The sequence below is a fragment of the Bifidobacterium [indicum] DSM 20214 = LMG 11587 genome, from assembly GCF_000706765.1.
In the GTDB taxonomy this organism is placed as follows: Bacteria; Actinomycetota; Actinomycetes; order Actinomycetales; family Bifidobacteriaceae; genus Bombiscardovia; species Bombiscardovia coryneformis.
Genome location: NZ_CP006018.1, coordinates 1669128 through 1726798, shown reverse-complemented (window position 1 = coordinate 1726798; position 57671 = coordinate 1669128). Strand labels below are relative to the sequence as shown.

General features: G+C 60.6%; 45 protein-coding genes, 1 tRNA gene and 1 riboswitch (2 of these 47 cut by a window edge). Of the genes, 21 read left to right on the top strand and 25 right to left on the bottom strand.

Translation table 11 applies throughout. From position 1 onward, the window contains the following. Positions 1-679 carry the 3' portion of a ParB/RepB/Spo0J family partition protein gene (locus tag BINDI_RS07385; protein ID WP_241449163.1) on the top strand. Its footprint begins 683 nt before the window's first position, so 679 of the gene's 1362 nt are visible here — the last part of the coding sequence; its start codon lies beyond the left edge, outside the window; it ends in the stop codon at positions 677-679. A gap of 301 nt (positions 680-980) precedes the next feature. Here BINDI_RS07385 and trxB read toward each other — a convergent pair whose 3' ends face one another. Then, positions 981-1922: a thioredoxin-disulfide reductase gene (gene trxB / locus BINDI_RS06960; RefSeq protein ID WP_033491039.1), complete on the bottom strand. Its 942-nt coding sequence runs from the start codon at positions 1920-1922 to the stop codon at positions 981-983. 111 nt (positions 1923-2033) lie between these two features. Between trxB and BINDI_RS06955 the strand changes: the two genes are divergently transcribed. Continuing rightward, a complete protein-coding gene (locus tag BINDI_RS06955; protein ID WP_033491040.1) occupies positions 2034-2360 on the top strand; it encodes a hypothetical protein in 327 nt (108 codons plus the stop codon). A 3-nt stretch (positions 2361-2363) separates the two neighbouring features. Here BINDI_RS06955 and BINDI_RS06950 read toward each other — a convergent pair whose 3' ends face one another. The 5 genes from BINDI_RS06950 to BINDI_RS06930 form a co-directional block, all read right to left on the bottom strand. Then, positions 2364-3530 (bottom strand): D-alanine--D-alanine ligase family protein, encoded by a 1167-nt coding sequence (locus tag BINDI_RS06950; protein WP_081830846.1) that lies wholly within the window; start codon positions 3528-3530, stop codon positions 2364-2366. 1 nt (position 3531) lies between these two features. Further along, positions 3532-4827 (bottom strand): aminotransferase-like domain-containing protein, encoded by a 1296-nt coding sequence (locus BINDI_RS06945; RefSeq protein WP_033491042.1) that lies wholly within the window; start codon positions 4825-4827, stop codon positions 3532-3534. A gap of 127 nt (positions 4828-4954) precedes the next feature. After that, positions 4955-9145, bottom strand: coding sequence for a murein biosynthesis integral membrane protein MurJ (locus tag BINDI_RS06940; RefSeq protein ID WP_052108984.1), 4191 nt, complete (start codon positions 9143-9145; stop codon positions 4955-4957). Then, positions 9142-11472, bottom strand: coding sequence for a DUF6049 family protein (locus tag BINDI_RS06935; protein ID WP_052108986.1), 2331 nt, complete (start codon positions 11470-11472; stop codon positions 9142-9144). The genes BINDI_RS06940 and BINDI_RS06935 overlap by 4 nt, the downstream gene beginning before the upstream one ends. After that, positions 11469-12185: an NUDIX hydrolase gene (locus BINDI_RS06930; protein ID WP_033491044.1), complete on the bottom strand. Its 717-nt coding sequence runs from the start codon at positions 12183-12185 to the stop codon at positions 11469-11471. The genes BINDI_RS06935 and BINDI_RS06930 overlap by 4 nt, the downstream gene beginning before the upstream one ends. Before the next feature lie 82 nt (positions 12186-12267). On the opposite strand from BINDI_RS06930, the gene BINDI_RS06925 reads away from it, so the two are divergent. Continuing rightward, complete coding sequence (locus tag BINDI_RS06925; protein WP_033491241.1) at positions 12268-13689, top strand: CCA tRNA nucleotidyltransferase; 1422 nt, start codon at positions 12268-12270, stop codon at positions 13687-13689. 18 nt (positions 13690-13707) lie between these two features. Here BINDI_RS06925 and BINDI_RS06920 read toward each other — a convergent pair whose 3' ends face one another. From BINDI_RS06920 to BINDI_RS06890, 7 genes are all read right to left on the bottom strand, one after another. Beyond that, positions 13708-14319 (bottom strand): LytR C-terminal domain-containing protein, encoded by a 612-nt coding sequence (locus BINDI_RS06920; protein WP_033491045.1) that lies wholly within the window; start codon positions 14317-14319, stop codon positions 13708-13710. Between the two features lie 39 nt (positions 14320-14358). Beyond that, the gene (locus tag BINDI_RS06915) at positions 14359-15288 is read right to left on the bottom strand and encodes a 4-(cytidine 5'-diphospho)-2-C-methyl-D-erythritol kinase (RefSeq protein ID WP_033491047.1); all 930 of its coding nucleotides are present in this window, start codon (positions 15286-15288) and stop codon (positions 14359-14361) included. After that, positions 15285-16223: a 16S rRNA (adenine(1518)-N(6)/adenine(1519)-N(6))-dimethyltransferase RsmA gene (gene rsmA / locus BINDI_RS06910; RefSeq protein WP_033491049.1), complete on the bottom strand. Its 939-nt coding sequence runs from the start codon at positions 16221-16223 to the stop codon at positions 15285-15287. The genes BINDI_RS06915 and rsmA overlap by 4 nt, the downstream gene beginning before the upstream one ends. Continuing rightward, a complete protein-coding gene (locus tag BINDI_RS06905) occupies positions 16223-17662 on the bottom strand; it encodes a resuscitation-promoting factor (RefSeq protein ID WP_033491051.1) in 1440 nt (479 codons plus the stop codon). The genes rsmA and BINDI_RS06905 overlap by 1 nt, the downstream gene beginning before the upstream one ends. Positions 17663-18071: 409 nt before the next feature. Beyond that, a tRNA-Thr gene (locus BINDI_RS06900) sits at positions 18072-18145 on the bottom strand. Between the two features lie 148 nt (positions 18146-18293). Continuing rightward, positions 18294-19232, bottom strand: a complete 939-nt coding sequence (locus BINDI_RS06895) for a DsbA family protein (protein ID WP_033491053.1) — start codon at positions 19230-19232, stop codon at positions 18294-18296. 65 nt (positions 19233-19297) lie between these two features. Continuing rightward, positions 19298-21418, bottom strand: coding sequence for a serine/threonine-protein kinase (locus tag BINDI_RS06890; RefSeq protein ID WP_033491242.1), 2121 nt, complete (start codon positions 21416-21418; stop codon positions 19298-19300). Between the two features lie 251 nt (positions 21419-21669). Between BINDI_RS06890 and BINDI_RS06885 the strand changes: the two genes are divergently transcribed. The 3 genes from BINDI_RS06885 (at position 21670) to BINDI_RS06875 (ending at position 25210) form a co-directional block, all read left to right on the top strand. Then, complete coding sequence (locus BINDI_RS06885) at positions 21670-22068, top strand: carboxymuconolactone decarboxylase family protein (protein ID WP_033491055.1); 399 nt, start codon at positions 21670-21672, stop codon at positions 22066-22068. Positions 22069-22400: 332 nt separating this feature from the next. After that, positions 22401-23528 (top strand): ABC transporter ATP-binding protein, encoded by a 1128-nt coding sequence (locus BINDI_RS06880; protein WP_033491057.1) that lies wholly within the window; start codon positions 22401-22403, stop codon positions 23526-23528. Between the two features lie 200 nt (positions 23529-23728). Continuing rightward, positions 23729-25210, top strand: coding sequence for a DUF4032 domain-containing protein (locus BINDI_RS06875; protein ID WP_081830888.1), 1482 nt, complete (start codon positions 23729-23731; stop codon positions 25208-25210). 78 nt (positions 25211-25288) lie between these two features. Here the strand turns inward: BINDI_RS06875 and rlmB are convergent, their stop codons facing one another. Then, complete coding sequence (gene rlmB, locus BINDI_RS06870) at positions 25289-26272, bottom strand: 23S rRNA (guanosine(2251)-2'-O)-methyltransferase RlmB (protein WP_033491245.1); 984 nt, start codon at positions 26270-26272, stop codon at positions 25289-25291. A 219-nt stretch (positions 26273-26491) separates the two neighbouring features. Beyond that, positions 26492-27073 (bottom strand): dCTP deaminase, encoded by a 582-nt coding sequence (dcd, locus tag BINDI_RS06865; RefSeq protein WP_033491059.1) that lies wholly within the window; start codon positions 27071-27073, stop codon positions 26492-26494. 543 nt (positions 27074-27616) lie between these two features. Between dcd and BINDI_RS07535 the strand changes: the two genes are divergently transcribed. After that, positions 27617-27775 carry a hypothetical protein gene (locus BINDI_RS07535; protein ID WP_158332609.1) on the top strand — a complete coding sequence of 53 codons (159 nt, stop codon included), beginning with the start codon at positions 27617-27619 and terminating at the stop codon, positions 27773-27775. A 34-nt stretch (positions 27776-27809) separates the two neighbouring features. Here BINDI_RS07535 and BINDI_RS06860 read toward each other — a convergent pair whose 3' ends face one another. Both BINDI_RS06860 and BINDI_RS06855 read right to left on the bottom strand, forming a co-directional pair. Beyond that, the gene (locus tag BINDI_RS06860) at positions 27810-29234 is read right to left on the bottom strand and encodes an MFS transporter (protein ID WP_033491062.1); all 1425 of its coding nucleotides are present in this window, start codon (positions 29232-29234) and stop codon (positions 27810-27812) included. 11 nt (positions 29235-29245) lie between these two features. Beyond that, positions 29246-30238 (bottom strand): nucleoside hydrolase, encoded by a 993-nt coding sequence (locus tag BINDI_RS06855; protein WP_033491064.1) that lies wholly within the window; start codon positions 30236-30238, stop codon positions 29246-29248. A 318-nt stretch (positions 30239-30556) separates the two neighbouring features. Between BINDI_RS06855 and fbaA the strand changes: the two genes are divergently transcribed. From fbaA to ilvC, 4 genes are all read left to right on the top strand, one after another. Beyond that, positions 30557-31618, top strand: coding sequence for a class II fructose-bisphosphate aldolase (fbaA, locus tag BINDI_RS06850; protein ID WP_033491066.1), 1062 nt, complete (start codon positions 30557-30559; stop codon positions 31616-31618). Positions 31619-31876: 258 nt separating this feature from the next. Further along, positions 31877-33175 carry an adenylosuccinate synthase gene (locus BINDI_RS06845; RefSeq protein ID WP_033491070.1) on the top strand — a complete coding sequence of 433 codons (1299 nt, stop codon included), beginning with the start codon at positions 31877-31879 and terminating at the stop codon, positions 33173-33175. 91 nt (positions 33176-33266) lie between these two features. After that, positions 33267-34277 (top strand): FAD:protein FMN transferase, encoded by a 1011-nt coding sequence (locus tag BINDI_RS06840; RefSeq protein WP_052108994.1) that lies wholly within the window; start codon positions 33267-33269, stop codon positions 34275-34277. A 271-nt stretch (positions 34278-34548) separates the two neighbouring features. Beyond that, complete coding sequence (gene ilvC, locus BINDI_RS06835) at positions 34549-35652, top strand: ketol-acid reductoisomerase (protein WP_258323591.1); 1104 nt, start codon at positions 34549-34551, stop codon at positions 35650-35652. 122 nt (positions 35653-35774) lie between these two features. On the opposite strand, the gene BINDI_RS06830 is transcribed toward ilvC, so the two are convergent. The 3 genes from BINDI_RS06830 to BINDI_RS06820 form a co-directional block, all read right to left on the bottom strand. Beyond that, positions 35775-37247, bottom strand: coding sequence for an amino acid permease (locus tag BINDI_RS06830; protein WP_033491073.1), 1473 nt, complete (start codon positions 37245-37247; stop codon positions 35775-35777). Positions 37248-37519: 272 nt separating this feature from the next. Beyond that, positions 37520-39034: an amino acid permease gene (locus BINDI_RS06825; RefSeq protein ID WP_033491074.1), complete on the bottom strand. Its 1515-nt coding sequence runs from the start codon at positions 39032-39034 to the stop codon at positions 37520-37522. Positions 39035-39138: 104 nt separating this feature from the next. After that, a riboswitch (Lysine riboswitch) is annotated at positions 39139-39316 on the bottom strand. Between the two features lie 85 nt (positions 39317-39401). Then, on the bottom strand, positions 39402-40892 hold the full coding sequence (locus BINDI_RS06820) for an amino acid permease (RefSeq protein WP_033491075.1): 1491 nt from the start codon (positions 40890-40892) through the stop codon (positions 39402-39404). Between the two features lie 305 nt (positions 40893-41197). Between BINDI_RS06820 and BINDI_RS06815 the strand changes: the two genes are divergently transcribed. The 8 genes from BINDI_RS06815 to BINDI_RS06780 all read left to right on the top strand — a co-directional run bounded on the left by BINDI_RS06815 (position 41198) and on the right by BINDI_RS06780 (position 51162). Then, positions 41198-42721 carry an amino acid permease gene (locus tag BINDI_RS06815; protein ID WP_237742943.1) on the top strand — a complete coding sequence of 508 codons (1524 nt, stop codon included), beginning with the start codon at positions 41198-41200 and terminating at the stop codon, positions 42719-42721. A 232-nt stretch (positions 42722-42953) separates the two neighbouring features. Next, positions 42954-44672: an FTR1 family iron permease gene (locus BINDI_RS06810; protein ID WP_033491076.1), complete on the top strand. Its 1719-nt coding sequence runs from the start codon at positions 42954-42956 to the stop codon at positions 44670-44672. Between the two features lie 81 nt (positions 44673-44753). Beyond that, complete coding sequence (locus tag BINDI_RS06805; RefSeq protein ID WP_033491077.1) at positions 44754-45392, top strand: iron transporter; 639 nt, start codon at positions 44754-44756, stop codon at positions 45390-45392. Positions 45393-45575: 183 nt separating this feature from the next. Further along, positions 45576-46850: a Fe-S-containing protein gene (locus BINDI_RS06800; protein WP_033491078.1), complete on the top strand. Its 1275-nt coding sequence runs from the start codon at positions 45576-45578 to the stop codon at positions 46848-46850. A gap of 15 nt (positions 46851-46865) precedes the next feature. After that, the gene (locus BINDI_RS06795) at positions 46866-48185 is read left to right on the top strand and encodes an ABC transporter permease (RefSeq protein WP_033491080.1); all 1320 of its coding nucleotides are present in this window, start codon (positions 46866-46868) and stop codon (positions 48183-48185) included. A gap of 61 nt (positions 48186-48246) precedes the next feature. Then, positions 48247-49671 (top strand): ABC transporter permease, encoded by a 1425-nt coding sequence (locus BINDI_RS06790; RefSeq protein ID WP_033491248.1) that lies wholly within the window; start codon positions 48247-48249, stop codon positions 49669-49671. Positions 49672-49715: 44 nt separating this feature from the next. After that, a complete protein-coding gene (locus BINDI_RS06785) occupies positions 49716-50522 on the top strand; it encodes an ABC transporter ATP-binding protein (protein WP_033491249.1) in 807 nt (268 codons plus the stop codon). A 19-nt stretch (positions 50523-50541) separates the two neighbouring features. After that, a complete protein-coding gene (locus BINDI_RS06780) occupies positions 50542-51162 on the top strand; it encodes an FMN-binding protein (RefSeq protein ID WP_237742942.1) in 621 nt (206 codons plus the stop codon). Positions 51163-51295: 133 nt separating this feature from the next. On the opposite strand, the gene BINDI_RS06775 is transcribed toward BINDI_RS06780, so the two are convergent. Then, entirely contained in the window at positions 51296-52585 is a 1290-nt protein-coding gene (locus BINDI_RS06775; protein ID WP_033491081.1) for a class I SAM-dependent methyltransferase, read from the bottom strand. 245 nt (positions 52586-52830) lie between these two features. On the opposite strand from BINDI_RS06775, the gene BINDI_RS06770 reads away from it, so the two are divergent. Further along, entirely contained in the window at positions 52831-53214 is a 384-nt protein-coding gene (locus BINDI_RS06770; protein ID WP_033491253.1) for a DUF4186 domain-containing protein, read from the top strand. Between the two features lie 68 nt (positions 53215-53282). Here BINDI_RS06770 and BINDI_RS06765 read toward each other — a convergent pair whose 3' ends face one another. Beyond that, positions 53283-54947 (bottom strand): MFS transporter, encoded by a 1665-nt coding sequence (locus tag BINDI_RS06765; protein ID WP_033491255.1) that lies wholly within the window; start codon positions 54945-54947, stop codon positions 53283-53285. Positions 54948-55428: 481 nt separating this feature from the next. Here BINDI_RS06765 and BINDI_RS07745 point away from each other — a divergent pair, with 481 nt between their 5' ends. Continuing rightward, positions 55429-55581, top strand: a complete 153-nt coding sequence (locus tag BINDI_RS07745; protein ID WP_081830842.1) for a type II toxin-antitoxin system mRNA interferase toxin, RelE/StbE family — start codon at positions 55429-55431, stop codon at positions 55579-55581. A 57-nt stretch (positions 55582-55638) separates the two neighbouring features. Here BINDI_RS07745 and BINDI_RS07375 read toward each other — a convergent pair whose 3' ends face one another. The 3 genes from BINDI_RS07375 to BINDI_RS06755 all read right to left on the bottom strand — a co-directional run. Continuing rightward, the gene (locus BINDI_RS07375; protein WP_081830841.1) at positions 55639-56124 is read right to left on the bottom strand and encodes a GNAT family N-acetyltransferase; all 486 of its coding nucleotides are present in this window, start codon (positions 56122-56124) and stop codon (positions 55639-55641) included. Between the two features lie 64 nt (positions 56125-56188). Next, on the bottom strand, positions 56189-57310 hold the full coding sequence (locus BINDI_RS06760; protein ID WP_033491082.1) for a cytochrome P450: 1122 nt from the start codon (positions 57308-57310) through the stop codon (positions 56189-56191). Position 57311: 1 nt separating this feature from the next. Then, positions 57312-57671, bottom strand: partial view of an AAA family ATPase gene (locus BINDI_RS06755; protein WP_033491084.1) — the 3' end only. It continues 594 nt past the right edge of the window; the window shows 360 of its 954 coding nt (coding positions 595-954); the start codon falls outside the window, past its right edge; the stop codon is at positions 57312-57314.

Genomic DNA, 57671 nt, shown 5'->3' with positions numbered 1-57671 from the left:
TCCTGCCTATGAAATCATCATGGGAGAGCGGCGGTGGAGGGCCACCCAGCTGGCTGGTCTGGAAACCATCCCGGCTATTGTCAAAACCACCGCTGATGACGCTATGCTCAGGGATGCCTTGCTGGAGAACCTTCACCGGGTTGCCCTGAACCCGCTGGAAGAGGCGGCGGCCTATCAGCAGATGATTGATGAATTTGGTCTGACCCAGGAAGGGCTGTCAAAGTCGGTCTCCAAGTCGAGGCCGCAGATAACCAACACCCTGCGACTTCTGAAGTTACCGCCCAGCGTTCAAAAAAAGGTCAGCTCCGGAGTTCTTTCGGCCGGGCACGCTCGAGCCCTGCTGACGTTGCCCACTGAAGATGATATGAACGCGTTGGCCAATAAGATCATCGCGGAGGGTCTATCGGTGCGTTCCACCGAGGAGTTGGTGGCGCTGAAAACCGGCCAGGTCAAGCAGAAGGCCAGGAAGTCCCGGCCGGATATTTGGAGCGACAGCCCGGTTAGACAGAACCTGGAAAGCAGATTCGATACCAAGGTTGCCATCAAGGGAACGAAGAAGCATGGAAGGATCGAGATCGTCTTCTCTTCCCCTGAAGACATGGATCGCATCCTCACCATGCTGCTTGATGGTGGGCAGAACGGCACGGGCCCATCCGACAAGGCAGATGGCTGGGTCTGACGGGGCGAACGGAGATGCTGGATAGCCGGCTGGCTGCCGCACCCCTTAAGGCAGACAGAAGGTAGGGAATAAAGAATGAGCTGGGGCTCTGACCGGTTGGGTCAGCGCCCCAGCTTCGTATCAATGATGGCAAAGGTGCCTGCAACGAAGACATGAGGGTAACGGTAATTTACCCGTGCAGGCTGGTCGGCTCCACGGTCCTGACGCGAGGGCGTCGAAAAGGAGTGTGCTTGGTGTTTCCGATCTGCCGCAGAGGGCGAAAGTCAGAACATGTCCAAAAAGGCACCTGGGAGGGCCGCTATCAGCCTTCCAGGGTGTTGAGGTACTCCTGAGCGTCTAGAGCTGCACGGCAGCCCATGCCGGCGGCAGAGACGGCCTGACGGTATACCTTATCTGTCGCGTCGCCGGCAGCGAAGATGCCTGGGGTGGATGTTCGGGTGGAGGCCCCCTCGACCAGGATGTACCCGTCCTCGTCCAGATCGACCTGCCCCTTCAGGAAACCGGTCTGGGGAACAAAACCGATTGCCACGAAGACACCGTTGGCCGGGACTGTGGTCGTCCGTCCGGTGGTGGTGTCGCGGATGTCGATTGAGGTGACCCCGCTTTCATCTCCATTCACCTTGGTGACGACGGAATCAAGGACAAAGTCAATCTTCTTGTTCGCCTGGGCCCGATCAACCATGATCTTTGAGGCACGGAAGCCCTGACGACGGTGAATGAGCTGCACCGAAGAACCGAATCGGGTCAGGAAGTCCGCGTCACCCATGGCGGAATCGCCACCCCCGATGACCACGATGGGCTTGTCCTTGAAGAAGAACCCATCACAGGTGGCGCAGTAGGAGACGCCCCTCCCCGAGAACTCGCGTTCTCCGGGAACCTCCAATTTGCGATATTGGGAACCGGTGGTGACCACCACGGCTCTGGCGAAGTACTCCTCGCCGCCGTCCGTGGTGATGCGCTTGATATCGCCGGAGAAGTCAACGGAAGTGACATCGTCATACTCGATTTGGGCACCGAAGTGCTCGGCCTGATCGCGCATCTGATCCATCAGGTCCGGTCCCATGATTCCCTTGGGGAAGCCCGGGTAGTTCTCAACCTCGGTAGTGTTCATGAGCTGCCCGCCAGGTGTCAAGGCGCCTGCGATAACCAGGGGGGCATATCCGGCTCTACTCAGGTAAATTGCGGCTGTGTAGCCGGCGGGGCCGGATCCGATAACTATGGCATCATGAACGGTTCGGGTCATGATGCCACTCTATCTTTGAAGCCTGACCGGGTGGCAAGCGGAGGGCGTAACAGGTCCGTCTTCTCTGGCGGGGAGGGGCCGGTCGAGCCGGGAAGGGGATATGGTTGCTGTATGGAGAAAACAGTCATCGTGGCCATCATTACCAATCTTGGTACCTTGATTGTGCTCTTCTGGTTCCTGGGCAGGGTTCAAAAGCTCCTGCGTGAACACCCCTCGCAGGACCAGGGCGACGAAAGCAAGGTCGATGACGGCTGGCACAGCTGGCGCTTCTGGTTGCGGTCCGACGACAGTGAGACCGACCAATCGGCCCAACCCGTTGAGGGTGATGACCGGGCAGAGACCAGCTCTGAGCCAGGAAAATCGGGGGAGGATGGTCCTTCTCTGCGTCAGAAGGGCCTCGGGACATGTCAGGAAGGCCCCGAGGCTCGGCGAGGATAGGTCTCAGTCAGCGCGGTTCTGGTCAAGAACGGACTGCACCAGGGCTGTGTAAAGGTCCGGAAGCTCATAGCCGGCGGCCACGGCGGACTGGGGCAGAAGAGAAGTGTCGGTCATTCCGGGTGCGACATTGGCCTCAAGGAACTGGGGTCTTCCCATCTCATCAACGATGAAATCCGTGCGGGAGATGTCTCTCAGCCCGAGGACTCTATGGACAATCAGGGCGGCCTCCTTGACGGCGTGCATTGCTTTGGAATCCAACCGGGCGGGCACATAGAACTCTGTTGGCCCTGGGGTGGTTCTGGCCTCGTAATCATACGTGCCTGAAGGGGTCCAGACCTCCAGAGGAGGCAGAATCAGCGGGTGTCCGTTCAGCTCGAGGATGGACACCGACACCTCGGTTCCGGTGACGGCCTGTTCCACCAGGGCGACCTCTCCGTAGGCGAAGCAGTTGATCAGAGCCTGAGGGAGGTCCTTCCCCTCCTTGACGAGGGTGCATCCCATGGCGGACCCACCCTTGGTCGGCTTGATGAAAAGGGGAAGACCCAAGGATTTCAGCAGGAGGTCGATAACAGGCTTGACTCCCAATTCCCTGAACATGGATTCCGGCAGGGTGACCGAATGCGGGGTGTCCAATCCGGCCATCCGGACCAGGTTTTTGGCGATGGGCTTGCTCCAGGCTGTACGCGAGGCCTTGGCCCGGGACCCTATGTACGGCAACCCCACCATTTCGAGTATGTCGCGGATGGATCCGTCTTCACCGTTGGCTCCGTGCAGGAGGGGCCAGACCAGGTCGGGGCGTGTCTTCTCATCAGTCAGGAGACCAAGCAGATCACCGTCCATATCCTGAGCACTGACCGTCCATCCGGCCTCTTCCAGGAACCCCTGGACCCGATGGCCTGAGCTCAGGGAGAAGTCGCGCTCATGGCTGAGTCCACCACAGATGACAAGTATGGACTTGTCGTCGCGACGGGTTGCCTTCTGGACCAGAGACCCAACATCCTCCTTGGCGGCAGGGGCGATTCCGTTCACATGGAGGGAAGTATGCCCATGGCGGCCCAGTTTCCTGCCATGACGGGTCTCGCTGGCCCTTCCGGCTCCCTCTGCCGCGGCCTGGGACTGCTCTCTCCGGGCATCAACCTGCTCGGGTGTCTTGTTCTGCCTGGTCTCCATGTCAGCCCCTTTCCTTGCGGGTGCCTGTGCCGACCTCTGGTTCAAAAAGACGCACTGTGTCGAATTCGTTGTCGATGACCGTCGAAAGCCTACGAACGCCTTCCCGGATTCGCTCGGGGGTGGGATAGCAGAAGGAGAGCCGCATGTGGTCGGCTCCCTGCCCGTCATCGTAGAAGGCCGTGCCGGAAACATAGGCCACCTTGGCTGTGATGGCCCTGGGCAACATGTCCTTGGCGTTGAGTCCGTCGGGAATCTTCAGCCAGATGTAGAAGCCGCCCTTGGGCTTGAGCCAGGAGCAGTAGGGCAGATACTCCTTCAGGGCCTCATCCATGGCATCGCAACGCTCCTTGTACATCCCCCGGTAGTCGTTGATCTGTGATTTCCAGTCGAAGTTGTCGAGATAGGTGGTAATGGTCATCTGACTCATGTTCGATGGGCAAAGAATGGCGGATTCGTTGGCCAGAACCAGCTTCTGCCGAATTCCCGGAGGAGCCACCATCCAGGCCACACGCATGCCCGGGGCGATGATCTTGGAGAAGCTGCTCATGTAGACGATCCCCTCGGAGTCATAGGATCGCAAGGCCGGGTAGGTCTGGCCGTCGAAGGCCAACAGTCCGTAGGGGTTGTCCTCAACGATCAGCACGTGGTACTTCTTGGCGATTTCGATGACCTTCGGACGGCGCTCACGACTCATGGTGGCACCGGCCGGGTTGTGGAAGTTGGGAACCGTATAGAGCATCTTGACCTGTTTGCCGGCCTTGCGCTGCTCGATGATGGTCTGCTCCAGGACCTCCGGAATCAGACCGTCCCCATCCATGGCCACGTTGACCACGTCCACCTGGAAGGACTGGAAAACCCCCAGGGCACCCACGTAGTTCGGGGCCTCGGCCAGGATTACATCGCCCGGGTCGCACATGACGCGGGTAATCAGGTCGATGCCGGACTGGGACCCGTTGACGATGACCACATCATCAGGCTGAGCGTCCTTGATGCCCTCCAGCTCCATGATCTGCAGAACGTCTTCGCGCAGGTGGGGGTCACCCTGGGCTGACCCGTACTGCCAGGCCACCTGGCCCTGCTTGCGGAGCATGTCGGCCACCTGATCGGCCAGCTCATCGAAAGGCATCCGGCCCAGATAAGGCATCCCACCCGCCAGAGAGACCACTTCAGGGCGGTTTGCCACGGCGAAGAGGGCGCGAATCTCAGAGGCCCGCATCCCTTCGGCTCGCTTGGCATAGGAGCCGAACCAGGGATCGTTCCGGATGACCTTGGACGGGATATTGGGATTATCCGCCATGACTGCAGCCGCCTTCCTGGGTTTACCGCCGCGTCCGATCGGATGGCGCGACCGGCAAGGTTATATGTACCGAAACTGTATTACCAATCGAGGTAACGGGCCAGGAAAAGCCCAATCACTCACCAATTCAGTACACAGAGACGGATGAGAAGTGCAGGGTGTTTCCGGGCATTCCGTCCATGGGCACCCAGATGACCAGATCCTGGGTTTTGACCGGTGCCTTCAGGGTCACGTGGGTGGTTCCTGAAGGGTCGAAGCTGAAGTCTGCCAGAGGCTGGCCCTGGTTGGGCTGGGTGGCCGTGGAGTTGGCGAAGATCTGTGCATGCCCGCCGCTCTGGCGAACCTTGATATCCAGGCGGGATACCTCCTGGGGTTCAGTCAGGTGCATGTACCACCCGAAGCCCTGCTTGCCGGCTGGCTGGTTCAGGAAGGTCTCGTGTTCCACCTGATAGGGGGTGGTGTTTACGGACGCGCGGGGCGCAGGGACCTTACCGACCTTCCTGTCTGCTTTGCGGGCGGACTTTCCGGCATGGTGGTCGGCCTGTTTTCCATCCTTGTCGCTCGTTGCCGTCCTGGCCTGGTCACCGGTATCGCTTTGTTCCTCCGAGTCCTCATCGTCCGAGGATTGGCCAGGGAAGGGAACGTTCGACATGACCGGCCATCCGCCATCTTCGGTGGACTCGTGGGTGCGTCGTCCGATAACCGTGGACATGGCCCAGACCAAGGCCACCACAACAACCAGGACGGCCACGGTGATGACGACCGACCGGGTGGTGAAGTGCCCGAAGAGGCGGGTATCGGCCATGTCCCCGTCTTCAAGACCATCCTCCTGCTCGTCCTCCCCGTCGACTCCGTAGGTGAAGGGTGCGGGGGTGGAGTGGGCCTCAGGGGTGAAGCTGGGGGGCAGTGGCTCCATGGCGGTGGCATCGGGGCTGGAAACGGCCCTGGTTTCGGTCAGGGCAGCCCGGCCATCAAGGTTCTTATCCGAACCTGTTCCCAGCGTCGAAACAGCCGAGGCCCTACGGGCACTGTCTGCTGTATCGCCGGCCTCCCGAGGCTGGAGGGCCTGTCCTGTTTGCTCGTCGGATTTCTCATCGGGCTTGTGGAAGTCCCACTCGGAGAAGCCTTGCTTGATTGAGGTTTCCGAGGTGGTGCCGGTGCCCAGGATGCCCCCATTATTCTGGTTAAACGCAATAACCGGCATTCTGCCTGTCACGGCATTGGAATCCTCCAGGCTGCGGGGGGAGGCGGCGGTTCTCAGGCTGCTTACATCCAACGGGATGGTGGATTGGGTGCGGCCTGTGCCGGCATCCCTCCGTTGCCGTTCGTCGAAGAGGGAGAAGAGGTCGCTGCTGGTATCCTCCGGATTGATTATCTCAATCTCGCTACGACCGGGGAAGAGCAACTGGTTGGTGCCCCAATGCGGCTCATCCTGGCTCAGGATACGGGTGGCGGGTATATCGGAGACTGTCAGCTCCTGGGGGAGAGGGAGCACGTAGGCTGAATCGGTCCTGCGAAGGGAGACCGTCTCGACCGAGGCCCGCCCGTCCATATCAGGCCAGATAAGGTCGCTATCGGTCAGCTCCTCCGGCGGTACCCAGGGGCTGAGCAGGGCAGACAACTCGGCCAATGTGACCAAGGGGATGGGTCGCATACCCTTGACCCGGCTGAGGCCCAGACCGCGTTCGCAGACAATTCTGAACTCCTCGGGGGTATCTTCAGGCAGGGAACCGAGGCCGCGCTCGTCGTCTGCATGACCGGAGTGACCGGTCAGCATGTCGTAGAGGACGGTGGACAGTTCCCGGATCAGACGCTCCTCATCGGTCAGTCCCTGCTCGTGCTTGGTCCTGGGAGGTGTGATCAGGGGGCCGATCGGGGCGTCCGCAAGCACGACCGAAGACCTGGAGAGTCTGATGGTCCTGGTGGATACGGTGTAGTCGGTCAGCCCGACTCTGCCCAGGATTCGCATTGCCTCGGTGGCCTCGCCCAGGATGGTCCGCATGGCCTTGTAGCTCAGGGTCTCGGCCGCCGGACCCTGCATATAGTCCTGCAGGGCCAAGCCGGCATCCGGAGCGGTGACGATCAGGGAGACCCCGTCCCGGGTATGAAGTTGATAGACCGGGGTGAAGTGTCTGTCCTTCCTCAGGGCCAGCCCCGAGGTTGTGGTGTTGATCAGGTCGGTGGAGGAGGAGTCGTTGACGATGAAGAGTTGGCAGTCCCTGTCCAGTACCTTGTCACGGGCCCGCCAGGCACTCATACCGGCAGCTCGGCGCAGGAGGGTGGTCAAGGTGTATCTGCCGAGAACGGTATCTCCGATATGCGGTTTCATGGCTTCAGGACTCTCGCGAAGGTTGGAGCGCTGCTCCCGAGGGGCGGCGCCACGGTTGACGGGTGGAGCACCCCCGGGATTGTTTGCCCGCAACACCGGAATCCTCTTTTGGGTGGTGCCTACAGGAACAATCCTAACGGGTTCCTTCTCATTTGACGGTTCCTTGGAGCCGCCTGTCGCGGTTTCTTCATCTGATGGGAAGGGCTGTTCTTCGAAGTTCTCCAGAGCGGCGTCGAGCCCGACCTCGGCGGAGTCGGGTGAGGAGGAGTGGACCACCCTCACCGACTTGTCGGCAAGGCGGGAGGGTTTCTCAGCCAGGTCGTCAAGACTCTGGACCGGGTGGGTGAGGGACCTGCCCAGCTTGGCGAGCAGAGAGTTCAGGAGCTGGGTGAACTCGGTGGTTCTCAGGGCTATGAGGACCACCGAATAGACGATGCCCACCACCAGGGTGATGATGACGCAGATCAGAACGGCCTGAATCCAACTCATGTGCCCCTGCCGCCCCTGGACCCAGGCTCCGACCATGTGGGTGACGGGAGTCTTGAGGAAGATGGCTGCACCCAGGGCCAGGAGGGCGGCCAGGAGGGCCTTGGCGTAGGTGGTCAGGATACGTCGACCATCCAGGTACCCGTTGAAGGGCTTCCGCAGCATCCTTGCCAGGACCGGGAAGCTGAGGATGTTGCTCAGGGCCAGGGTCGCGCCCACCAGGGCCGCCCAATAGCGGGGAGGTGAGAAGCGAATGGCCACAAGGACCAGGACGACCTGGATCAGGTTGGAGACAGCCGCGAAGATGAAGGGGTGGCGGCCATCCTCGAAGGCGTAGAAGGTGCGCTGGATGAGCAGGAAGGCACTCATGGCCACCAGCCCCAGAGAAAGGCCCAACAGGGGACCCGAGATGAGCACGGCCTCATGGATGCCGACCGAGGGGAGGAGGGCCCGGGTGATTGGCACGGGTATGGCCAGCATGACCGTACTGAAGAAGAACATCATCAGTCCGACGTTGCGCAGGGCTCGGCTGAGTTCCTCTCTGGCGTCATCAATCCGCCCGTCCGACACCGACTTGGACAGGCGGGGGAAGATGGCCGTGCTGACGGAGACGGCTATCAGGGAGTAGGGCAGGATGAAGAGGGTGTAGGCGTTCTGGTAGGACCCGTTGCCGGCTATGTCGAAGGGGTTTCCCTCCAGGGGGGCGCCGTTGGTGATTCGGGCATTGACCACATTGGCCAGCTGGTCGATGACGACCACCCCCAGGCTCCAGGCCGCCACCGACCCCATGGAGCGCAGGCCCATACCCCGAAGACCCCATCGGGGCCGATACCGGAAGCCACACTTTACCAGGGGGAGGAAGAGGATCACGGCCTGGAAGGCCACCCCCAGGCTCCAGGCACCGGCGGTCAGCGCGACCTTGCCGTTGTCCCAGAAGGTGACCGGCTGCCTCTGCGCATTGCCGAAGAGTTTGATGAAGGCCATGAAGCCCAGGCAACTGATCAAATTGGCACCGACCGAGCTCCAGGCGTAGGCCGTGAAGCGGCCCTTGGCTGCCAGGATCTGCCCCAGGACCGTATAGAGGCCGTAGAAGAAGACCTGGGGCATGCACCAGAGGGTAAAGGAGTTCGCCAAGGCCCGCTGTGCCGGGTTCCACTTGGAGTTCAGATAAACCGAGGTCAGGGCCGGCGTCGCCAGCATCAGAATCAGGGTAAGCCCGGCCAGGAGGACCATGGAGACCGTAATCAGCTTGTTGAGACGGTCGGTGGCGTCCTTTTCCTTCAATGTCCGGACGATTTGAGGTACCAGAACAGCGTTGAAAATGCCTCCGGAAATCAGTGTGAACATGACCTGGGGAATCATCGCCCCGGTCTGGTAGGCGTCGGCTGCGATACCGGTGGTCCCGATGGCCGCGGCCAGGAGGATGGTGCGAATCTGCCCGGTGACCCGGGAGGCCGCAGTACCTGAGGCCATGATGACTGAATTACGGCCCACAGAGCTCATTCGTCTGCATCCTTCTTGCGGTGGAACTGACGCCAGAGTCCGCACAGGCCCAGCAGAACGGCGATTACCACGATGATAAGGCCGCTCATGTCGCTCAGGCGGAGGTTGCTGGTGATATGTGCCTGCCTGGTCTGGCCAAAGGGCTTGCCGTCACGGTCGATCAGGGAGATATCGACATTCGCCTGACCTGCCGTCGCCACCCTGACCTTGAAGGTGACCTGGGCCTCGGAGCGGGCCGGGATGATGGTATCGGCCGTGCGGGAGGTGACGATCTCCATGGAGTCGGTCTTGGCGCTGACCCTGGCATAGACCGGATAGGGGTGGCTGTTGCTGATTGTCACCGGCATCGAGGCGGTTTCGCTCACGACGGTCAAAGACTCGCTGGGGGTGATGCTGATTCCGTCCAGGAGCTGGTTCGATATGGCCCGAGCCTGGTCGGCCAGGCCTGGTGCGGACCGGATACCAGCCATGGCATGCAAGGCCAGGCAATCGTGGGCATTGGTGATCCGCTCCAACCAGTTGGCGGGGTCCTTGGACTGACGGGCGGTGGTATCCGCATCCTGTCGTGCCAGGGCCTGGCTGTCGGACTTGCCGGTCGTGGCACTGGCGGTGGGGTGTGAGGAGGAGGGGTCGGCCAGGATGGCTTTCGAGAAGCGGGTGATGTCGTTGCGACTGTTCGTCAGCGAATCCAGGGTACCGGCGATGTCGGAGTCCAGCTTCTTGCTTGACTCGCGGTTCTCCTGAAGTCGGGAGGCACCGAGACTGTAGTCGTCGGCCTTGTCCAGGGTTTCCAAGGAGCCTAGGGATATCCAGGGGGCGTGTTCCAGCCCGGCCATGATCTGGTCAACCTGCTGGGAGTTCTGGCTGGTTTCGAAGCAGACCATCAGGTCGCGCTGATCGTAGGGCTGCTCCATCTGGTAAAAGGCGCTCTGAGCCATGAACCTGGCAACCTGTCCGGCCTGGGTCCGTTCTCCGGAGGCCTTGGTGGAGGTCGGATTCCCCTGGGCCAGATTGCTCAGTTCCCGCTGGGCCGTGAGGACCGTTACCTGTCCGGCCTGGGTGTCGACCGTGAACTTGCCGGTGTGGGCCGAGGCCCCTGCTCCAGCCTCGAACCCTCGGGGGGCTACGACATGGGTGTATCCGGCCTTGCGGGCCTCGGTGACGGATTCGATGGACCACTCCTGCCTTCCCTGCCAGGCGTAGGCATGGTCTGTTGCCATCTTGCCCTGATCCGGGTGGGTCCTGGCATAGAGGTCCGCTCCGGTCTTGGCGCTCCATGAATCCGGGGAGATGCCGGCCTTGAGGTATCGTCCGGCATCCTGCCCGGCATAGGTGCTGATGTCGAAGTCGGCGGGCTGGATGAGGCCGTTGATCTTCGGGTTTCCGTCGATGGCCGTCAGGTAGGTCGGGTCAGCCAGGACCTGCAGGGTGGGGTGCCTGTTCAGCAGCTGTCGCTGGGTTTCCTGGGTCTTGGTCGCCTGGCGGCTGAGGGTGATTACCTTTCCCTCGTTGGTTCGGATGGAGGACTGGTCCTGTTGGTCCTGGGTCCTGGTCGCCGAGGGGGAGGGGGAAGATCCGTTGCCTCTGTCGGCCTCCTTTTGGGCGTCCTCAGCCACGGCCTCGTCGGTCTGCGTCATCAGGGCCTGCATGTTCTTGTCCTCCACCGTCCACTCCGAGGTGGTCAAGGGGAGGACCATGGTCATCGACATGGCGGGGGTTCCTGAGTTGGGCAGGCCATCCCAGGTCCTGGTGAGGAAGGTCCAGGTCTCTGCAAGAATTCGATTGTCCTTGCCGGTCAGTGAAAGGCGTACGGGCTTGGGACCCCAGGTCACCATTTTCCTGAGGCCCCCCGCGTCGGCAGGCACGGTAACGGTGACTTCGGCGCTTTGCCCGGGCTTGACGGAGTCCAGATCCCTGCTGTCCAGATTGTCTGGTGTTGGTATGCGTGTCTTCCCCTCGGACCAGGACTGCATGTCCGTGCGTGAGCTGAACGAGTAGAGGGCGTTGGTCCCGACCGTAAAGGTGGAGTCGCGCAGCTCCTGGCTCTCCAGGTTGGTCACGGTCGCCTTGAGGGTGTACCCGGACTTGTCGGTGACCACCGGGGTGGCTGATTTGAGGCTGATTTGGGCCTGATGCCCGTGGTCGTCGCCAGGGACGGCCATGGCGGATGGCAGGAACGTGCCCGGGGTCGCCCCCAGGATCAGGGCCAGGGTCAGGAGGAGTGTTCCCAGGATTGTGATCCAGGACGTTGCCCGCGCAGCCGATTCTTGACGGGCACGGGTTGACTGGGGGGTGCGCCGCCCAGGGCGCAGTGGGCTCTCGGTCATATCTGCTTCTTGTACTTCCTCGCGTACAGCCAGGCTATCTTCCGCTCATTGGGGTAACTCAGCACCGAGGCCAGATCCGAGAAGTCCACCCAGATGGCATCCTCAGCCTCGTGGTCCGGGTCGCCCTCAACACTCAGGGTTCCGCCAATCATCTGCAGGACGAAATGATGCACCAGCTTGTGGACCCGCTGGTTGGTTCCGGTGAACCAATAGTCTATCGTGGCGATCGAATCGGTCACCTGCCCCAGGATTCCCGTCTCTTCCTGGACCTCACGGACGGCCGTCTCCTCGGGCGTCTCCCCTTTTTCGATATGCCCCTTGGGTAGGCACCATTCCAGGTGTCCCGACCGAGAATGGCGGGCGATGATGGCCACCCGCTCCTGGTGGTCGAAAATCAGGCCTCCTGCCGAGTACTCCCTGACCACGGGGAGTTCCTGGGCATCCAGGGACGCGAAGGTGGCCGGCTTGCCTGCGTTCTTGTGGCGGGGCATCAGGGCGGGGGTCGGTGTGCCGTCGGCGGCTTCCTCCTGTTCCAGGGGTTGCCGGGCGAGGTGGCCATCGCGTAGCAGGGGGTCCAGGGACTCACCCACCGAATACAGGAGGGGCGATCTCGGACCGGTCTCCCGGGGGGCATCCTTCGATCTGGAGGCATGACTGTCCGCAGGGTCGGCGCTTTGCGAGAGCATGCGCGCAAGGTCTGCGGGCGTAATCATAATTCCACTTTACGTAGGTTAATGTGCAGGTGGGGTAACGGTAAGCTAGTAGGCGCATGAACTCTATATGGAAAGGGTGAGCGTGGATTTCCAAGTCTGGCCCGAGGCTATCGAACTCGGACAACTGTTTGCCGATCAAGGATTTGAACTGTCGCTGGTGGGGGGTCCCGTCCGTGACCTGCTCCTGCATCGGCCATCGCACGACCTGGATTTCTGCACTTCGGCCCGGCCCGAGGAGTTTGAACCGATTCTGCACAAGTGGGGCTCCGGATTCTGGGACATGGGCCGCAAGTTCGGCACCTTGGGAGCCGTGCGCCGCCGCCCGGATGGAACGGAAATCAAGGTCGAGGTGACCACCTATCGCAGGGACACCTACGATCCGGACTCGCGCAAGCCTGACGTGGATTATGGCGACAGTCTGGAGGGGGACCTCTCCCGAAGGGATTTCACGGTCAATGCCATGGCCCTTCGGGTGCCGGACCTGGTTTTCGTCGACCCCTATCGGGGTGCCAATGATCTGGCCAAGCAGGTGCTGCGTACCCCTGTGGATCCCGAACAGTCCTTTGAAGATGATCCGTTGAGGATGATGCGGGCCGTTCGTTTCGTGGCTCAGCTGGGTTTCACCATCGCCCCTGAGACGGCCGAGGCCATAACCCGGATGACCGACCGAATCAGTATCGTCTCGGCCGAGAGGGTCCGCGACGAGTTGACCAAACTCATGCTCAGTGCCCATCCCACCAAGGGAATCGAGGCCCTGGTCGAATCAGGTCTGGCCGATATCGTCCTGCCCGAGATTCCCGCCCTGGAACTGGAGCTTGATGAGCATCATCGCCATAAGGACGTTTTTGAGCACACCCTGATGGTGGTGGATCGGGCCATCGCCCTGGAGACCGGCCCGGACGGACCTGTGCCGGCCCCTGACCTGACCCTGCGCCTGGCGGCTCTCCTGCACGACATAGGCAAGCCCAAGACCAGACGTTTCGAATCCGGTGGGAAGGTGAGTTTCCACCACCATGATGCAGTCGGTGCCCGAATGGCCCGTACCAGGTTGAAGGCCCTGCGCTTCGACCACCACATCATCGATGACGTCTGCGACCTGATTGGCATGCATCTGCGCTTCCACGGGTACGTGGACGAGCGGTGGACCGATGCTGCCGTCCGGCGCTATGCCAAGGAGACAGGACCGCTCTTCGAGCGGCTGAACCGCCTGACCAGGGCCGATGCGACCACCAGGAACAAACGCAAGTCCCAGATATTCTCGGCCGCCATGGACGAGTTGGAGGAGCGGGTGCGCCAGCTGCGCAAGCAGGAGGATCTGGATGCCATCCGACCCGACCTGGATGGCGGGCAGATCATGGAGATACTGGACCTTCAACCCGGACCGATGGTGGGCAAGGCCTACCGGCACATGCTGGACTACCGCCTGGATATGGGGCCGGTCGATCAGGACCAGGCCGTGGAGGAGTTGAAGAGCTGGTGGGCCCGGGAGGGAGCCGAGGACTAGGCCCTGGGGGAATCCCGATCAGGCCTTGGGCGCCTCGGGCAGGTCTTTCATGCTTGCCGGATCGGCCACACACCCCTTGATGCCTTCGATGTCCTTGCCGACCGTGGAGGATTTGTCTTCATCGTTCAGGTCGTTGAAGGTTGCTCCGATGACCACATCGACCAGGTCATCACTCCGGTCGTCCATGATCATGATGGCATCGTTGAACTGGGTCGCGACCGTATAGCCACGGTCGATGCCCTGGATGCCGAAACGGATTTCGGTGCGTGCCGTCTCCGTCTTGTTGGGGTAGTCGCCGACCCCCTGCATGTTGAAACCGCGATTACGCAGGGCAGCTGCCACGGCCGTGCCCAGGCCGGATTTACTGGTTCCGTTGAGGACCCTGATACGGATATCGGGGTGGTTGACCAGCTTGGAATCCTGGGGGGGACAGGGCAGACTGACCCCATAGTTGGGCTTGACGACCTTGCTTTCCTTGGTGGAGCGACCCACGGTACCGAAGATGACCAGACTGGCGACAATCATGATGACCACCAGGGCGCAGACCGCGATGGTGAATACCATCTTCTGCCTGCGCCTCACGAACTGTCGGCGAGCCTCACGTTCATCGAGTGGTTCGGGATTCGTCATGGTCCACCTTCCGCAAATTACCTGGTCAACACTCTACCTTCAATGGGTGACGCTCACCGGTCTCACGACGGGTGCGACCGGTGAGTCGGCTTCGATGATCCAGTCCACGGCGCCTTCCCGCTCCCAGATCGCTTTCAGGGTCGCTGCCCTGTCCCCTTCGGGAACCATGGCGACCACTGAGGGTCCTGACCCGGAGATGAAGGCGGGGCCGGCTCCGAATCCGCGGGCCAGGTCAAGGGCAAGACCTGAGCGAGGATGGAGGGTGCAGGCGGCCAGCTCCAGGTCGTTGAGGTCGTTGTGGCCCGACCCAACCTCGTCGAAAGTCCGGTAGACACGGGCCGTGCTGAGTTCCTTCTCGTAGGCACCGATCAGCATATGCCCGGTCAGCCCGGTCTCGGTCAGTCGGGCGACTTCGGTGCTGTGAGTATCCAGGGGAGTCAGTTTCTGGCCGAAGTCGGCCCCCTTGCAGATGCCGCCATGCAGGCAGAAGGGAAGATCGGCACCCAGGTCCGCGGCGATTGGTTCCAGGCTGGTCATAGGGAGACCGAGTCCCCAGAGCTTGTTCAGGCCCAGCAGGGTACCGGCGGCATCGGTCGATCCTCCGGCCAGGCCCGCACCGACCGGTATGCGCTTGGTGATGTGGATGGAGACGTCAGGCTGGTGACCGGTGGTTCCGGCCAGGGCCAGAAGGGCCTTGACGGCCAGGTTGGCTTTGGGGTCGGCATGGCCGTCGGCCAGATCGCCCAGGTGGTCCCCCTCCAAGGTCAGCGCGAAGCCGGAGCCCGGTTCCCGCAAGGTCAGGTCGACCCGGTCATGGAGGCTGATGGCGCTGTAGATCGTATCCAGTTGGTGGCGGCTACCCCACTCATCACGACTGGGCCCGACTTTCAGCCTCAGGTTTATCTTGGCCGGGCAGTCCAGGCTTATGCTTCTGCCGGTTGGTTGTCCGGCTTCTTCCGGTTGTGTCATTCCTCCGTCTCCCGGCAGGCCCGGGCCAGGGCGGCGAACTCTTCCACGCGCATGGTCTCGCCGCGCCGCGTGGGGTCTATGCCGGCCTCGGTGAAAGCCTCGGGGGGTACCAACCCCTTCAAGGCCGCATGGAGGGTCTTGCGCCGTTGCCCGAAGGCGGCATCCACCAGGGCAAAGACTTCTTTTCGCTGGGACTCCACGGCTTCCGGCGAGGTGGACGGCGCGGTTGCACGGGTGAAGGAGACCAGGGCCGAGTCCACGTTCGGTGCTGGCCAGAAGACATTACGCCCGATTCGGCCTGCGGATTCGGCCCGTCCGTACCAGGCCAGCTTCAGACTGGGGGCCCCGTAGACCTTGGACCCGGGGGAGGCGACCAGGCGATCGGCCACTTCTTTCTGCACCATGACCAGGAAGCGATTCAGGTTGGGGAAGCGCTCCAGCAGGGTCAGGATGATAGGTGTGGCCACGTTGTAGGGGAGGTTGGCCACCAGGGTCAGGCTCCCTGCTGCCGCCAGGTCGGCTTGGCTGTCCGCGGACAGTGTCAGGGCATCCCTGTTGATGACCGTGAGGCGGTCTTGGGCATCGGGCATGAAGTCGGCGATCGTTTCGGGCAGACGGGTGGCCAGAGCGGGATCGATCTCGACGGCCGTTACCTTGTTGCCGGCTTCCAGGAGGCCGAGAGTCAGGGAGCCCAGCCCCGGTCCGACCTCCAGAACCGGGTCATTGGCGCCCACCTCGGCCAGACGGACGATTCGGCGCACGGTTCCGGGGTCGATGACGAAATTCTGCCCTAGTCGCTTGGTGGGGTGGATCCCGGCCAGGTCGGCTATGCGGCGGATATCCGCAGCTCCGAGGAGGTGTCCGGTCTCGGCCTGGTCCGTATCGGTGGTGTGGGTGATCTGGTCGCCCTGTGCATCTGGGGTGGGCAGGGGCATCAGTACCATCCGGTCTGTTCCGAGTGCCGCCAGGCCCCGCTGGGGTTGCCGTACCTGCCGGCGATATAGCTCAGGCCCCAATCAATCTGAATGGCTGCGTCATCACGCCAGGCGGCACCAGCCGATGCCATCTTGCTGCCAGGTAGGGATTGGGGTATTCCATAGGCGCCCGAGTACTGATTCTCCGCGTACCAGAGCCATCGCGATTCCCTGTTCCAGAGTTTGACCAGGTCATCGAACTGGCTTCCGACCCATCCCCTCTGTGCTGCGGCTCCCGCTGCGTAGGTCATGGCCGCTTCCGGAGAGGCGTGCCAGAGTCCGCTACTTGGTGTCGGTGGCGTTGGTGGTGTCGGTGGTGTCGGGGTGGGAGGGGCCGGGGGCCGGACTGGCTCGGGTGGTTGTGCGGGTTGCGGATTCTGGGTCGGCTGTGCGGGTTCGGTCGGTCTGGAGGTCTGGGGAGGGGTGGTGGGCTGGGTCGGCTTATCCTGGTCGGAGTCCTGCTTCGACTCGTTCTTTTCCTGGTTCTTATCCTTGTTCTTGCCCTTGTCCCCATCATCCGTCTTGCCTTGGTCCGGTTTGGTCTCCTGCTTGTCCGGACCGATGGCCACCACCTGGTCGATGGGCATGCTGACGGTCTCTTCCTTGACTACGCTCTCGGATTCCGCCTCTCCATCCACATAGGTGACCTGTATGGTCTCCTGCTTCTCTCCGTCGACGCCCTGTTGGCGAATCTCAATCTGCCCCGGGGCCAGATTAGGGTCAATCACCGTCCGGATCCCAAAGGCCAGGGGGGTGCTTCTGACGGTCTCTCCATGGGTGACGCGTCGTACCCGCAGGACCGTGGTGTCCTGGTCCTTTTCGACCGAGACGCGATCCTCCTTGCCCAGGACTATCCCCTTGGAATCCAGGATGGAAGCCGCTGGCAGCTTGCCGTTTGGGGCCACGGAGCTCTTCCCGTCGGCAATGACCGTCACAGGCCCTTCCTGGTTGATGACCAGACCGCCGGTCAGCTGGTTGTAAACGTTCTTCACGTCCACGGTGACCTTCATGGCGTTGCGTTGGTTGGCCTCGAAGAAGCCAAGGAGCTGGTTGACGCTGGTGGCCGTGGTCCAGAAGGCAACCTGCTGCCCCTGGATGTTGATTGTGGTCTGGTATGCGGAACGGACGGTAACCACATCGTGGTTGCGAAGCTGTCCGCCAGAGGTCGAATCGACCAGGTCGTGGGTCTTGACCTTGACCCCGGCCTGTTTCAGGAGTCCGTCCACGCTATAGGCATAGGTATTGATGGTGCGCGTCTGCCCATTGACGCTCAGGGATACGCTCTTGTGGGACGTGAGGCCGAAGGTGATGGTCATTGCCACGACGGTCAGGATGGCGCACAGAGCCACGCGTACCCGTCTCTGTACGATGAACCGCCGCGGTGTCCAGCGTCTGGCCATCCCGTCTCCCTCCGAACCTGAAGTCGTCTGGTGTACCCTCCCGTGAATCTTAGCGGGTGACGGCTCGGTCCCGGCTGTGGGGGCGACAAGAGCCAGATAAATGTACACATTTGATGGGACCTGAGATAGCAGAAGAGCCCGGTCGGCCATCGTGGTCGACCGGGCTCTTCCGGGTCGCGCGGTTTTGCTCGCGGACCTAACGAGGAGAGGACGGGAATGAAGGGGAATGATCCCGTCCCCCAATACGGAGCGGAGATGGTTGGGGAATGACTCCGGTCCGTACCTTCGAAGGCTGAGCCTTCGAAATGACTTACTCGAGGGAAGCTCTGTAGTTATCTTTAAATATCCTATCGCAACCTATAGAAAATTGAACCTCTTGCGGGGAATCAACGCAATTCCGTTACGAATGAGCCTCCTGTCAGATTCGAACTGACGACCTGCCGCTTACAAGGCGGCTGCTCTGGCCAACTGAGCTAAGGAGGCGGTCCTGTTCCGACAGACACAGGTCTCAATACAGTGGATTATCCTAACACCATCCATGCACTGCCGGGAACGCTCTCTTTGCGCGAACACACATCCTGCATGGGATTGAGAGAGCGAGCCGGCGTTCCGTGCGTATGCGCGAGGGGTGTTACAAGGCCAGTGGGCTGCCCTTGGGGCCGATTGAAGGCAGGACATCATCCTGGCCAACCTGCTCGGGGTCGAGGCCTATGGCCTTGAGGAGCCCGGCCTTGTAGTCCAGTCCGGACGTGGAGAGTTGCCCCAGGTCCCAGAAGGTTCCGTTGATGCGGACGGTCGGTGTGGACATCTGTCCCTTGTTGTGCCCCGAGGTATTCCACAGTTCCTTACGGGTCGGGGTGTACTTGTCCAAAGCACTCAGCCACGCCCTGTACTCGCCCTTGAGGGAACGGTCTGCCATCTCTGGGCTGATGCCGGCCTTGATGGCCTGCTGGCGGATCTGCTTGTCGCTGACCGGCTTGTAGTTCTCCTCGTCGGGCTGGAAGTCCTTGTCGTAAAGACTGGCCATGAAGGGCAGGAAGTGATCCGGATCGTTCTGCGCAATGTAGACCGCGGCGGAACCTGCACGGGATGAGTACTCGTCGGTGGTGAGTCGGTCCATGAACGACATGGGGTAGATGACCAGGTTGATCTGCCCGGCCTTCACCATGGCGGTCAGGGTGGAGTCCAATCCGCGATGAAGGGCACCGCAGCCCGGGCACATGAAGTCCATGTAGATCTCCACCGTGGGGGCCTGCTCAACCGACTTGTCCACTCCGGCCTTGCTGATCAGTATGCCGCCCTTGTCGTTGGCGACCGAGGGCTTCACCTTGACCTTCTGGACGGTCTCGTAGGCGTTTTCCACCTTGACCGGCTTGTGGCTGTTCCAATAGAGGAATCCGCCCAGGGCAATCAGGGCCACCACCACGATGGTGACGATAAGTCCGATCAGGGTCTGCTGTTTGCGTTCCCGGGCGGCCTCCTGCTGGCGAGCCTCCTCCTCGGCCCGGAGCCTGGCCTTGCGGTTCTGCTGCTGCCTGGCCTGGGTGGACTGGCGGCTGGACTTGGACATGTCACGGGTCCTTTCATTTGAATACTGAGCAAAGTCTAATCGCGGTCCATGAGGTCGAGGACGGATTACGAGTGAAGAATGGGTATAGGTGACCAGTCTATGGAAGGATGCAGGGCGACCAGGGTCAGGACGGCGGCCAGGACGAGCACCCAGACCAGGACCATGGTCCAGGCCCGGCGATGGCCCTTGGGCTTGGATGAGGCGGATTCGGTCTCCGATTGGTCCTGCATGGCCTGTGGGTCGGTGCTTGGATTGACCGCCTGGTCAACGGCCCCCAGGGGAAGCCAACCTGCACCAAGGCGGACCATGTAGGCCCATCCGGCCGCCTTCTTGGCATCCGGTCCGGCCTCCCCGACCAGCACGGTGGAGAGCCAACCCACCATGGTTGCCAGCCCCATGGTCAATCCCACCAGGGAGAGGGGGGCTCCTGCCGGAAGAGGGAAGCGCAGGAGGTGCCCGCCCAGGTTTATATACCCCGAAACCGTTGTCTGTCCGCCAAGCCAGGTGGCCAGTGCGCCGATTACCAAGACCACCAGGGCCAGGATGAGGATGCGGGGGAGGCTGAGCAGAAGGGCCTTGAGCAGGTGCCAGGGCAGGGCGGCCGCATTCAGGGCCCGGTCATGCCCCCTGCGTTGGCCTCCCCGCTTCAGCTCCCGATTGATCTGGCCCTGCAGACTCAGGCCGGCGGTACCCAGGAACCACATCAGCATCCACGCCAGGACCAGGGCGGAAATGGGGGCCACCAGAGCCATGAGGGCCGGAATGAAACCGATGATGACCAGTACCGCTGTGCCGGCATGGAGATAACGGGTCTGTCGGATCAGGGCTGGAGGCTCCTGAGCCGGGGGCTGATCGCCCAGCCAATGACCGGTGTCCTCCGGGGGGAGGGGGCTGGCGGCCGGCAGGGGCGGACCCTGGTCGCTCGTGGCCTGGGCGTCCTCCATATCGGACTGCGGTTGGCGGTCGTCCCATACCCCCTGGGGGAAGGCGTGGGTCTGCAGCATCTGGGTTCCGCCCAACCGGGTGGTTTCCTCGGGGTCGTCACGGCTGAGCGCATCCAGGGTGGCGGTGGCTTCATCGGCAGAGGACCAGGCCATACGGGGATTGCCCTGGGCTGGAATCACGGACGTTCCTGCTTCCAGGGTTCGGGTTTCGGGCTCCACCACCTGTGTGGCAGGTTCCACCACCTGGGTCGGTTCTTCCTGTCCCGAGTCATCCTTTGAAGAGCTTGCGCCAAAAGGGCGCACCCCCTCCTTCCGAGTGCCTTGATCCTGGGCCGGCTGATGTGTTGTGTTGTCTCCTGTGGCAATTCCGGAGCCCCCAGCGCCGGGGTCCATGGCATCCCTGGTGATGGCGCCCAGGAGGTCTTCGGGGCTGCAACGGGAATCGCGGTCAGGGGAGAGGGCCGCCCTGAAGGCCTTCATGGTGTCGAGGGGCAATCCGGACAGGTCGGCATTGCCCGAGGCCTCCCGCTCCAGGACCGCCATCATGGGTTTGCTGCCGAACACGGGCTTGCCGGTGGCGGCGAAGGCCAGGACCGCCGCTGTGCTCCACCAGTCCGTACCCTGGTCGGATTCGGCCCCGTCGATGATTTCAGGGGCGATGAATCCCGGGGTTCCCATGACCAGCCCCGTTCGGGTAACGTGGCTCTCCCCCTGGCCCATGGCGATGCCGAAGTCGACCAGGACCGGCCCCGAGGCCGAGATCATCACGTTGGTGGGCTTGATGTCACGGTGGACGATGCCCGCCCGGTGGACAGCCCTGACCGCATCGATCATCTTGCTGGTCAGCCGTTCGAGGTCATCGCCCGTATAGGGACCATTGGCCGCCACATCATCCCGGAGGTTCCGCCCCTCAATCAGCTCGGTCACGATGAATGCCAGGGCATCATCGAGCTCCATATCGACTATCTGGCAGACCCCGGGATGGTTAATTCGTTTCAGGGACAGGGCCTCGCGGCGCAGGCGCTCGCGGGCGGAGGCTCGGTCGCGGGCTTCGGGACTGTCGGGCCGGTCCTGGTCATCCTCCGTCAGGGACTCCCGCAGGATCTTCATGGCGTAGTCCTGGCCCCCGTCATCCCTGGCACGCCAGACGGACCCCATGGCACCGCCGCCAAGGGGTTCAATCAGGGTGTAGCCCCCAACCAGCCGACCCGGTTCCAGATTCAGCCCTTCAAGATCACTCATATCTCCATTGTGCCCCGACTTGGTGAAAATGACCTGATTCCGGGTTCCGTCGTTTTGTTCCCTCGTGGTGTGCTGCTCCCCGCGTCGGGATGCCATCCCCTGGCGTACGAACTCGATGTCCGGTGAAGACGGCCCATGAAGGGACGGGCGGTCAGGAGCACGGAGAGGGGGGCGAATCAACCTCTGTAAATAGTCGCTGATACAATATTCTCGAAGGGGAAATGCTCACTGACGTAAGGAAAAGGAAGTTCATGGAAGCTTCGCGTTTTGAACAAGGATCACAGGCCCTGGCAGCCATCGATGGCAAAGGAGGTCAGGATGTCATCGACTCCCTGCAGGATATAGCGCCCGACCTGGGTCGTTGGATTGTCGAATTCGCCTTTGGCGACATATACACCAGGGAGGGGCTCAGCCTGCAGCAGCGGGAGCTGGTCACCATAGGCAGCCTGGTCACACAGGGAGATACGGCCCCGCAGCTGGCTGTTCACATCCAGGGTGCCCTGAATGTTGGGCTGAGCAAGGAGTCCGTCATCGAAGCCATCCTCCAGTGCGTGCCCTACGTGGGCTTCCCGAGGGTCATCAATGCCATCAATGTGGCACGGAAGGTCTTTGCAAGTGCCGATGAGGAATCCACCGAGTCCAAGGCCTGAGTAGGAACGACCACTTCGCACTTGCCTGAGTCGCACCGGCTTGGCAATCCCGCGAGCGCAAATCCCCCAGTCGCTGTGATGCAACAGTGGCTGGGGGATTTGAATAGTCCGGCGCCAAGGCCGATGAAAGCTGGCAAAAATGGGTGCGAACCGAGATCGATCCTTGGTGTATAGTGATAAGTGGCTCGAGGGAGAGTTTCTCTTAACCGACAAATAAAAACCGTTGTGCGACACGGCCGAAGTTGGCTTGGTCTCAAGACGGAAACCACAGTGAAAAATCAACCCTTCACTACGGATCGTTCGGCACGTACCTGCCGATGAAAGGATGAACAATGGCAGAAGTGGTATTTGACCACGTCACTCGTATCTACCCGGGCAATGATGAGCCCTCGGTGAGTGACCTCAGTCTTGATATCAAGGACGGCGAGTTCCTGGTCCTGGTTGGCCCCTCCGGTTGCGGCAAGTCCACAACCCTGCGCATGCTGGCCGGCCTGGAGGAAGTCAACAAGGGGCGCATCCTCATCGGTGACACGGATGTCACGACCATGCAGCCCAAGGACCGTGACATCGCCATGGTCTTCCAGAACTACGCCCTCTACCCCCACATGACCGTTGCCGACAACATGGGCTTCGCCCTGAAGATTGCCGGGACGCCCAAGGACGAGATTCGCCAGCGGGTCGAGAAGGCGGCTGAGGTCCTCGACCTCACCGAGTACCTGGATCGCAAGCCCAAGGCACTGTCCGGTGGTCAGCGCCAGCGTGTGGCCATGGGTCGTGCAATCGTGCGCCAGCCCAAGGTCTTCCTGATGGATGAGCCTCTTTCCAACCTGGACGCCAAGCTCCGTGTGCAGACCCGTACGCAGATTGCCGCCTTGCAGCGTCAGCTGAACGTCACCACCCTGTACGTGACCCACGATCAGACCGAGGCCCTCACCATGGGCGACAGGATTGCTGTCATCAAGCTGGGCATCCTGCAGCAGGTCGGTGCTCCCACCGAGCTTTATGACCGCCCCGAGAACGTCTTCGTGGCCGGCTTCATCGGCTCTCCTTCGATGAACATCAACATCCACCCGGTCGTCAATGGTCAGGCCAAGATTGGTGAGGATACCGTCAGCCTGCCCCGCGAGGCTGTCGACAAGCTGACTCCCGAGGACGAGGGCAAGATCGTCGTGGGCTTCCGCCCCGAGGATGCCTCCCTGGCCGGCCCCTCCGAACCTGACGCCTTCTCCCTGAAGGTCGCCAATGTCGAGGATCTGGGTTCCGACGGATACATCTACGGCAACATTCTGACCGACGACAGTGCAGCCGAGCAGGCTACCGTTATGTCCGACCAGAACAAGCTGACTACAATCCGCGTCAGCCCGCGTGCCCTGCCGAAGGTCGGCGATGTGGTGAAGATCCATATCGATCCTGCGAAGATGCACCTCTTCTCTCCGGCCACCGAGCTGCGTCTGAACTGATTGCACCGGGATTCGTGCGGTCGGGTCCAAAGGATCGGATTCGTCCGCACGGTCCCTTTTCCTCTTCCCTTTCCTATTGGTCGGGTGACCAGGAGCCCTGTGCGACAGGTTCGCGCGGGGCTCTTCCCGTGTGGGAGGGGCGACGATTAGATTGGTGAAGCATGACCAGTGTGAATATCAACCGGGCCACCGCAGCCTCCATGGATCCCAGGGCCGTCCAGGCCACATCCATACAGGTGCCGGATTCCTCCCAGCCTGAACGGGAACCCGCCGCCCTGCACATCACCGCCTCAAGTTCCAATCCGAAGATGTTCACCCTCCCCTGGGAGGATCCACTGGCGACCTGGCCCCAGGAGCTTCTGGCCAATCTGCCCCGCGGCATCTCCAGGCACGTCGTCCGCTTCGTCCATGTGGGCGATGACGTATATGCCATGAAGGAGATAACCCAGCGGGTGGCCGAACGGGAGTATGAGCTGCTCCGTAAGCTCCAGAAGCTGGAGCTGCCCACGGTCAATCCGATTGCCGTGGTCACCGGGCGGCATACCCGGGATGGGCAGCCCTTGGAGGCCATGCTGGTCACACAGCATCTGAAGTTCTCCCTGCCCTACCGTGCACTCTTTGCGCGCAACCTCCGCCCCGATACGGCCGAACGTCTGATTGATGCCCTGGCGGTCCTCCTGGTCAGGTTGCATCTGGGTGGTTTCTATTGGGGTGACGTATCCCTATCCAACGTGCTTTTCTTGCGTGACGCAGATGCCTTCTCGGCCTTCCTGGTCGATGCCGAGACCGGTGACCTCCATGCCAGCCTGACCGATGGTCAACGCGAGTACGATATCGACCTGGCCAGGACCAATATCATCGGCGAACTGATGGATCTCCACTCGGGCAATCTCCTCTCCGGTGATGTGGACGAGGTGGATGTGGGCAACCGTCTGGTCGACCGCTACCACTCCCTGTGGAGTGCCCTGACCGACGTCGACAGCTTTGACCCTGACGAGATGTGGAAGATCGAACGCAGGGTCAACAAGCTCAACGACCTGGGCTTCGATGTGGATGAGCTTGAAATGAAGACCGAGGAGGACGGGAACCGTGTACTGGTGCGACCCAGGGTGGTCGATGCCGGGTACGCCTCCCGCAAGCTTCTGCGTCTGACCGGCCTGGATGTCCAGGAGAATCAGGCTCGTCGCCTCCTGAACGATCTGGATGCCTATCGGGCTTCGACCTGGCGGCAGGGCGAAGATCTGGAGATTGTGGCCACCGATTGGATGCGCGAGGTCTTCGAGCCCACCGTTCGGATGATACCGTCCGAGTACCGCAGCCAGATTGAGCCGGCCCAGTTCTTCCATGAGGTTCTGACCCATCGTTGGCGCCTGGCGGAAAAGGCCGGGCATGATGTACCCATGGCCGAGGCCGTACAGAGCTACATCAAGGAGTCCCTGCCTGAATACAGGTTGGACTCGGAAGACATGAAGACCATCAACGAAGAAGCCGACTCCGGTGTCGTGGATGATGAGATGCACTGGAAGCAGCGCGGAGACGGTGGGAGGGGTGAAGCCGTCGGAAGTGATGAAGGCCGGAGCGACCCAGTCAATCCGGTCTTCGGGGGCGGACTCACCCCGGGAAGTCTGGAGGCCGCCGCTGACCAGGATGATCAGGATGCCGCGGTCTGGGCTTCCAGCTGATGAATCAGATCTGATGACAATTCAGCCGACCACGGGGTTGAACGCCCGTGGTCGGCTGAATTGTTCTGACGGCCCTGCCTACTCGACGGACTTGCGGCGGGCCGTGGAGACGGCATAGAGGCTGATACCGGCCGCCACTGAGGCGTTGAGGGACTCGACCGAGCTGGAGATGGGGATGGAGGCCAGGGCATCACAGCTTTCACTGACCAGGCGGCTCAGCCCCTTGCCTTCGGAACCCAGAACCACGATCAGGGGGTCGGTTTCAAAGCCGGTCTCACCGACGATTGCCTGGCCTTCGCCTGCCAGACCAACGGCATAGTAGCCGCGCTCCTTGAGTCCCTGGATGGCCTTGGTCAGATTGACCACCCTGGCCACGGGCATATGGGCTGCCGCCCCGGCCGATACCTTCCAGGCGGCTGCGGTGACCGAGGCGCTGCGCCGTTCGGGCAGGATGACACCTGAAGCCCCGAAGGCGGCGGCAGATCGGATTACGGCTCCCAGGTTCTGGGGGTCTGTCACACCGTCCAGGGCGATGAAGAGCGGACGGGCGTTGACCCTTGCGGCTCCGCTGGCCTTGCTCAGGGCGGAGGCGTGCTTCTCGGCCCTGTCCACCAGCTCCTGCAGGGAGGAGTACTGGTAGGGCTGTACCTTGAGGACCACACCCTGGTGGTTGCTGGACCGGGCGATTCGGTTCATTTCAAGGCGGTCGGCCTCAAGGAGGTTCAGGCCCTCCTGCCCGGCCAGGCGGACGATCTCCCGGGTTCGGTCGTCGTGCTCCATGCGCGCAGCCAGGTAGAGCTGGCTGGCCGGTACCCCTACACGCAGGGCCTCAAGTACGGCATTCCGGCCGATGACCAGGTCATCGGAATCCGAGGTGAATCGGTCGGCACGACGCCGCGCTGCCAGGCGAGGGTCTGCGGCCTGTCGGCGCTGGGCCGCCTGCTTGGCCTTGTATGCCTTGTGATATACACGATCCTCGGCCTTGGGGGTGGGCCCCTTGCCTCGAAGCTTGTTGCGGTGCTTGCCGCCCGAACCCTTGGTCGGGCCTTTCTTCATAGCCATGTTCTCCATATTAGGGGCAGGCTGGAACCTGCCGGTCCCGTGCAGAGTCTCAACCCAGGGCAGGGCCTCAGGGGTGCAGTGGTCACTTGCGCATCCTGAAGGCGAGTGTATGCTCCTCTGCATGCATACGCCTTCAAGTGGGTTTGAAATCAAACGAGTGAGTCGCGAAAACGGGGAATCCGCCCCGCCCCTGGCACCTGGGAGGGTCAGGGGCGGGAATCAGCTGGAGACGTCGGCCTTGTAGAAGTCGACATAGGAACGTGAGGGGGTGGGGCCCCGCTGGCCCTGGTAGTGGGAGCCATTGTGCTTTGATCCGTAGGGGAATTCGCTGCCAGAAGTGAGCTCGAAGAAGCACATCTGTCCGATTTTCATCCCCGGCCACAGTTTCACCGGCAGGTTGCTGACGTTCGACAGCTCCAAGGTGATATGCCCCTCGAAGCCGGGATCGATGAAGCCGGCCGTGGAATGGGTGAGGATGCCGAGACGCCCCAGCGAACTCTTGCCTTCCAGACGGGCGGCCAGGGTGGAGTCAATTTTTATGTACTCCCAGGTTGAGCCCAGTATGAACTCACCAGGGTGGAGAATCCAGGGATCGCCCTGGCGCACTTCGAACTGCTCGGTCAGTGCACCCTGGTCTTCGGCCGGATCCACATAGGTGTACTCGTGATTGTTGAAGACGCGGAAGTACTTATCGAGACGAACATCAATACTGGCAGGCTGGACCATTTGCGGTGTCCATGGGTCCAGGGCGAGGTGCCCTTCATCATGGGCTTTCAATATGTCACGGTCGCTGAGCAGCATGTGCCTGTTCTCCTTTTGCAATTCACTCTTAAGCCGATGCCTCTACAATACTGAGATGTTGCGAGATGCGTGAGCATGAGTCATGTATCAGTCTACAGTGCCGGGAGTTGGGTCTGATTCCTGGGGCGCTTTGGCGGTAACCTGCGTACTGCATGCCGGGGCTCGGTAGGCCCTGATTCCGGGTTGTCAGCACTTTTTCAGGTAATCCCATCGTCTTCCCAAGGTCTCCGGTGTTTACTGTAATTGTCGGCAGTTAGTACCGCCGATCGGATGTCATTACGACATTTGCATAACTGATTTCCCTTTCTTCTCTCTGACCCGGCGGACCCAACTCCCGCCGGGTTCTCTCTTATATGCGGTCTGTCGTTCTAGCTGGGAAGTTCCATCCTGCCGGTCATGCCCGTTTCCTGTCGGACACGGGTCGTTGCCCCAATCCCTGCCTGCTCGTGGCGCGTTCGTTTTCCTCATGTCGGAAGGTATGAAAAAGGCCCCGTCCGTTATGGCAATGACGGGGCCTTTCAAAGGGGGAGGGGAGTGGCGGTTATGTCTCCGGCGGCTGAGGGAAGAGGGGGATATTACGATGCCGAAGGCATACCCACCGATGCTTCCTCCCCGGTATACATGGCCAACCCCACGACAGGGGTTAGTGGGCGGTATTGGGGTACCGCCCACGTCCTGGTCGTGGCGCTGACCAAATCCTGATATTGGTGTTCGTGGGAAGTCTTGTTGTTCTTGGTTACTGGTTCTTGGGGGCCTTGGAAGACATGTTCCGATGGAAGATCAGAACAATGACCAGGGCCAGGGCCGCTGTCAGGCCCATTACCCAGAACATGTTGGCCGCCTGGGCCGGAGCGCCGGGCTCAACGCCAAGGAAGCCGCGTGAACCGAAGCTCTGGTTGGACATCAGCCCGCTGTATACGGCCATACCGATGGAGGCAGAGGTGTTCATCATCAGGTCGCCGATGCCGATTCCGCGTCCGTTCTGGTCCACCGGCAGGGTGGCCGAGAAGGAGTCGTAGAGCGGGGTGTACGACATGGTGATACCTGCGATGAAGACGCATGCCAGGGCGGTCAGGGTCCAGAAACCGGAGGAGATGAAGATGGCCGAGCCGATGCTGCCCACAATCATCAGTGCCGCCGAGAGGACCAGCATGGGGAGCCTGCCGATGGTCGAGAGAATCGAGCCGGACACGCAACCCACCAGGGTGGCCACCAGGTAGACGATGGTCAGGCAGATCGAGACCTGCTTCAGTGAGATCTGGTAGATCTGGTCACCGATCACGTTGTAGATCGGCACGCAGGCGAAGTTGAAGAAGTAGAAGACGAAGAGGGCCAGGAGCACCGACATGTAGGCCCCGTTGGTCACGAACTTCCGGCTCAGGAAGGGGTTGCTGCCCTTCCAGACATAGACCGCGAAGACGGCGATCAGGATGGCCAGCACAGCCAGCATCCAGGCGGCCGGGAAGGAGAAGTAGATGGCCACGAACCCGGCGATCAAGGCGAAGAGGGCGATGCCGAACGCGTCGATCCGCTCCCCCTTGACGCTGGTGTCGGGGGTGTTCTTCAGGACCTGGGGAATGAGCAGGACGGAGATCAGGGGGACCAGGAAGAGGTACTTCCAGTCGATGGAGGTGATCAGGCCACCTGCGAAGATGCCCACGGCCGATGAGGCGTAGTAGACGGCGTTGAAGACACCCAGATAGAAGGCGCGCTCCTTGTCGCTCAGGTACTTCATGGCCATGACCAGGAAGACCGAACCTGCCACCTGGCCGCCTGCGGTCTGGATCATGCGGGCCAGGACAACGGCCCAGAAGTTAGAGGCGCCAAAGAAGCCCAGGAGGCTGCCGATAATAAGGGCGCCGACCCCGAAGAGGGTCATCTTCCGGGGGGAGATGTAATCGCAGAGCGTCCCGTAGAGCATGCAGACCACACCCAGGACGATGCCGGGCAGGGTGCTGATGAGGGAGGCATTCGCGGACATTCCCAGGGAATCGCCTACGTTCTGGAAGACCAGGTTGAAGGCCTGGATCATCAAGGTGCCCAGGAGGAAGATGGTCAGGAGGGCAGGCAGGGCACGCTTGGTCCTGGCCCTGTTCTCATCGGCTTCGGTGTTTTCCGCGATTGCTGCGGTGGAGTTCGAAGTCTCGGCTGTTTCGCTCATCGTTTCCCTTTTCATCGTTCGGTCGTCTGGCCGGTTGCCAAGGACATCAGCCGTTCCATGAACTGGCTGGTGAAACGCTCGGCATCCACCGAGAGGGCCACCTTGGTGTTCTTGGTCTTGTCTGTGAGGCGGTTGGGGTCGCCGATGGTCCGGGCCCGCTGCGGTCCCTCGGTCTCCACCATCAGGTTGGTGGCGAAGGTAGTGACCAGGCTGGGGTCGATGGCGACGGCCGCGGCAAGAGGATCATGCAGGTTGCACCCGCCGAGGAAGACCCCCTCTTCCTGCTCGGTGATGTTGATGTAGTAGTCGGTCATGTCGGCCAGGAACCGCCCGATTGCGGTGCCTGTACCGCGCAGGGATTCGGTGTCTTCGCGGCTCATCTGCACCTGGGTGGTCACGTCCAGCCCGACCATGGTGATGTCGGCCGTGGTGGCGAAGACCTTGTTGGCGGCCTCGGGGTCCTGGTTGATGTTGGCCTCGGCGAAGGGTCCTACGTTGCCGGGCTGGGTCAGGCTGCCGCCCATCAGGACGATTCTGATCTTATCGACGATGTCGGGGGCTTTTTCCAGAGCGGCGGCGATGGTGGTCAGGGCGCCGGTGGGAACGATGGCCAGCTCCTCCTTGGGGTAACGCCGGACCGATTCGATGATGAAGTCGACGGAGCTCTCCTCCTGGGCCTTCCGGTCGGAGTGTGCCGGGATTTCGATGTTGCCGGTTCCATTGGCGCCGTGGAAGATTTCGGAATCGGCGGGCACGGAGAAGGAATCCGTGGTGCTGGGGTGGTCTATACCCTTGAAAACGGGGATGTCGTCGCGCCCGTACATGGCCAGTAGGTTCAGGTCGTTGGCTACGCCCTGCTCGACGACCACGTTGCCGTAGGTGCCGGTGATGCCGATCAGCTCGGCCTCTGGCGATGCCAGCACATAAGAGAGTGCCAAGGTGTCGTCGATACCCGTATCAAGGTCCAGGATGATTTTCCTGGGCGTCTCTTTGGTTGCTGCCACGGTTGCTTCCTTCCGAGGCGGGCGGACCCAAGTCGTCCCCCCGCTTGTCCTCATTGCTCGACTTTCCTGGCTTGGCTTCCGTATGGTTCGCGCTAATAACCGCAAAAGGTATAACGTTTCACCAAAACTGCTTGTTGATAAACTACTAGGGGTCGAAACTCTTGTCAATCTCGGGGCCTGTACGTTCGCCCAAAGGAATGAATCGTAACGCTTCCGGGCAGGTGAGGGCGGTTTGGCAACGGGGCCGGGAAAAACGCTCTTCATCATGCCGTCTGGTCGACGAGGTTTGAAGTTCCGGGATACTGGGATAATGCAACCATGACTCTTGCAACCCCCGAACGGTATGCGCAGATGCTGGATGCGGCCAGAAGCGGTTCCTACGCCTATCCGGCCATCAACGTGACCAGTACCCAGACCCTCAATGCTGCCTTGGAGGGGTTTGCCGAGGCGGAGTCGGATGGCATCATCCAGGTTTCGGTCGGCGGCGCGTCCTACCTGTCGGGGCGAAACCTTGCCGATCGGGTGGTCGGCTCGATTGCCTTTGCCAGATTCGCCAAGGAGGTGATCGACCAGTACCCCGGCATCACCGTGGCGCTTCACACCGATCACTGTGCCCCTCAATACCTGGACGAGTGGGTCCGTCCCCTCCTCGCCTACGAAAAGGACCAGGTGGCTCGCGGTCAGGATCCGCTCTTCCAGTCGCATATGTGGGACGGTTCATCCTTGCCCCTGGGGCAGAACCTGAACATCGCCAAGGAGCTGTTGGAGGACTCCCGGGCCGCCCATACGATTCTGGAAATAGAGGTGGGTACCGTCGGTGGTGAGGAGGACGGTCACTCTGCTGCGATTGATGAGCGTCTCTATTCCTCTCCTGACGACGGGCTGAGAGTGGTCGACGAGTTGGGGCTGGGTGAGCGGGGTCGGTACATGGTGGCCTTCACCTTCGGCAATGTGCATGGGGCCTACAAGCCTGGCGTGGTCAAGCTCCGACCCGACCTGTTGGGAGAGATCCAGAACCGAACCGCCCGTGCCGTCGGTGCCGGTCGGGTCCCTTCTCCGGGCCCCGGGGTTCCCGGTGACAAGCCCTTCCTTCTGGTCTTCCACGGTGGTTCCGGGTCCGAGCCTGCTGACATCGCCAGGGCTGTCTCCTATGGAGTGGTCAAGATGAATATCGACACCGATACCCAGTACGCCTTCACCAGGGCCATCGCCGGGCATATGTTTGCCAACTACGACAAGGTCCTCAAGATCGATGGTGAGGTCGGTGCCAAGAACGAGTACGACCCCCGGTCCTGGGGCCGGGAGGGTGAAGACCGCATGGCGGCCCGCGTGGTCGAGGCCTGTCGGAGGCTGGGCAGCGCCGGCCGTGCCCTGAAGTAGTCGAGAGGGTTCCCTGCAAACACTCGGATGATGTGGGCCGGAGAGAGTTGGCTCACGGATGATGCCCGCTTGGCAGAGTAGGAACCCCCGTGGGAGACACCCGTCCCACTGTTGCACTCAGGGTTGTGACCCTTGATGAATTTCCCTGTGGGGCCAGGCTTTGACACTGTCCGGTCAGCTCCATACGTCGGGATAGGCTCGTGTGTGGATGGTCCGCCCTTGCTCCTGAGGGAGGCCGCTGGAAAAGGAGCGTGTCGTATGCCTGGAATCGTGATTGTCGGAGCCCAGTGGGGTGACGAGGGCAAAGGCAAGGCAACGGATCTCATTGGCGAACGCATGGACTATGTCGCCAGGTTCAACGGCGGCAACAACGCTGGTCACACCGTGGTCGTGGGTGATCAGGAGTATGACCTCCACCTCCTCCCCTCCGGTATCATCCACCCTTCCATCACGCCGGTCATCGGCAACGGGGTGGTCGTGGATCCCAAGGCCCTCTTCGAGGAGGTTGACGGGCTGGAATCGCGTGGAGTGGACTGCAGCCGCCTTCGTGTCAGCGAGTCCGCCCATGTCATCGCCCCCTATGACCGTACTTTGGACAAGGTGACCGAGCGATTCCTGGGCAAACGCAGAATCGGCACCACCGGTCGCGGCATAGGCCCGACCTATGCCGACAAGATCAACCGTGTGGGCATTCGCGTACATGACCTCTTCAATCCGGACCACCTGCGCGACAAGGTCGAGGCCAGCCTCCACCAGAAGAACCAGATGCTGGTCAAGCTCTACAACCGGCGGGCCATCGATATCGATGCCACCGTGGATGAGCTGAGCGGGTACGCTGAACGCCTGCGTCCTTACGTGGCCAATACCTCGCTGATCCTCAACAAGGCCCTGGATGAGGGTAGGAACGTGCTGTTCGAGGGTGGGCAGGCCACCATGCTGGATGTGGACCATGGCACCTATCCCTTCGTCACCTCTTCCAACTGCACGGCCGGGGGCGCCTGCACCGGCACCGGTGTCGGTCCCACCAGGATCGACCGGGTGGTCGGTGTGGCCAAGGCCTATGTGACCCGTGTGGGCGAGGGTCCCTTCCCCACCGAACTCGACAATGAACAGGGCGAGTGGCTGCGTAGGCAGGGTCACGAGTTCGGGGTCACCACTGGCCGCCCGCGCCGCTGCGGCTGGTTCGATGCCCTGGTCTCCCGCTATGCGGTTCAGATCAACGGTTTGACTGACATCGTGCTGACCAAGCTGGATGTCCTCTCCGGTCTGGAGACCATTCCCGTCTGCGTCGGATATGACGTGACCCGGGCCGATGGCTCTCGGGTCCGTGTCGACGAGATGCCCACCGACCAGGCCGAGTTCCAGTCCGCGCAGCCGGTCTATGAGGAGCTTCCGGGTTGGCGGGAGGATATTTCCGGAGCCCGCAGCTTCGATGACTTCCCCACCAGGGCCAAGGACTATGTCCGCCATCTTGAGGACCTTTCCGGTTGCCGCATCTCGGCTATCGGTTCGGGTCCCGGTCGCGACCAGATCGTACAGATTCACTCCCTGTGCTGACATGACGCCGGGATACGGCAGGTCGCCGGAGTCCGCAGATTGCGGAGGGGGTTGCGGGATGCACCCGAGTCCAGGAACGGGACCTGCCTCCATGCCCTATTCGACAGCCTTTCCCGAAGCGCTGGGAACCGGCATCATCATCAATACCTCCAAGCCGGTCGGGTCTGAGCTCCGTGCCGGACTGGGGCGGCTGATTGACACCTATGAATCATCCCTGTCCAGGTTTCGGGATGATTCCATCCTGGCGGACATGGCCCGAGCGAAGCGGGGCGGCAATTTCCGGTTCCCCGAATACTGCCAGGGCCTGTTCGACCTCTACGATTGCCTGTACCTCGCCACGGGGGGTGCTCTGGACCCGGCTGTTGGAGCTGATCTTGCGCGGTTGGGATATGGAAGGGATATGACCTTCCGCTTGAGCGCTGATGCGGTCGACCATCTCGGGCGAATCAAGGGCAGGTCCACCTGGGGGGATGATGTTGAGCGCGATGGTGTGATTCTGCGGACCAGGGGGCCGGTTCAGCTGGACTTTGGAGCCCTGGGCAAGGGGTACCTGGTGGACCTCCTGGCTGATGTGCTCAACCGGACCGACGATGCCGAAGGTGTGGGAGACTACCTGATTGATGCCGGGGGTGATATGCGTATCCAGGCCCCTGGAGCGGTCTCCATTGCCATGGAGGATCCCGATGACCTGACCAGGGCGGTCGGAGTCATCAGGATGACAACCGGTTCTCTTGGCGCCTCGGCCCCCAGCAGGCGGAAATGGACCGTCCCCCGAGGGGGCGATGAGGAGGAGGGGCTGATGGCCCTCCACCATATCCTCAACGCTGTCGATGGTATGCCTGTCCGCCGTGTCAAGGCCACCTGGGTGGTGGTGGGGCAGGAGGACCGTTCGGGGAATCAAGGTCAGGAACTGGGCGACCCCCGGGATAATCGCCTGGCGAAACTGTATCCGACCGCGCTGGCGGACGGTTTATCCACGGCCCTCTTCCTGGTTGGACCCAATGGTCTGGCTGAACGGTTCCCTTTTGCCTGTGCCGGGCTCGATGATTCCCGTCATGCCGTGGTTTCCAAAGGATTCCCAGGCGCATTTTTCGTGGGGTGAGCTGCGGCTAGGGATGTACTCATGCCAGTGGGTAAACCGATTCCGGCGCTTCGTGCGGGCGTGAGCGGTTTCCGTTCCGCATTTGATAGTCGATATTTATCGATGTCCAAACAATGAGTCGCATGGTGCTCGCCCGGCCACGCCGCGAGTAAGGTGGACGCAAAAGATGTATTAGTCGGTTGACCCTGGCGAAGGACAAAATCCGGAGTCGGAGCCAATGAGCAATGTCCGCTGAATAAGAACTAATCAAGTAGTCAAGTAATGTTTCGCGATCCCTGGCCGCAATGGGTGGACCAGAAGGACCGTTTATAAAGGAGTAAAGCTAATGGCAGCACAGATCTGGTATGAGAAGGATGGGGATCTCTCGGTTCTGGAAGGCAAGAAGGTGGCCATCATCGGCTACGGTTCTCAGGGACATGCTCACGCGCTGAACCTGCGCGACTCCGGCGTCGACGTGGTTGTGGGCCTGCGTGCCAACTCCAAGTCGGTTGAGTTCGCCAAGGAGCAGGGTCTGGAAGTGAAGACCGTGGCGGATGCCACCAAGGAAGCCGACATCATCATGATCCTGGCCCCTGATCAGTACCAGCGCACCATCTGGAGCGAGGAGATCGAGCCCAACATCAAGGAAGGTGCGGCCGTCGGCTTCGCGCACGGGTTCAACATCCACTACGGGTATATCAAGCCCACCGCCGACCATCCCGTCTTCATGGTCGCCCCCAAGGGCCCGGGCCACATCGTCCGTCGCGAGTACGTGGCCGGCCGTGGCGTGCCGGTGGTGGTGGCCGTGGAGCAGGATCCCCGCGGTGACGGCTGGGATATCACCCTGGCCTATGCCAAGGCCATGGGCGCCCTGCGTGCAGGTGCCATCAAGACCACCTTCAAGGAGGAGACCGAGACCGATCTCTTCGGTGAGCAGGATGTGCTCATGGGTGGCGTCAACCACCTGGTCGAGACCGGTTTCGAGGTGCTGACCGAGGCCGGATACCAGCCTGAAATCGCCTACTTCGAGGTCTGCCACGAATTGAAGATGCTGGTCGATCTGATGAACGAGGGTGGCCTGAACAAGGCACGTTGGTCCTGCTCCGACACCGCCCAGTATGGTGACTTCACCTCGACAGTGGTCGACGAGTCCACCAAGGACCGCATGCGGTACCAGCTCAAGCGCATCCAGGACGGCTCCTTCGCCAAGGAGTTCATTGACGACCAGGATGCCGGGGCACCCAAGTTCAAGGAGCTGCAGGAGAAGTTCTCCCACGAGAAGATCGAGGAGGTCGGTCCCAAGCTGCGCGCCATGTTCTCCTGGAACAAGGACGTCAAGGATGCCGACGAGGCCCAGTCCTTCACCGGCAAGATCGCCCGTTCCCAGGTTCAGTGATCCTGCGGGCCTGAGGGCCCCGAATCACGACCGGACAGGAACCGCCCCACGAATGAGCTTCTGCTCAACGTGGGGCGGTTCCATTTGCGGAAGGCGCGCTCGCGACCCTGAGCAGGAGGGGGTCAGTCGGCGGATCCGGCCCCTGAAAGGTCCATGTCCGCCAGCTTGACGATTTTGGTGTGGTTGATGAACTTGTAGCCCAGGTAGAGCGCAAGGACCAGAACCACACTGAAGTAGGTCATGCCCAGGTGCGACCAGTCCAGGCTGGCCATGGAGGGGATGTCCTGCCCGGCAATGACGACCAGGCAGAGCACCATTGCCAGGATGGGACCCAGAGGGTAGAGCTTGGAGTGGTACTTGAGCTCGCTCAAATCATGCCCTTGCAGTTTGAATGCCCGGCGGAAGCGGTAGTGGCTCAGGGCTATGCCGATCCAGGCGATGAATCCGGTCAGGCCCGTTGCCGTCACCAGCCACATATAGAAGGTCTGCCCGAAGATGCTGGAGGCGAAGGTGGCCAGGGACATGCAGACGGTGGCCACAAGGGCGGCCATGGGAATGCCCCGCCTGGTGGTCCTGGCGAAGATCTTGGGGGCGTAGTGGTCCTTGGCCAGTCCGTAGAGCATGCGGCTTGAGGCGTAGGCGCCCGTGTTGACGGCCGAGAGGATGGAGGTCAGGACCACGGCGTTCATGATGCTGGCTGCCGAGGCGAGTCCTGCTCGTTGGAAGACCAGGGTGAAGGGTGACATGGCGATGTTGCCTTCTGATGCTCCGAGGAGGTGGGGGCTGGTGTAGGGGATCAGGGCCGCGATGACGAAGATGGAGAGGATATAGAAGAGGAGAATCCGCCAGAACACCTCGTTTATGGCCTTGGGAACAGCCTTGCCGGGGTCCTCCGATTCGCCGGCGGTGACCCCCACCACCTCGGTGCCTTGGAAAGAGTATCCGGCTATCAGGAAGACGCCCATGATCGCGGGGAAGCCGCCCACGAAGGGGGCATCCTTGTAGGTGAAGTTGTGCAGGCCCACAGCAGGCTGGAACATGATGCCGAGAATCATGGCGAAGCCGATGACCAGGAAGACGATGATGGTGGCGACCTTGATCAGGGAGAGCCAGAATTCCGTCTCCCCGAAGGCCGAGACGGCCAGGGCGTTGATGAGGAAGACGACGACCAGGACCAGGAGGCTCCAGATCCAGCCTGGTGTATCGGGCAGCCAGTACTGAATCAGGAGCGCGGCGGTCGAAATGTCAACAGCTCCGGAGATGGTCCAGTTCAGCCAGTAGTCCCAGCCCATGGCGAAGCCTAGGGCGGGGTCCACATACCGGGCGCTATAGGTGGCGAAGGAGCCGGAGACGGGCATGTGGGTGGCCAGTTCGCCGAGGCTGGTCATCAGGAAGTAGACCATGAGGCCCATGGCTGCGTAGGCGACCAGTCCGCCGCCTGGTCCTGCCTTGGAGATGGTGGATCCGGAGGTCATGAAGAGCCCGGTGCCGATACAGCCACCCAGGGCAATCATCGATATATGGCGGGTCTTCAGATTGCGCTTGACCATGCCCTGGGACTGTCCGGTCCCCTTGCCCTTATCATCTGAAGACATTCCGTCTCCCTTTCGGGTCTATAGGCCGCATGCCCGTAAACCGAGTGCTGATTATTCTGCGCCCACCCTTCCCGCTCGCCGTCGGGGAGGGTTCAGGCTGGTCGGATTATCCGTCTGGCCGGTCCCTGATATGGATGTCACCCGCGCCCTTCCGAATCGCTCGCCTTGTGGGCACTATGGAATCGGTGGGGATGCTGATGGGGGTGGTTGCCCCGATGATCCATCAGTCTACTAGGCAGTGTGTCCCGGTCGCTGTCGTGGGTGGTCGGGAATCAGGCCCCCGTTCGGGATTCGAACTCGGGTGAAGAGGAGGTCAGGTCCATCTGGTCCAGGGGCACAATCTTGGTGTGGTGCTTGATTTTGTATCCCAGGTAGAGCGCCAGGACCAGAGGGATGCTGATGTAGGTGACTCCGATTTCCTGCCAGTTCCATGTGACGAAGGCCTCGATGTTCTGCCCCCCGATGACCACAAGGCAGAGCACCAAGGCGAGGATGGGCCCTAGGGGGAAGAGCTTGGCGTGATATTTGAGTTCACTGACCTTGTGCCCTTGGACCACCCAGGCCCGGCGGAAGCGGTAGTGGCTCAGGGCTATGCCGATCCAGGCGATGAATCCGGTCAGACCGGAGGCCGCCACCAGCCACATGTAGATGCGCTGGCCGAAGATGCTTGAGGCGAAGGTCGCCAGGGAGACCACCGTTGTGGCAGCCAGGGCCATCAGGGGAATGCCGTGACGGGTCGTCCTGCCGAATATGCGCGGTGCATAGTGCTCGTGCGCCAGGGCATAGAGCATACGGGTCGCTGCGTATGCCCCGGAGTTGGCTGCGGAGAGCACGGAGGTCAGCACGATGGCGTTCATGATGCTGGCTGCTGAGGCGAGTCCTGCTCGTTGGAAGACCAGGGTGAAGGGTGACATGGCGATGTTGCCTTCTGATGCTCCGAGGAGGTGGGGACTGGTGTAGGGGATCAGGGCCGCGATGACGAAGATGGAGAGGATGTAGAAGAGGAGAATCCGCCAGAACACATCCCGGATGGCCTTAGGGACGGCATGGCTGGGATCTTCGGACTCGCCAGCGGTGACCCCGATCAGCTCGGTGCCCTGGAAGGAGAAGCCCGCAACCAGGAAAACGCTGAGTATGGCCGGGAATCCCCCGACGAAGGGGGCGTCCTTGTAGGTGAAGTTGTGCAGTCCTGCGGCCGGGCGGTACATGATGCCGAGAATCATGGCGAAGCCGATGACCAGGAAGACGATGACCGTAAGGACCTTGATCAGGGAGAGCCAGAACTCCGTTTCCCCGAACGTCGATACGGTGAGGGCATTGATCAGGAAGATGACCACCAGTACCAGGAGGCTCCAAACCCAGCCTGGGGTGTCCGGTAGCCAGTACTGGATCAGCAGGGCCGCGGTGGAGATGTCCACAGCCACGGTGATGGCCCAGTTCAGCCAGTAGTTCCATCCCATGGCAAATCCCAGGGCGGGGTCCACGTATTTGGCGTCGTAGGTGGCGAAGGAGCCGGAGACGGGCATGTGGGTGGCCAGTTCGCCTAGGCTGGTCATCAGGAAGTAGACCATGAGGCCCATGGCCGCGTAGGCGACCAGTCCGCCGCCTGGTCCTGCCTTGGAGATGGTGGATCCGGAGGTCATGAAGAGCCCGGTGCCGATGCAGCCACCCAGGGCAATCATGGAAACGTGCCGGGTCTTCAGGTTGCGCTGTACCTGATTCCCTTTGCCCTGTGCAGCTTTACGCTTCGTGGCCGGGCTCTCGTGCCCGCCCTTGCTGGTCGCCATAGCCTGTATCTCTCCTCGACATGGTCTGAGGGCGCCATGGCGATGGCTTCCGTATGGTTCCGCAATCGTTCCGGCGGAATCTCATGAGGCAATCAGCCTGTAACAAGGTCCATAGCGCTCCGCAGCATCAAGCTGCGACAGTCCCGGGCTTCTTCAACCCGGACCCAGCGAGCCGGTCGTGTAGGACCGGGCCGCTTCGGCCGAGCCTCCTTTCGCCGAGGGTCGTCGACACCACACTGTCTGACCTCGGTTACTGTTAGGCTCGGCACCTCTTCAGTGACTTGTGATTACAGGACAGCCTAGAGTATTTCTCTGACAAGAACCAGTCAGCCCCCTATCCAGTCTCGGATTTTGACAGGCCGATGCCTCACCTGTGTTGGTGCCGATGGGTCAGCTGGTAGGCCGCCAGGAGTATGGCCAGCCAGATGGGCCCGGCGGTGACCGCCGGTCGGTAGCTGGGCGAGAAGCACATGAGCACCACCACCAGTGCCATGAAAGCCAGGACCATCCAGGGGGTCACCCGGGCCCAGGGGAGCTTGAAATGGAGGTCTTCCAGGGCGTCTTTCCCGGTCCTGCCGGCAAGTTCGCCCGGTCCGTGCCCTTCGGCGACGGCCTTACGGAAGTGCATCTCGGTCAGCATGATGATGGCCCAGTTGAGCATTGCGGCGATGGTGGCTACGCTCATCAGGTAGTTGAAGGCGAATCGAGGCCAGAGGAAGACCACCACGACGGCCAGGGCGATGACGCAGGCCGAGGTCAGAACGCCGGCATAGGGCACCCCTCCCTTGGAGAGCCGGTCCAGATATCGTGGCGCATTGCCCTGCTTCGCCAGGGAGTAAAGCATGCGGGAGTTGGAGTAGAGGGCCGAGTTGTAGACGCTCATGACGGCCGTGAGGCAGACGAAGTTCAGGATACCGGCAGCGGCGTGGATGCCCACCGAATCGAAGATCTGCACAAAGGGGCTGATTACCATGCCCTGGGCGTTGGGTTTGCCGATGGCGTTCCACGGAACGACGGCCATGATGACGCCGAGAGTAAGGATGTAGAAGACCAGTATTCTCCATACGACGGCGTTTGTGGCCTTGGGGATGGTCTTGCGGGGGTCCGCTGTTTCTCCGGCGGTGATGCCGAGCAGCTCGGTGCCGCCGAAGCTGAACATGACCACGGCCAGGGCCATGAGAAGGCCGGTCCATTGTCCGTCGGCCCCCCGCTGCATCAGTCCATTGGGAAGGAACCCTCCACCGACGGTGAACCAGTTCGAGAAGGATGCCTTGAGACCGCCTGCCGTGGGCAGGGCCAGGATGACCACGGCCAGGCCGCCGACAATCATGGCGATGATGGCCGCGATCTTGATGATGGCGAACCAGAACTCGAACTCACCGAACTTGCTGACCCCCATCAGGTTGGTGGCCGTGATGACCACCAGGAAGAAGGCGGCGGAGACCCAGGCGGGGATGGACGGGAACCAGAAGTTGACGAAGGAACCCACCACGGAGAGCTCCACCATGGAAACCAGAACGTAGTTCAGCCAGTAGTTCCACCCGGATATGAATCCGGCCCTCTTGGACCAGTAACGGGTGGCATAGTAACTGAAAGCGCCGGATTTGGGGTCCTCCACGCTCATCTCGCTCAGCGCTCGGACGATCATGAAGATGGCCCAACCGCCAATCAGATAGGCGATGATGATGGCCGGGCCTGCCAGGGATATGGATTCTCCCGAACCATAGAAGAGTCCGGTGCCGATGGCCCCGCCCAGCGATATGAGTTGAATATGGCGGTTTTTCAGGGTTCTGCGCAGGGCTCCCTCCTGCGGGGTTGCCGGCGTATCCGTCTGCGCTGGGGGTGGGGTCTGAGTCATGTCTGGTCGCCGTTCCTTAGCTATGAAGCCATTGGTAGCCGTCAGCGTACCGGTGCTTACTGACGCGCCCACCGTATATGTCGAGGGTTGCCCCGGTCGGTGCCGTGTTTGCATAGTGGAACGGAAGGCTTGTGATTTGTGGTCATGCCGTTCACTGGTAAGCAATCGGCGCGCAACAATACCGGTATGTGTGTGCAAGGATGCGGTCCACGTTGGGCGCTCGATTCGAATGCCGGAAGTGATTCTCAACGCTGCACCTGCGGTACCGATAAGGACCGACGCGCTGATGTTCGGCGATGTGGTCGATGAAGAAGGAAGAGGAGGTGGAACCGATGGGGCAAGCCGGGAATACGCAGACCTCCGGTACCGAACAGGGTGCCGACGGATCCCGCGATACATCCAATCAGATGGAGCGTGGATTGAGCAACCGCCATGTGCAGTTCATCGCCATTGGCGGCACAATCGGAACGGGTCTCTTTCTCGGGTCGGGTAAGTCCATCGCCCTGACCGGCCCTTCGATCATCCTGGTCTATATCGGCGTGGGCCTGGTCATGTATCTGCTCATGCGGGCCATTGGCGAACTCATGTATCGCAGCCCCAACCAACACACCTTCATCGCCTTCATCACCCGCTACCTGGGCAAGGGCTGGGGGTCCTTCGCCGGTTGGTCCTACTGGATCGTGCTGATTCTGATAGGCATGTCGGAACTGACGGCCGTGGGTACGTACTTCGTGACCTTCTTCGGCACCTTCGGTATCAACCTTGAGGCCTGGCGCGGCCTGATCGAGGTCTGCTTCCTGGCGGCCATGGTCTCCGTCAACCTGATTGCCGTCAAGGTCTTCGGCGAGACCGAGTTCTGGTTCTCAATGATCAAGATCACCCTGATTCTTGCCATGATTGTCACCGCTGTGGTCATGGTCATCGTCGGATTCCGCTACCCGGCCGTGCAGATGCCCGGTCTGGACCAGGTCAGCCCCGCAGGCCATGCCGGTCTGGATAACATACTCAACGGGCTCTCCTTGGCACCAAATGGGTGGTTGGCCTTCTTCATGAGTTTCCAAATGGTCTTCTTCGCCTACGAGATGATCGAGTTCGTGGGGGTTACGGTCTCCGAGACCCAGAACCCGCGCAAGGTCCTTCCCAAGGCCATCAACCAGATCATCATCCGCGTTCTCATCTTCTACGTCGGCGCCCTGATGGCCATCATGATGATCGTGCCCTGGCGCTCCTTCAAGCCCAACGCCGACGGGACCTTCGCCTCGCCTTTCGTCATGGTCTTCAGATACGCGGGCGTGGACTGGGCGGCGGGCCTGGTCTTCTTCGTGGTTATCACGGCAGCCTGCTCCTCCCTGAATTCCCTGCTCTATTCTGCCGGGCGTAACCTGTTCCAGCTGGCGGCAGGAGGCGGATCGCCTCTCATGCGGAGCCTGTACACAATCTCCCGTCGGGGCAGGGTGCCAGCCAGGGCCATCATCCTCTCCGGCGTCCTGATCCTGCTCTCGCCAATCCTCCACGCCCTGCCCGGTTTTGAGAACACCTTCGTCCTCTTCACTTCGGCATCCAGCGCGGTCATCATCTTCATCTACATCCTGACCCTCCTGGCCCATCACAGGTATCGAGCCAGCGACGACTTCATGCCCGACGGGTTCCTCATGCCCGCCTACAAGGTGACCGGCCCCATAGCCATCATCTTCTTCCTGGTGATCTACGTCTCCCTCTTCTTTGCCCCCGATACCCGAATCCCCGCCATCTTCGGCCTATGCTGGCTGGCGGTCTTTGGCGGCATCTGCCTGTGGAAGCATCGGAACGCGGTCGGGGTCGCAGGCTGAAACCCAGGGGTGACCGGTTGGGTCGGAGCCGCGCCGACGGCCCTGCCTGGGCAGAGGACAGGAAGAGCCCTATTGGCTGGTCCCGGCGTTGCTTAGTAGGGAAACTCATAAAAATCAAGTCTGTTTTTTCAGGCTGCCGTGCACTAGATTTGCTCTTTGATACCAAGAGAGCGCGGCGGTTTGCAGACATGGCGTGATGTACGCCGGGGGACTGTTGAGGGAGGGACCTGTTATGCGTCTTAAAGCCATGGCAAAACAAGCCTTGGCAGTAACGGGTTCCCTCCTGGCCTGCCTGCTGACTGTCCTGGCCGTATCCGCTTCCGGTCTTCTTCCTGTTCACACAGCTCTTGCCGCCGACAAGGCCTCTGGCTATGACACCTGGACCGATGTGTCCACAGCCATGGCCGAGGAACTGGATTCCGGGCGTGAGGCCTACGCCCGTGGTGATAATGCGGGTGCAGCCTCGGACTTCATGGCGGCCTACAACTCTGTATATGTGGCTTCCAATTTTGTAACGGCCACGGCCTCCACATTGGGGCAGGACCGTCGTTCCAATCTGGATCAGCGGTTCCAATCCCTCCAGTCACAGGCCTATGCACCAGGCAACCAAGGGCAGATCGATCAGGATACGCAGGCCCTGAAAGCCGATTTGGCCGATGCCGCCGCCCAGCTCGATGCCAATGGTTCGCTGGCCAAGCCGAGGCAGTATGCCAAGGCCCAGGAGGAGCAGATCAAGGCGGACCGGAAACGTCTGGATGCCGCGAAGAAGCATAAAAATACAGGCAAGGGCGACAAGACCTGGACCCAGGTGGCCGGCGAGATGACCCCCATCCTGGACCAGGCCTACCGGGCCGCAGCCGATGGCAGAGGCCAGGAGGGCTCCGATCTGGTCAACAAGGCCTACTACCAGTATTACGAAAAGCTGGGCTTCGAGAAGAACGTCATGAATGCCATCAGCGGTAGCCGGGTCTCACAGGTGGAGTACCAGTTCAAGGAAACCCGTATGGCCATGGTCGGCGGGGAGTCACCGAAGAAAATCAAGGGATTGGTTGACGACCTCAAGGGAATGCTGGTCACTGATGCGGGCATCCTGGACGGAGGGGCGGCCGACAACGTCAACAAATGGACCACCTTCCTGACCTCGGCTTTCGGTCAGGCCTTCATTGTTCTCCTCCGTGAGGGTCTTGAGGCCATCCTGGTTGTGGCCGCCATCATCGCCTACCTGGTCAAGTCCGGTTACAAGAGCAAGATTCGATACATATACTGGGGCATCCTTGCCGGTCTGGCCGGGAGCGGCCTGGTGGCCATCCTCTTCACCCTCCTCTTCAACGGAAACGGTCCTGAGCAGGAGATTCTGGAAGGCGTGGTCGCCCTGGTTGCCATGGTCATGCTGCTCTATACCAGCAACTGGATGCTCTCCAAATCCTCGGTGGACTCCTGGAACAGGTACATCAAGAACAAGACCGTGGCCGCCATATCCCAGGGCAGTGTCATATCCCTGGCCCTTCTCTCCTTCCTGGCCGTCTTCAGGGAGGGAGCTGAAACGGTCATGTTCTACCAGGCCATCTTCGCCATGGCTCCCAGCGGCAGCAAGGAGATATGGACCGGATTTGCAGCTGCTGCTGTGGTGCTGGTCATCATCTTTGTCCTGATTCGGTTCACCTCGGTCAAGATACCCATCAGGCCCTTCTTCGTCATCACCAGTGCCTTGATGGCCATCATGGTGGTCATCTTCGCGGGCGGCGGTGTCCACGCCCTGATTGAGGGCGATCTGGTGCCGGCCACCTACCTGCCGGGCGTGCCGACCAGCGACTGGATAGGGCTTTATCCCTATGTGCAGTCCATCGGTGCCCAGGTCCTGGCACTGGTTGTGGTCATTGTCTTCGCCGTCATTTCGATTATCAGGAAGAACCGGAAGGAGTCGGTCCGGCAGTCCGATCAGGACGACTGAGGCCCTTGCCGCGACCTGCCCGGCACATACAAGACTCATGCCAATGAGACAGTCAGAAACCGAACGAACAAAGGAAAGAAAATGAAGAAGAGGAAATTCGCAGCCCTGGCTGCCCTGGTGCTCTCCGGAACACTGGTCCTGGCCGGTTGCGGTGGGGGCAAGAACGAGGGGGCCAAGGAAGCCCCTGCCCCCGATACAACCGCCAATTCCAAGTCGGAAGGCGACAAGGAAGACAGCAAGGGCGCAGGATTCGAAGAGATTCCGATCCCGCCCGATGATCAGCAGAAGGGACCGCTGAACATCGGTACCGTCTTCTTCCAGCCCATCGATATGGAGCCTGCCTCCATGGGTCTCAAGGCCGCGGATGCCAGCCTTCACCTGGAAGCCGATATCCATGCCCTGGCCGACAATAACCTGGGCTATGCCAAGGGTGAGTTCATTCCTGACCTGACCGTCAACTACACGATTGAGAACAAGAACGACCCCAATGACAAGCAGTCCGGCACCTTCATGCAGATGAATGCCTCGGACGGCCCTCACTACGGTGCCAACATCAAGATGGACAAGGCCGGATCCTACAAGCTGACCTACTCCATCGAGTCCCCCGAAAAGAAGGGGTGGATGCTTCACGTCGATCCCGAGACCGGGGTCAAGGACCACTTCTGGACCGAGCCCATCGTGGTCAGCTGGGATTGGGACTACACCCCTCACCAGTGGTGATATGAGGGCTGGGTCGGTCTGAGCCCCGGCAATGGGGTGCAGTTCGACCGGCCTGAAAAGCGGAAGGCGGCATACGGGCGCAGCGAGGATTGATTGGGCCCTGTATGCCGCTTCGTGCGATTAGCATGGTCGGGTGGGTGCTGGTCACCGCCATGCACAGAATGTACGTGAAAGGCAGGCAAGATGCTTGAGCAATTCGTCGCGGTCCTGCCGGGGACGCTCGGGCCGGCCCTCCTGGTCATGGTACTCAGCGTGCTACTGACCGTCGGTGAGGGGCAAGACAAGCCCCTGTCGTCCTCCTGGCGTCTGGTCGGGCTGGGTGCGGGCACCCTGGCGGCCATCGTATTTGCGGCACTCAGGGCCACCGCGGTCATCAACCGACGCAGTATGGTCAATTTCCCCACCCTGATAGCCTGCGTCATAGCCGATCTGGCTCTGATCTGGGTGGTGCTGGCAGCCGGGAGGCTGACCCGTGACTGGCATGACCACAGGGCCTCTCTGAACCTGGCCAACGGCCTGGCTACCCTTGCCATCGCCCTCAGTGTCTTCAGGGCCCTACCTGATGTGATTCTCCAACTGACGGCTTTTGTGGAGCCCAATTCTCCCGTATTCACCTCCGAAATGCTGCTTCGGGCGCTCGGTTTCGTCCTGGCCATAGCAACAGTCGTCATCGTGGCGGCCATCTTCCGATCCATGCATCGGACCTGTTCCCATAAGGCGTTTTCACTGGCTGCCCTTCTTGTGGTCGTGCTGACCCTGATTCAACATGGCACCGGGTTGCTGGCCCTGTTGCAGAACACCGGAGAGCTCATCCTGCATGGTCTCCCCTTCAGGATTATGGCCCTGCTCTATAACGCCAACCAGGCCATGGTCATCGTCCAGGTCTGTGTCTTCGTGATTCCCGCCGTAGCCTGCATGGTTGCGGGATTCCGCATGCCTGTGGAGGGGCAGACCGCATCAGTCAGCAGGCAGCACAAGGCCTTCCGTCGGCGAGCCCTGGCCTCATCCGTCTGGAGCCTGGTGGCGATGATCTTCGTTACCCTGGCCCTGACCGTGGGCACGGCACAGGCCCACAAGGTGCCTGTGCTTTCGCCGCCCGAGACCTACTCCCTGTCCAAGGAGACGGCGACCATCAAGTTCTCCCAGGTCAGCGATGGGCACCTGCACCGCTTCCAGTACAAGGCCAAGGACGGCACGGTCATGCGGTTCATCATCATCAAGAAGAACGGGGCGGCCTACGGAATCGGGCTGGATGCCTGCGAGAACTGCGGTGATGCCGGGTATTACGAAAAGGATGGCAAGATCATCTGCAAGAAGTGCGATGTGGCCATCAACCTGGCCACCATCGGCTTCAAGGGTGGATGCAATCCGATTCCATTGCCCTATACCACCGGGCACGGCAGCATCCTGATCCAGACCGCCGATCTGGATGCCCTGTCCTCACACTTCAAGAGCTGAGGAGGTGCTGTCGGCATGTTTCTGATTCGAATGACTGTCAGGTCCTTCAGCCGCCAGTTCGGCAGAAGAATCCTCATAGCCGTGACCGTCTGCCTTTCCGCCTGCGTGGCCGTCGCCATGCTGGGGGTCGTCTTCGACGTGGGCGACAAGCTCAATGCCGAACTCTCCACCTATGGGTCCAACATCATCGTGCAGCCCAAGTCCGATGCGGTGGTCTCCGACCTATACGGTTCCCAGGCGAACCAGGGGAGTCAGGAGCAGTCCTCCCGCCCCGCCTCATACCTGAAGGAATCCGACGTACCGAAGATCAAGACCATCTTCTGGGCCTACAACATCACCGACTTCGCCCCGCAGCTCGACATCAAGGCGGGTGTGGACGGGGTCGAGGCCCCCGTGGTGGGGACCTGGTTCAGAAAGGACATCCACCTGGACAGCGGCGAGAGCACCACGGTCGGAGTCAGGGGACTCCGGTCCTGGTGGAAGGTTGAGGGTTCGTGGCCCGAGGACGGGCGTGACTCCTTGACCGGGGACCCGGCTCAGGGCATGATTGGCAAGGATCTGGCGGCCCGGTTGGGCGGTAAGCGGATTGGCGATACCGTTGGCTTGAAGATGGATGGACAGACCCAACAGGTCAGGATTGTCGGCATCTTCGATTCAGGCGATTCCGACTCCTCAGCCCTGTACGTGCCGACTTGGGCCTTGCAGAAGGTCTCCGGACTGCCCGACCAGGTGGACAGGGTGGAGGTCAAGGCCCTGACGACCCCCGAGAATGACCTGGCAAGGAAGGCCGCCCGTAATCCGGCCGCCCTCTCCCAGGACGAGTGGGAGACCTGGTACTGCACGGCCTATCCGTCGGCCATCGCCTACCAGATTGAGGAGGCCATACCGGGGGCTGTGGCCAAACAGGTTCGCCAGGTGGCGGCCCTTCAGGGTGACGTACTCCAGAAGACCCAGGCCGTCATGATTCTGATGACCATCCTGAGCCTCCTGGCTGCTGCCATCGCCGTGGCCAATCTGATGGCCGCCTCCATTTCCGAGCGATCATCGGAGTTTGCCTTGCTCAAGGCCCTGGGGGCCACCGACGGTGCTGTCTCACGGCTGGTCCTGGCCGAGACGGCCCTGATCAGCCTGGTCGGAGCCGTGGTCGGCGCCCTGCTGGGGTCCGGGGTCGCGCAGATTGTCGGTCACGTCGTCTTTGGTTCTGGCATCACCATGCGGCCCATGGTCTTTGTCCTGGTCTTCGTTCTTCTGGCCCTGACCGTGCTGGTGGCATCCATTTCATCCATACGTTCCATTCTGAGACTTCGACCGGCGGAGGTGCTCCATGGCAGATGATTCCAAGCAGGGGGGTGGAATGACAGACCAATCAGGTAGGTCGGCCCACCGCCACGCACCAATGACCAACACCCGTATGTTCCTGACCATGCTCTTCGGGGCGGTGTTCCGGCGGCGCAGCAGGGCATCCATGGCGGTGGTGGCCTCCATGGTCGGGGCGGCCACCCTGTTCTGCCTGGCGGCCGTCTGCCTGGAGGTTCCCAGGCAGATGAATCAGGAAATGCGGGCCTACGGAGCCAACCTGGTGGTGACTCCCATCCAGCAGGCAGGCCAGTCTCGGCAGGGCATCGAGCCGGGCATGGTCAGCCACACCACGGAGATGGTCACGGCCAAGGCGCCGGCCAGGCATGCCACCTACCGGTACGAATCGGTCAGGGTCAACGCCGGATCGCACATGATGGCAGGGATTGATGCCGAGCAGGTGCGCCAGCTCAACCACCACTGGAATGTGGACGGGGAGTGGCCCAAGGTCGGTTCCGTCATGGTGGGGCGTGATCTGGCGGATGCACTGGGACTGAAACCGGGCAGCAGGATTACCGTCAGCTACAGGGCTTCGGACAACGCCGATGATGCTCCCGTTGCGGGCGCTGCCGCCGGGGCTGAACAGTCCGATGCCCAGCAGACCGCCGACGCGCAGGCGGAGAGCCATTCCGCCTCAGGAGCTTCTTCCGGAGGGTCCGGGCACATGCACGGCATGGCCGGGATGCCCGACAATTCGGGTCAATCGAATGAGCAGGCCCAGGCGGGGAATTCTCCCGGCAATAGGGAGGCCCAGGCCCAGAGCCTGGCGCAGCAGGGGTCTCAAGCCCCGGTTGACGAGTCCATCGCCAAGGATGCCCAAGAGTCGGGTATGGAACTTCGGGTGGGCGGCATCGTTGATACCGGCGGTTCCGAGGATCAGATCATCTACGCCAGTCTGCTTGACATGGAGGCGCTGACCGGAGCCAAACGAGGGTCCGATGTCATCGAGTACTCGGTTGATGCCATGGGGTCGGATCTGTCGGCAATAGCCAAGAGCATCAATGAGATGACCAGCATGGGGGTTACGGCACGGACGGTGGCCAGGATCACCTCCGGCGACACCCACACCATCACCATGCTCCAGACCCTCTTCTGGCTGGTCTCAATCGTCGTCCTGGTGCTGACCTTCGTGGGGGTAGGCACCACCATGGCCTCCATCGTCTCCCAGAGACGCAGTGAAATCGGTCTGCGCAAGGCCCTGGGAGCCTCATCAGGCAGCATTGGGGCGGAGTTCTGCGCAGAGTCCGCCCTGTATGGGTTCCTGGGCGGGCTGATCGGTACCGCACTGGGATACCTGTTCGCCCGGCTGCTCTGCACCTCGGTCTTCCAGCGCTCGCTGGGATTCAGCTGGTGGCTGGCCCTGACCTCGGTCCTGCTCAGCATCGCCATATCGGTAGTCGCATCCATCCGGCCTGTGCACAGGGCATCACGCATCGACCCGGCACTGGTTCTCAGGGAGGAGTAATCATGAAGGAACAAGAAGAGGTCCGGCAGGGAAAAGGCGGAAGCATGCTCCTTGATCTGGACCACGTATCCAAGATCTATGGCGACCTGCACGCGCTGGATGACCTGAACCTGAGTATCCCCCAGGGGCAATGGCTGGCCGTCGTGGGGTCGTCAGGATCAGGCAAGACCACCCTGATGAACATCCTGGGATGCATGGATACCCCCTCTGCGGGGTCGGTCCGGTTGGAGGGGCGCCCTCTGGAGGACCTGAACCCTTCCCAGTTGGCGGATGTGCGTAAGAACGTGATTGGGTTGGTCTTCCAGAAGTTCTATCTGGTGCCTCACCTGACGGCCGTCGAGAACGTGATGGTGGCCCAGTACTACCACTCGGTGGTTGACGAGGACCAGGCCATGCGGGCCCTGGACCGGGTCGGTCTGGCCGACAGGGCTAAGCACCTGCCCGGCCAGCTTTCAGGCGGGGAACAACAGCGCGTCTGCGTGGCCCGCGCTCTGATTAACGAGCCCAAGCTGATTCTGGCCGACGAGCCGACCGGTAACCTGGATGAGGCCAATGAGAAGATTGTGCTGGATCTGTTCCGGCAGCTGCATGACCAGGGGACCTCCCTGGTTGTCGTGACCCACGATGCCCTGGTGGCTTCCTGTGCGCAACGTGAGATTATGCTCAACCATGGTGTTCTGGTGGGTGAACAATGGAACGACGAGGATGCCCGACGGGCCTATGAGGAGATTGGCGGCAGGCCGGCTTTCAGTGGCAGTGCCGACAAGGAGGCTCAGTCGGGTGACGTTCCTGTCGGATTTCGGGATCCGACCAAGGCGGCCAAGACCGGCGGCGGGAATCGGATCGACTGAGCAGATGATGGAGGTCCCCATGAAGGATGATAAGCGGGATGGAATCAACAGGGAATCCCGGGCCGCGGACGATGCAACCGGATTCACCGGGGCCCAGGCCGGATCTTCCAGGTCACATGGGCTGACCGGGATTTCGGCCACCCTGGTGGGTCTGGTCGCGGCCGCCTCCCTCCTGGGTGGGTGCGGCCAGACCGATACCAAGCCCATGGATGATGAGTATGCGGGCAATGAGTCCAGCAGCGCTCCCGGTAACGGAGAGGCACAGGGACCTAAGGCCGGTGAGGGTGTGCCCAGTGCATCTTCGCGGGATGGAAGGCAGCCTGCCGCTTCCGATACCGGGCAGTATCAGGACGGGTCATATGCCTTGACGGGCCATTACGGCAAGGATGGTTCCGACAGCATCGATGTCGACCTGGATGTGTCGGGCGGCACCGTGCAATCGGTCAGGGTCTCCGGGAAGTCCGATTCCCCGGTCTCCAGAAAGCACATCGACGAGTTCGCCAAGGCCGTGCCTGGGGTGGTCCAGGGCAAACCCCTCAAGGATCTCAAGGTCAGCAAGGTGGCTGGTGCCAGCTGGACCTCGGATGCTTTCAACAAGGCTCTGGACCTGGCCCGGCAGGAGGCCTCGATTTCGCAGTAGCCTCGGGCGACGGTCGGTGATCCCATGTGCGGAATGCGAAGGGTGCCCGACACGGAACCAATCCGTGCCGGGCACCCTTCGCCTTGCCGAGGGATGATCGGTCGGCCGACTACTTCCCCGGATCCACTCGAAACTAGCGATCCCACCAGGGGCGGAGCGGGTAGGAGTACGTGCCGGTCGCGGGGTCGGGCTTGATGCACTGGAACTGGTGCACCTGGATATTGTTGATTTCGAAGTTCAGGCGCGACCCGGCCATGTAGAGACCCCAGAGACGGGCCTTGGGCTCGCCGACCATGGTCTTGGCCTGCTCCCAGTTGTCCTGGAGGTTTTCGGTCCAGTGCTGCAGGGTCAGGGCGTAGTGCTGACGGAGGTTCTCCTGGGTCATGACCTCAAAACCGGTGTCCTGGATGGCCAGTTCGATCTCGGCCGGGCTGGCCAGCTCGCCATCGGGGAAGATATACCGGTCGATGAAGCCGCCGGCCCTCTTGTTGTCGTGGGAGTTGGTCCGGGTGATCTGGTGGTTGAGGAGGATGCCGCCGGGGCGCAGCTTGTCCATCATCTCCTTGAAGTAGGAGGGGTACTGCTTATATCCCACATGCTCCATCATGCCGATTGAGCAGATGCCGTCGAAGCCTGATTCGGGTACATCGCGATAATCCATCAGGCGGACCTCGGCCAGGTCGCCCAGGCCTTCCTTCCTGATCCACTCCTGGGCCCATTCCACCTGTTCCTCGGCCAGGGTGACACCGATGACATGGATGCCACGCTTGGCGGCGGCCACCTCCATCGAGCCCCATCCGCAGCCCACGTCAAGGAGCCGGTCGCCCTTCTTCAGGTTCATCTTGTCGAGGACCATGTTGAGCTTGTGCTCCTGGGCTGCCTCCAAGGTATCGGTCGGCTTCTCGAAGACGGCGCAGGTGTAGGTCATGGAGGACCCCAGGAAGAGGCGGTAGAAGTCGTTGGACTGGTCGTAATGGTAGCTGACCGTGGCCGCATCGCCCTTGCGGGTGTGGGGGCGCAGGCCCTCGGTCAGACGCTTGGCCAGGGAGGGGCCCTCGATTGCAGGAGGCTCGGGGATGCGAATCCCGTGCGAGAAGATGGCGGCGGCCATGCGGGCCAGATCGGCCTTGCCGGGCTTCTTGACGTACTTCTTCAGGGCCACCAGGTCCTTGAAGACCTGATAGGGATTGCCTGGCTGCAGGTCCGGCGAATCCAGGTCGCCCTGCAGGTAGGCCCGGGCCAGACCCAGGTCGTTCGGGTTCTCGGCGATGTAGTATATTGCGCGCGAGTTCTTGATCTCCAGATGGAGCGGTGCGGCCGAATCTCCGAAGTGCGATCCGTCGAAGGCGGTTATCTGAACCGGCGCGGCAGGGTCCAAAAAGAGCCCGATCATTTCCGCGACCGTCATATTGCTTCTGGCCATGAAGCCCCCTTTTCTGACGTCCTGATTGCGAATAAGCATGACAAATCAGGCCGCCTGTGGTTGTTTTCTGGACCCAACCGTACTCCTCGTACTGGCCTGTACCGGTATTCTCTGAGCTGATGTGTGCCTTGTCGAATCCCCTTTTCGCTGGTAATGCTGGTGCTGAAAGTGAGGCGACCGTGATTGGTGATGATAACCAGGAAGGGTTGATTTCGAATCCCGACAATGCTTCTTCACCGGGGAACCTGCGGGAAGAGGAGGTGCCCGCCTGGGTCGGTCGAACGCTGGTCCGGCTGGGGCACTCGAATTTTCGTGCTGGATTCAGTCTATCGGCCAGGGACCGCTCCTATGCCAGGGCCAGGGGGAAGGCAACCATCAACCGCCATGCCCACGAAATGCTGGCCAAAAGGGTCGGACCGGCCCATCCCTTGAAGGATGGGAAACAGACACCGTACAGAGGTCATCCTGTCTTCACGGCCCAGCATGCCACCGGTACCTGTTGCCGTGGATGCATCCAACGTTGGCACCATATTCCCAAGGGCCGCCCTCTGACCGACCGTGAGATCGATCGGTTGGCCGCCCTGGTCATGGGGTGGATCGAGCGCGATTTGATGCATCATCCAGCCTGATACCGGTCGGATGATGCACCGTGGCAGGGCCTTATCGGGGATGCTCGTTGGATGGGGGTTGACTGGCCCTATGCCTTTGCGGGTTTGGTTGAGCGGTCCGCACCTGCCGACTGCTTGGTCCCAAGCGCCTTCCTGGCTTCGGCCTTGAGCATTTCGGGGGTCTTCCGGGTGCCGTTTTCCTCGGCGTCCTTGATGATGGCCTTGACGTCCAGGTCCGGGTTCTGGTCCTGCGTGGCCACCAGGTCGCGGGCCTCCTGGCGGTTGAGGACCGTAGGCAGGGTGCCGGGCATGGGCTTGCGGGCTGTTTCGGCCAGGAAGAGGACGGTCACCAGGCCGCAGACCGAGGTGAACATGATCCAGTATGCCGGGGCCAGGCCCTTGCCTGTGGCTGTCACCAGGCCTTCCATGATGACCGGTGCCGTACCGCCGAAGACGGCCACGGCCAGGTTGTAGGAAAGTCCCATACCGCCGTAGCGCGAGGCGGTGGGGAAGAGGGCGGGCAGGGTCGAGGCCAGATTGGCCACAAAGAAGATGACCGGTATGGCCAGGAGGACCAGGCCGGCGAAGACCGCGCCCGTGGTGCTCTGTTCCAGAATCCTGAAGGCCGGAAGGGAGAGGCACAGTCCGGTGAAGGCGCCCATGAAGAGTACCTTTTTGCGACCGAACCTGTCGGAGAGGGCACCGGTGATGGGGATGCAGAAGGCCACCAGGAGGAGGACGGGCAGGGATAGCAGGTTGGCCTGGGCCGTGTTGTAGTGGAGAGTGCCTGTCAGATAGGTGGGCATGTAGGCCGTCAGGGTGTAGCTGAGGGTGTTGGCCGCGGCCACCAGGATGAAGGCCATGAGCAGTTCCTTCCAGTACCCTCGGATCAGGTCGCCCAGGCCCTTGTGTTCGCTCTTGGTCTTCTCGTCCGTAACGGCTTGCGCCTGCTCAAAGGCCGGGGTGTCCTGGACCTTCGCCCTGAAGTAGACGGCGATGCCTGCCAGGGGAAGGGCGATGATGAAGGGGATGCGCCAGCCCCAGGCAAGCATGGCCTCGGGTGAGAGCTGGAACTCCAGGAGTGAGACCAGACCGGCCCCGAAGGCATAACCCAGGTAGGAGCCCACGTCCAAAAGGGAAGCAAAGAAGCCGCGATGCCGGTCGGGGGCATACTCGGTGACCATGGTCGATGCACCGGCATATTCTCCACCGGTCGAGAATCCCTGGACCAGCTTGAGCAGGATCAGAAGGATGGGGGCCAGCGGGCCCACGGCCGCGTACCCTGGTAGGACTCCGATCAGCAGTGTGGCTGCCGACATGCTCAGGAGGGTGAAAGCCAGGATTCGTTGCCGGCCCAGCTTGTCGCCGAGCTGGCCCAGCACCACACCGCCCAGGGGTCGGGCGATGAAGGTTACCGCGAACACACCCAAAGAGAAGAGACGCTGAATGGCATCCGAAGCGTCGGAGAGGAAGACCCGGCCGATGGTCACGGCCAGGTAGCCGTAGACTCCCACGTCGTACCACTCCATGAAGTTGCCGACCACGGTGCCGGCGATGGCCCGTTTCAGTGTCGACGCATCGACCACGTTGATGTCAGTGAGATGCAGGCGCTGGTTCCAGCTTCGGTGGGGATGCTGGTTGCGCTTCCTGGTCCTGCCTTTGGCAGCGGGCCCAGTCTTTCCGCCCCGCCCATGACCCTGCTTCGAATTGAGATTATTTCCGTCGGTTGAACTTGATTCCTCTTGTGCCATCATTCTTTCTTCGGCCCCCTGGCCGTACTGCATTTCGAGTGTTTTGGTATCACACAGTGGTATTCTATCGGGTCGTTTGAAAGACACACTCCCTGGGGAATGGCCGCTTCCCCACAGCAACAGGCGCGAGACACTCTTGACCAACCACGACCATAAGCCTCGTCAGCCGTCTTAAAGCATGGGCACGGGCCTTGCCATAGCAGTAAACTCTCTATTGACGCGAGTCGTCAATACAAGGAACTCCCCATCCTTGGCTCAGGTCCCATCATTTGAGACCGTTGTACTCAAAGCCCTTGGCAAAACCGGTAATTCCTGTCGAGAGCGACGAAGGGTTCGAAGAGCTCATTGCCAACGCGTGAAGTCACCTACAACCCCTCGTTCCTCAGAGACATCAAAAGGTTGAAAAGAAAGCAGTACGATGTGCGACTGCTCAGCGCAGCGCAATCTGCACTGAGAATAACGATAAGCAGGAACTGGGCGGGAAATACAAAATCGCCAACTCAAAGGCGACTTCGCCACTTTCTGCGAGCCACATGTAGACGTGGGCTGGCTGCTAGTATATAGAGTACAAGACAGCGTAATTACTCTTACGAGAACCGGAAGTCACAACCAGCGGCTGCGAAAACACTGTTTGTAGGTCGTTTAACGACTAGTGCTAGCAGCAATCATCGGTTCTCCCAGCTACAACAGTCAATCACTTGTATTGTCGATTTTTATTCTGACCGATTACAGAGTAAAAATCATCTTGATGTTCAATGACTTTCCTCATCTCACACTTTTCCATAACCCGTGCCGATTGAACACTGGTGTCATAATGATCGCCTCGCATGGCTTCAATTCGTAAAGTCGAGAAACCATGCCTTAGTACTGTACTAAGTGCCTCTGTTGCTATACCTTTACCCCAGTATGGACGTCCAATCCAGTACCCAAGTTCTTTTGCATTATCCAACAAGTTCTTATAATCATCGCTTAAGGCCGAGCTACTGCTAACGGTCTTTTGTATAGCCCTACTTTTTAACCCGATACTGCCTATTGGTCGGTCACTTCCTGCCAGTGAAATAGCACAGTTTCCTTCAACTGCAAGAACAGTGTTTATATCGTGCAAACTACCGTCAACACTAGTGCAGGGATTCCACCTTGCAGTAGGTCCCACTTTCGGATCTTTCGCGCATATATGCATAAAGACCCGGCTTCTAAATAGTTATTTGGTTTGCATGGACGCAGCGTAAGCCTTCTCGTTTCAATCATAGTCTCGTATTTTTCTTAATGGTTAATTTCATATCTGTAGAGCCATAGAGATTAATGAATTTTGAGTCCACGAGCTCGTATTTATAAATCTGCCCGCTTTGCTTCGTAACTGCGCCCAACGCCTTCCGTACCAGGGGGTTACCAGAGCACAAGTGCTTTCCGGCGCCAAAGCTGTACGCCCTTTCCGTATTCGCTAAGTTAAAGCAGTCAGGATCCGGGAAGCACTCAGGATCCCGGTTAATGCTGTATAAGTCAAAAATTACGAGTTGACCAGGCAGTATATGAGCATCTCCGACCTGAACCTCTTCAGAGCACACCCGACTTATAGTTGTGAACGGTGGAAATAGCCGTAGACTCTCTGCACAGATATCATCCGACCTACTATCAGCCTCTTGCTCAAGTTCAGGATGAGTTAGCAAGTTGTAGGCCAAGAAATTAAGCGCCGCCACAAACGGTGCGAAACCATCCGATACCAAGTTAATCAGCAATGGGTACTTCTGCTCACTGGGCAAATCAAGTAAGGCATTGCCTACATATCTGTCACTATCACGATATCTACTATCTACATCGTTGACTAGCTGATATGCTTGTCGGATTGACTGAGCAACAGCGTCAAAGTCATGTATCGTTAAATAACCGCGTAGAAGTAACGAGTTTATTTGCTCGGAAGCTTTAATAAGCAGAGCCACATCTTTTTCAGATATGCCTATCAGCTGGGCTAGTATGTTGTATACATATGGGACAGCATAAAGCTCACTAAAATCACCTTGCTTGTCCATCGGCCCCCACCGGTAATCAATATTACGATACCTGTCTAGAATTAGAGTATTCACCCTACGCCGCAGCGTCTTATGCAAATCACCATCAGTAAACATGACCCAATTGGAATAGAACTGTTCTAATACTTGCAGGGTATCTGCGTTCAGTGGGAGTTCCTTAAGACTAGCTTTGGTGTTTGCTAGTAGACGTTCGTCTCTTACCAATAAGTTAAGATGACGAACGTTGAATACAAACCACGCGTTAAATTCTTCATCAAATACAATCTGGTCTCTGATTCCAGGCAATATATCCTTGTAAAAAGCAAACCTATCATCGGCTAACTGCTGCCCTATATACATGCTATACCTCTCCTCGAATTTGCGAATCTGCAAATAACTTTTTAGCTTCCGAAAAGCTTAGTCCGGCTCTTTTCTGCGCTGTAGTGAAAAAATCTAAGAAGTCAATGAGTTTATCCGGGTAGTACCTATTAGGAAAATGACTATCGAGAAAATCAAATACCTCGGTGTATGTTTCTGCAGACATTCCTTGGCTATTACCGGACTCCCGTATAATCTGTTCCCCTATTTGCCTCAGCATTTTCTTATTTGGCTCTTCTAATTTTAAAAAACTGAACCTTCGCTCGAATGCCCCATCTTTATATAGTTCTTTTGCCTCTTGAGGTGTTGTTGCCCCGATAATACGGATATTCGTCTCCGTAAT

Excerpts from the sequence above, each read along its gene's own strand:
- BINDI_RS07375 (WP_081830841.1), bottom strand. The coding sequence starts at position 56,124 with ATGCATATATGCGCGAAAGATCCGAAAGTGGGACCTACTGCAAGGTGG.
- BINDI_RS06765 (WP_033491255.1), bottom strand. The coding sequence starts at position 54,947 with ATGATGGCACAAGAGGAATCAAGTTCAACCGACGGAAATAATCTCAAT.
- BINDI_RS07535 (WP_158332609.1), top strand. The coding sequence starts at position 27,617 with ATGTCTCCGGCGGCTGAGGGAAGAGGGGGATATTACGATGCCGAAGGC.
- BINDI_RS06885 (WP_033491055.1), top strand. The coding sequence starts at position 21,670 with ATGGAAGCTTCGCGTTTTGAACAAGGATCACAGGCCCTGGCAGCCATC.
- BINDI_RS06945 (WP_033491042.1), bottom strand. The coding sequence starts at position 4,827 with ATGGCGGATAATCCCAATATCCCGTCCAAGGTCATCCGGAACGATCCC.
- BINDI_RS06935 (WP_052108986.1), bottom strand. The coding sequence starts at position 11,472 with ATGACCGAGAGCCCACTGCGCCCTGGGCGGCGCACCCCCCAGTCAACC.
- BINDI_RS06775 (WP_033491081.1), bottom strand. The coding sequence starts at position 52,585 with ATGGCCAGAAGCAATATGACGGTCGCGGAAATGATCGGGCTCTTTTTG.
- BINDI_RS06890 (WP_033491242.1), bottom strand. The coding sequence starts at position 21,418 with ATGAGTGATCTTGAAGGGCTGAATCTGGAACCGGGTCGGCTGGTTGGG.
- BINDI_RS06810 (WP_033491076.1), top strand. The coding sequence starts at position 42,954 with ATGCGTCTTAAAGCCATGGCAAAACAAGCCTTGGCAGTAACGGGTTCC.
- BINDI_RS06880 (WP_033491057.1), top strand. The coding sequence starts at position 22,401 with ATGGCAGAAGTGGTATTTGACCACGTCACTCGTATCTACCCGGGCAAT.
- rlmB (WP_033491245.1), bottom strand. The coding sequence starts at position 26,272 with ATGGCTATGAAGAAAGGCCCGACCAAGGGTTCGGGCGGCAAGCACCGC.
- BINDI_RS06915 (WP_033491047.1), bottom strand. The coding sequence starts at position 15,288 with ATGACACAACCGGAAGAAGCCGGACAACCAACCGGCAGAAGCATAAGC.
- BINDI_RS06860 (WP_033491062.1), bottom strand. The coding sequence starts at position 29,234 with ATGAGCGAAACAGCCGAGACTTCGAACTCCACCGCAGCAATCGCGGAA.
- BINDI_RS06815 (WP_237742943.1), top strand. The coding sequence starts at position 41,198 with ATGAAGAAGGAAGAGGAGGTGGAACCGATGGGGCAAGCCGGGAATACG.
- BINDI_RS06920 (WP_033491045.1), bottom strand. The coding sequence starts at position 14,319 with ATGACGAATCCCGAACCACTCGATGAACGTGAGGCTCGCCGACAGTTC.
- BINDI_RS06805 (WP_033491077.1), top strand. The coding sequence starts at position 44,754 with ATGAAGAAGAGGAAATTCGCAGCCCTGGCTGCCCTGGTGCTCTCCGGA.
- BINDI_RS06940 (WP_052108984.1), bottom strand. The coding sequence starts at position 9,145 with ATGAGCTCTGTGGGCCGTAATTCAGTCATCATGGCCTCAGGTACTGCG.
- BINDI_RS06950 (WP_081830846.1), bottom strand. The coding sequence starts at position 3,530 with ATGGAGACCAGGCAGAACAAGACACCCGAGCAGGTTGATGCCCGGAGA.
- BINDI_RS06780 (WP_237742942.1), top strand. The coding sequence starts at position 50,542 with ATGAAGGATGATAAGCGGGATGGAATCAACAGGGAATCCCGGGCCGCG.
- BINDI_RS06795 (WP_033491080.1), top strand. The coding sequence starts at position 46,866 with ATGTTTCTGATTCGAATGACTGTCAGGTCCTTCAGCCGCCAGTTCGGC.
- BINDI_RS06790 (WP_033491248.1), top strand. The coding sequence starts at position 48,247 with ATGACCAACACCCGTATGTTCCTGACCATGCTCTTCGGGGCGGTGTTC.
- BINDI_RS06955 (WP_033491040.1), top strand. The coding sequence starts at position 2,034 with ATGGAGAAAACAGTCATCGTGGCCATCATTACCAATCTTGGTACCTTG.
- BINDI_RS06905 (WP_033491051.1), bottom strand. The coding sequence starts at position 17,662 with ATGGCCAGACGCTGGACACCGCGGCGGTTCATCGTACAGAGACGGGTA.
- BINDI_RS06845 (WP_033491070.1), top strand. The coding sequence starts at position 31,877 with ATGCCTGGAATCGTGATTGTCGGAGCCCAGTGGGGTGACGAGGGCAAA.
- fbaA (WP_033491066.1), top strand. The coding sequence starts at position 30,557 with ATGACTCTTGCAACCCCCGAACGGTATGCGCAGATGCTGGATGCGGCC.
- BINDI_RS06840 (WP_052108994.1), top strand. The coding sequence starts at position 33,267 with ATGCCCTATTCGACAGCCTTTCCCGAAGCGCTGGGAACCGGCATCATC.
- rsmA (WP_033491049.1), bottom strand. The coding sequence starts at position 16,223 with ATGCCCCTGCCCACCCCAGATGCACAGGGCGACCAGATCACCCACACC.
- BINDI_RS06800 (WP_033491078.1), top strand. The coding sequence starts at position 45,576 with ATGCTTGAGCAATTCGTCGCGGTCCTGCCGGGGACGCTCGGGCCGGCC.
- BINDI_RS06895 (WP_033491053.1), bottom strand. The coding sequence starts at position 19,232 with ATGTCCAAGTCCAGCCGCCAGTCCACCCAGGCCAGGCAGCAGCAGAAC.
- BINDI_RS06785 (WP_033491249.1), top strand. The coding sequence starts at position 49,716 with ATGCTCCTTGATCTGGACCACGTATCCAAGATCTATGGCGACCTGCAC.
- BINDI_RS06820 (WP_033491075.1), bottom strand. The coding sequence starts at position 40,892 with ATGACTCAGACCCCACCCCCAGCGCAGACGGATACGCCGGCAACCCCG.
- BINDI_RS06930 (WP_033491044.1), bottom strand. The coding sequence starts at position 12,185 with ATGATTACGCCCGCAGACCTTGCGCGCATGCTCTCGCAAAGCGCCGAC.
- dcd (WP_033491059.1), bottom strand. The coding sequence starts at position 27,073 with ATGCTGCTCAGCGACCGTGACATATTGAAAGCCCATGATGAAGGGCAC.
- BINDI_RS06825 (WP_033491074.1), bottom strand. The coding sequence starts at position 39,034 with ATGGCGACCAGCAAGGGCGGGCACGAGAGCCCGGCCACGAAGCGTAAA.
- BINDI_RS06830 (WP_033491073.1), bottom strand. The coding sequence starts at position 37,247 with ATGTCTTCAGATGATAAGGGCAAGGGGACCGGACAGTCCCAGGGCATG.
- trxB (WP_033491039.1), bottom strand. The coding sequence starts at position 1,922 with ATGACCCGAACCGTTCATGATGCCATAGTTATCGGATCCGGCCCCGCC.
- BINDI_RS06760 (WP_033491082.1), bottom strand. The coding sequence starts at position 57,310 with ATGTATATAGGGCAGCAGTTAGCCGATGATAGGTTTGCTTTTTACAAG.
- BINDI_RS06875 (WP_081830888.1), top strand. The coding sequence starts at position 23,729 with ATGGATCCCAGGGCCGTCCAGGCCACATCCATACAGGTGCCGGATTCC.